Annotated in this window: 60 protein-coding genes (1 of these 60 running past the window's edge); 15 read left to right on the top strand and 45 right to left on the bottom strand. The window is 37.7% G+C overall.

Translation table 11 applies throughout. The features are described from left to right. Positions 1–587: the 3' portion of a FecCD family ABC transporter permease gene (locus ACRX5O_RS16835; RefSeq protein ID WP_433906992.1), read on the top strand. The gene continues 421 nt to the left of window position 1, outside the view; only the last 587 of its 1008 coding nucleotides appear in the window; its start codon lies beyond the left edge, outside the window; it ends in the stop codon at positions 585–587. Continuing rightward, the gene (locus ACRX5O_RS16830) at positions 584–1591 is read left to right on the top strand and encodes a FecCD family ABC transporter permease (RefSeq protein WP_433906991.1); all 1008 of its coding nucleotides are present in this window, start codon (positions 584–586) and stop codon (positions 1589–1591) included. Before ACRX5O_RS16835 ends, ACRX5O_RS16830 begins: the two co-directional genes overlap by 4 nt. Positions 1592–1645: 54 nt before the next feature. Here the strand turns inward: ACRX5O_RS16830 and ACRX5O_RS16825 are convergent, their stop codons facing one another. Together ACRX5O_RS16825 and ACRX5O_RS16820 are read right to left on the bottom strand one after the other, a co-directional pair. Then, on the bottom strand, positions 1646–3106 hold the full coding sequence (locus ACRX5O_RS16825; RefSeq protein ID WP_433906990.1) for a PAS domain-containing protein: 1461 nt from the start codon (positions 3104–3106) through the stop codon (positions 1646–1648). Next, positions 3103–3513 carry an ATP-binding protein gene (locus ACRX5O_RS16820; RefSeq protein ID WP_433906989.1) on the bottom strand — a complete coding sequence of 137 codons (411 nt, stop codon included), beginning with the start codon at positions 3511–3513 and terminating at the stop codon, positions 3103–3105. Before ACRX5O_RS16820 ends, ACRX5O_RS16825 begins: the two co-directional genes overlap by 4 nt. A gap of 245 nt (positions 3514–3758) precedes the next feature. Between ACRX5O_RS16820 and ACRX5O_RS16815 the strand changes: the two genes are divergently transcribed. Together ACRX5O_RS16815 and ACRX5O_RS16810 are read left to right on the top strand one after the other, a co-directional pair. Next, positions 3759–4115: a hypothetical protein gene (locus ACRX5O_RS16815; RefSeq protein WP_433906988.1), complete on the top strand. Its 357-nt coding sequence runs from the start codon at positions 3759–3761 to the stop codon at positions 4113–4115. A gap of 62 nt (positions 4116–4177) precedes the next feature. Next, on the top strand, positions 4178–4318 hold the full coding sequence (locus ACRX5O_RS16810; RefSeq protein ID WP_433906987.1) for a hypothetical protein: 141 nt from the start codon (positions 4178–4180) through the stop codon (positions 4316–4318). Positions 4319–4372: 54 nt separating this feature from the next. On the opposite strand, the gene ACRX5O_RS16805 is transcribed toward ACRX5O_RS16810, so the two are convergent. Both ACRX5O_RS16805 and ACRX5O_RS16800 read right to left on the bottom strand, forming a co-directional pair. Further along, entirely contained in the window at positions 4373–4822 is a 450-nt protein-coding gene (locus ACRX5O_RS16805; RefSeq protein WP_433906986.1) for an NUDIX domain-containing protein, read from the bottom strand. 9 nt (positions 4823–4831) lie between these two features. Next, entirely contained in the window at positions 4832–5260 is a 429-nt protein-coding gene (locus tag ACRX5O_RS16800; protein WP_433906985.1) for a DUF1801 domain-containing protein, read from the bottom strand. A gap of 134 nt (positions 5261–5394) precedes the next feature. On the opposite strand from ACRX5O_RS16800, the gene ACRX5O_RS16795 reads away from it, so the two are divergent. Further along, positions 5395–6372, top strand: coding sequence for a DMT family transporter (locus ACRX5O_RS16795; RefSeq protein WP_433906984.1), 978 nt, complete (start codon positions 5395–5397; stop codon positions 6370–6372). Positions 6373–6577: 205 nt separating this feature from the next. Here the strand turns inward: ACRX5O_RS16795 and ACRX5O_RS16790 are convergent, their stop codons facing one another. The 6 genes from ACRX5O_RS16790 to ACRX5O_RS16765 all read right to left on the bottom strand — a co-directional run bounded on the left by ACRX5O_RS16790 (position 6578) and on the right by ACRX5O_RS16765 (position 11633). Continuing rightward, complete coding sequence (locus ACRX5O_RS16790) at positions 6578–7054, bottom strand: GNAT family N-acetyltransferase (RefSeq protein WP_433906983.1); 477 nt, start codon at positions 7052–7054, stop codon at positions 6578–6580. Next, on the bottom strand, positions 7054–7695 hold the full coding sequence (locus ACRX5O_RS16785; RefSeq protein ID WP_433906982.1) for a Type 1 glutamine amidotransferase-like domain-containing protein: 642 nt from the start codon (positions 7693–7695) through the stop codon (positions 7054–7056). The genes ACRX5O_RS16790 and ACRX5O_RS16785 overlap by 1 nt, the downstream gene beginning before the upstream one ends. Further along, positions 7670–8221: a P-loop NTPase family protein gene (locus tag ACRX5O_RS16780; protein ID WP_433906981.1), complete on the bottom strand. Its 552-nt coding sequence runs from the start codon at positions 8219–8221 to the stop codon at positions 7670–7672. The genes ACRX5O_RS16785 and ACRX5O_RS16780 overlap by 26 nt, the downstream gene beginning before the upstream one ends. A 124-nt stretch (positions 8222–8345) precedes the next feature. Continuing rightward, a complete protein-coding gene (locus ACRX5O_RS16775) occupies positions 8346–8936 on the bottom strand; it encodes a histidine phosphatase family protein (protein ID WP_433906980.1) in 591 nt (196 codons plus the stop codon). A 105-nt stretch (positions 8937–9041) separates the two neighbouring features. Further along, positions 9042–10664, bottom strand: coding sequence for a flavin-containing monooxygenase (locus tag ACRX5O_RS16770; RefSeq protein WP_433906979.1), 1623 nt, complete (start codon positions 10662–10664; stop codon positions 9042–9044). A gap of 21 nt (positions 10665–10685) precedes the next feature. Further along, a complete protein-coding gene (locus tag ACRX5O_RS16765; RefSeq protein ID WP_433906978.1) occupies positions 10686–11633 on the bottom strand; it encodes an alpha/beta hydrolase in 948 nt (315 codons plus the stop codon). Positions 11634–11765: 132 nt separating this feature from the next. Here ACRX5O_RS16765 and ACRX5O_RS16760 point away from each other — a divergent pair, with 132 nt between their 5' ends. After that, positions 11766–12470, top strand: a complete 705-nt coding sequence (locus ACRX5O_RS16760) for a response regulator transcription factor (RefSeq protein WP_433906977.1) — start codon at positions 11766–11768, stop codon at positions 12468–12470. Between the two features lie 52 nt (positions 12471–12522). Here ACRX5O_RS16760 and ACRX5O_RS16755 read toward each other — a convergent pair whose 3' ends face one another. Continuing rightward, positions 12523–13026 (bottom strand): GNAT family N-acetyltransferase, encoded by a 504-nt coding sequence (locus tag ACRX5O_RS16755; protein WP_433906976.1) that lies wholly within the window; start codon positions 13024–13026, stop codon positions 12523–12525. 281 nt (positions 13027–13307) lie between these two features. Between ACRX5O_RS16755 and ACRX5O_RS16750 the strand changes: the two genes are divergently transcribed. Then, on the top strand, positions 13308–13922 hold the full coding sequence (locus tag ACRX5O_RS16750) for an acetate uptake transporter (RefSeq protein ID WP_119707779.1): 615 nt from the start codon (positions 13308–13310) through the stop codon (positions 13920–13922). Positions 13923–13961: 39 nt separating this feature from the next. On the opposite strand, the gene ACRX5O_RS16745 is transcribed toward ACRX5O_RS16750, so the two are convergent. Continuing rightward, a complete protein-coding gene (locus ACRX5O_RS16745) occupies positions 13962–14459 on the bottom strand; it encodes a hypothetical protein (protein WP_433906975.1) in 498 nt (165 codons plus the stop codon). Then, complete coding sequence (locus ACRX5O_RS16740; RefSeq protein WP_433906974.1) at positions 14456–14956, bottom strand: hypothetical protein; 501 nt, start codon at positions 14954–14956, stop codon at positions 14456–14458. The genes ACRX5O_RS16745 and ACRX5O_RS16740 overlap by 4 nt, the downstream gene beginning before the upstream one ends. Before the next feature lie 130 nt (positions 14957–15086). On the opposite strand from ACRX5O_RS16740, the gene ACRX5O_RS16735 reads away from it, so the two are divergent. Next, entirely contained in the window at positions 15087–16754 is a 1668-nt protein-coding gene (locus tag ACRX5O_RS16735) for a ribonuclease J (RefSeq protein ID WP_433906973.1), read from the top strand. Between the two features lie 53 nt (positions 16755–16807). Here ACRX5O_RS16735 and ACRX5O_RS16730 read toward each other — a convergent pair whose 3' ends face one another. Beyond that, the gene (locus ACRX5O_RS16730; protein WP_433906972.1) at positions 16808–17155 is read right to left on the bottom strand and encodes a DUF805 domain-containing protein; all 348 of its coding nucleotides are present in this window, start codon (positions 17153–17155) and stop codon (positions 16808–16810) included. A 168-nt stretch (positions 17156–17323) separates the two neighbouring features. Between ACRX5O_RS16730 and ACRX5O_RS16725 the strand changes: the two genes are divergently transcribed. After that, positions 17324–17803: a hypothetical protein gene (locus tag ACRX5O_RS16725; RefSeq protein ID WP_433906971.1), complete on the top strand. Its 480-nt coding sequence runs from the start codon at positions 17324–17326 to the stop codon at positions 17801–17803. An 81-nt stretch (positions 17804–17884) separates the two neighbouring features. Here the strand turns inward: ACRX5O_RS16725 and ACRX5O_RS16720 are convergent, their stop codons facing one another. After that, the gene (locus ACRX5O_RS16720) at positions 17885–19315 is read right to left on the bottom strand and encodes a 6-phospho-beta-glucosidase (protein ID WP_433906970.1); all 1431 of its coding nucleotides are present in this window, start codon (positions 19313–19315) and stop codon (positions 17885–17887) included. Positions 19316–19543: 228 nt separating this feature from the next. Between ACRX5O_RS16720 and ACRX5O_RS16715 the strand changes: the two genes are divergently transcribed. Next, positions 19544–20422 carry a MurR/RpiR family transcriptional regulator gene (locus ACRX5O_RS16715; RefSeq protein ID WP_433906969.1) on the top strand — a complete coding sequence of 293 codons (879 nt, stop codon included), beginning with the start codon at positions 19544–19546 and terminating at the stop codon, positions 20420–20422. A 41-nt stretch (positions 20423–20463) separates the two neighbouring features. On the opposite strand, the gene ACRX5O_RS16710 is transcribed toward ACRX5O_RS16715, so the two are convergent. The 23 genes from ACRX5O_RS16710 to ACRX5O_RS16600 all read right to left on the bottom strand — a co-directional run bounded on the left by ACRX5O_RS16710 (position 20464) and on the right by ACRX5O_RS16600 (position 49401). After that, complete coding sequence (locus tag ACRX5O_RS16710; RefSeq protein WP_433906968.1) at positions 20464–21957, bottom strand: UxaA family hydrolase; 1494 nt, start codon at positions 21955–21957, stop codon at positions 20464–20466. A 12-nt stretch (positions 21958–21969) separates the two neighbouring features. Continuing rightward, positions 21970–23436: a tagaturonate reductase gene (locus ACRX5O_RS16705; RefSeq protein WP_433906967.1), complete on the bottom strand. Its 1467-nt coding sequence runs from the start codon at positions 23434–23436 to the stop codon at positions 21970–21972. 61 nt (positions 23437–23497) lie between these two features. Further along, positions 23498–24496: a LacI family DNA-binding transcriptional regulator gene (locus ACRX5O_RS16700; RefSeq protein ID WP_433906966.1), complete on the bottom strand. Its 999-nt coding sequence runs from the start codon at positions 24494–24496 to the stop codon at positions 23498–23500. 22 nt (positions 24497–24518) lie between these two features. Beyond that, positions 24519–25943 carry a glucuronate isomerase gene (gene uxaC, locus ACRX5O_RS16695; RefSeq protein WP_433906965.1) on the bottom strand — a complete coding sequence of 475 codons (1425 nt, stop codon included), beginning with the start codon at positions 25941–25943 and terminating at the stop codon, positions 24519–24521. Positions 25944–25984: 41 nt separating this feature from the next. Next, positions 25985–27301 (bottom strand): multi antimicrobial extrusion protein MatE, encoded by a 1317-nt coding sequence (locus ACRX5O_RS16690; RefSeq protein ID WP_433906964.1) that lies wholly within the window; start codon positions 27299–27301, stop codon positions 25985–25987. A 40-nt stretch (positions 27302–27341) separates the two neighbouring features. Continuing rightward, a complete protein-coding gene (locus ACRX5O_RS16685) occupies positions 27342–28922 on the bottom strand; it encodes a response regulator (protein WP_433906963.1) in 1581 nt (526 codons plus the stop codon). Beyond that, positions 28923–30647 carry a sensor histidine kinase gene (locus ACRX5O_RS16680; protein ID WP_433906962.1) on the bottom strand — a complete coding sequence of 575 codons (1725 nt, stop codon included), beginning with the start codon at positions 30645–30647 and terminating at the stop codon, positions 28923–28925. Between the two features lie 236 nt (positions 30648–30883). Beyond that, on the bottom strand, positions 30884–32188 hold the full coding sequence (locus tag ACRX5O_RS16675; protein WP_433906961.1) for a pectate lyase family protein: 1305 nt from the start codon (positions 32186–32188) through the stop codon (positions 30884–30886). A gap of 17 nt (positions 32189–32205) precedes the next feature. Further along, positions 32206–33321, bottom strand: coding sequence for a glycoside hydrolase family 88/105 protein (locus ACRX5O_RS16670; RefSeq protein WP_433906960.1), 1116 nt, complete (start codon positions 33319–33321; stop codon positions 32206–32208). Positions 33322–33402: 81 nt separating this feature from the next. Then, a complete protein-coding gene (locus tag ACRX5O_RS16665) occupies positions 33403–34740 on the bottom strand; it encodes an ABC transporter substrate-binding protein (protein WP_433906959.1) in 1338 nt (445 codons plus the stop codon). A gap of 41 nt (positions 34741–34781) precedes the next feature. Next, positions 34782–35615 carry a carbohydrate ABC transporter permease gene (locus tag ACRX5O_RS16660; protein ID WP_433906958.1) on the bottom strand — a complete coding sequence of 278 codons (834 nt, stop codon included), beginning with the start codon at positions 35613–35615 and terminating at the stop codon, positions 34782–34784. A 2-nt stretch (positions 35616–35617) separates the two neighbouring features. Then, entirely contained in the window at positions 35618–36565 is a 948-nt protein-coding gene (locus ACRX5O_RS16655) for a carbohydrate ABC transporter permease (protein ID WP_391559799.1), read from the bottom strand. Positions 36566–37243: 678 nt separating this feature from the next. Beyond that, positions 37244–38413, bottom strand: a complete 1170-nt coding sequence (ilvA, locus tag ACRX5O_RS16650; protein WP_433907061.1) for a threonine ammonia-lyase — start codon at positions 38411–38413, stop codon at positions 37244–37246. A gap of 647 nt (positions 38414–39060) precedes the next feature. Then, positions 39061–40563 carry a malate:quinone oxidoreductase gene (locus ACRX5O_RS16645; protein ID WP_433906957.1) on the bottom strand — a complete coding sequence of 501 codons (1503 nt, stop codon included), beginning with the start codon at positions 40561–40563 and terminating at the stop codon, positions 39061–39063. A gap of 385 nt (positions 40564–40948) precedes the next feature. Next, entirely contained in the window at positions 40949–42112 is a 1164-nt protein-coding gene (locus tag ACRX5O_RS16640) for an FAD-dependent oxidoreductase (RefSeq protein ID WP_433906956.1), read from the bottom strand. 46 nt (positions 42113–42158) lie between these two features. After that, the gene (locus ACRX5O_RS16635) at positions 42159–42923 is read right to left on the bottom strand and encodes a cyclase family protein (protein ID WP_433906955.1); all 765 of its coding nucleotides are present in this window, start codon (positions 42921–42923) and stop codon (positions 42159–42161) included. Between the two features lie 19 nt (positions 42924–42942). Continuing rightward, entirely contained in the window at positions 42943–43851 is a 909-nt protein-coding gene (locus tag ACRX5O_RS16630) for a fumarylacetoacetate hydrolase family protein (protein WP_433906954.1), read from the bottom strand. 15 nt (positions 43852–43866) lie between these two features. Further along, a complete protein-coding gene (locus tag ACRX5O_RS16625) occupies positions 43867–44973 on the bottom strand; it encodes an alpha/beta hydrolase family protein (protein WP_433906953.1) in 1107 nt (368 codons plus the stop codon). Between the two features lie 26 nt (positions 44974–44999). Beyond that, positions 45000–45947, bottom strand: coding sequence for a VOC family protein (locus ACRX5O_RS16620; RefSeq protein ID WP_433906952.1), 948 nt, complete (start codon positions 45945–45947; stop codon positions 45000–45002). Between the two features lie 198 nt (positions 45948–46145). After that, positions 46146–47375, bottom strand: a complete 1230-nt coding sequence (locus ACRX5O_RS16615) for a TolB family protein (RefSeq protein ID WP_433906951.1) — start codon at positions 47373–47375, stop codon at positions 46146–46148. A 32-nt stretch (positions 47376–47407) separates the two neighbouring features. Further along, complete coding sequence (locus ACRX5O_RS16610) at positions 47408–47857, bottom strand: GNAT family N-acetyltransferase (RefSeq protein ID WP_433906950.1); 450 nt, start codon at positions 47855–47857, stop codon at positions 47408–47410. A gap of 44 nt (positions 47858–47901) precedes the next feature. Further along, entirely contained in the window at positions 47902–48741 is an 840-nt protein-coding gene (locus tag ACRX5O_RS16605) for a phosphotransferase (protein ID WP_433906949.1), read from the bottom strand. Positions 48742–48822: 81 nt separating this feature from the next. Beyond that, positions 48823–49401, bottom strand: a complete 579-nt coding sequence (locus ACRX5O_RS16600; protein ID WP_433906948.1) for a LysE family translocator — start codon at positions 49399–49401, stop codon at positions 48823–48825. Between the two features lie 128 nt (positions 49402–49529). Here ACRX5O_RS16600 and ACRX5O_RS16595 point away from each other — a divergent pair, with 128 nt between their 5' ends. Continuing rightward, positions 49530–50426 carry a LysR family transcriptional regulator gene (locus ACRX5O_RS16595; RefSeq protein ID WP_433906947.1) on the top strand — a complete coding sequence of 299 codons (897 nt, stop codon included), beginning with the start codon at positions 49530–49532 and terminating at the stop codon, positions 50424–50426. Here ACRX5O_RS16595 and ACRX5O_RS16590 read toward each other — a convergent pair. Continuing rightward, on the bottom strand, positions 50423–50827 hold the full coding sequence (locus ACRX5O_RS16590; protein WP_433906946.1) for a YsnF/AvaK domain-containing protein: 405 nt from the start codon (positions 50825–50827) through the stop codon (positions 50423–50425). The genes ACRX5O_RS16595 and ACRX5O_RS16590 overlap by 4 nt on opposite strands. 70 nt (positions 50828–50897) lie before the next feature. Continuing rightward, positions 50898–51386, bottom strand: coding sequence for a YsnF/AvaK domain-containing protein (locus ACRX5O_RS16585; protein ID WP_433906945.1), 489 nt, complete (start codon positions 51384–51386; stop codon positions 50898–50900). Between the two features lie 196 nt (positions 51387–51582). Between ACRX5O_RS16585 and ACRX5O_RS16580 the strand changes: the two genes are divergently transcribed. Continuing rightward, positions 51583–52146 carry a CBO0543 family protein gene (locus ACRX5O_RS16580; RefSeq protein ID WP_433906944.1) on the top strand — a complete coding sequence of 188 codons (564 nt, stop codon included), beginning with the start codon at positions 51583–51585 and terminating at the stop codon, positions 52144–52146. Positions 52147–52219: 73 nt separating this feature from the next. Further along, a complete protein-coding gene (locus ACRX5O_RS16575; RefSeq protein ID WP_433906943.1) occupies positions 52220–52558 on the top strand; it encodes a DUF3889 domain-containing protein in 339 nt (112 codons plus the stop codon). Between the two features lie 102 nt (positions 52559–52660). Here ACRX5O_RS16575 and ACRX5O_RS16570 read toward each other — a convergent pair whose 3' ends face one another. The 5 genes from ACRX5O_RS16570 to ACRX5O_RS16550 form a co-directional block, all read right to left on the bottom strand. Next, entirely contained in the window at positions 52661–53218 is a 558-nt protein-coding gene (locus ACRX5O_RS16570) for a hypothetical protein (RefSeq protein WP_433906942.1), read from the bottom strand. After that, positions 53215–53850 carry an SCO family protein gene (locus ACRX5O_RS16565; RefSeq protein ID WP_433906941.1) on the bottom strand — a complete coding sequence of 212 codons (636 nt, stop codon included), beginning with the start codon at positions 53848–53850 and terminating at the stop codon, positions 53215–53217. Before ACRX5O_RS16565 ends, ACRX5O_RS16570 begins: the two co-directional genes overlap by 4 nt. Before the next feature lie 86 nt (positions 53851–53936). Next, positions 53937–55631 carry a cbb3-type cytochrome c oxidase subunit I gene (locus ACRX5O_RS16560; RefSeq protein WP_433906940.1) on the bottom strand — a complete coding sequence of 565 codons (1695 nt, stop codon included), beginning with the start codon at positions 55629–55631 and terminating at the stop codon, positions 53937–53939. Positions 55632–55650: 19 nt separating this feature from the next. After that, positions 55651–56112, bottom strand: coding sequence for a cytochrome c oxidase subunit II (locus tag ACRX5O_RS16555; protein ID WP_433906939.1), 462 nt, complete (start codon positions 56110–56112; stop codon positions 55651–55653). 13 nt (positions 56113–56125) lie between these two features. Continuing rightward, positions 56126–56269 (bottom strand): hypothetical protein, encoded by a 144-nt coding sequence (locus tag ACRX5O_RS16550; protein WP_391560362.1) that lies wholly within the window; start codon positions 56267–56269, stop codon positions 56126–56128. 296 nt (positions 56270–56565) lie between these two features. On the opposite strand from ACRX5O_RS16550, the gene ACRX5O_RS16545 reads away from it, so the two are divergent. Together ACRX5O_RS16545 and ACRX5O_RS16540 are read left to right on the top strand one after the other, a co-directional pair. Beyond that, positions 56566–57051: a hypothetical protein gene (locus tag ACRX5O_RS16545; RefSeq protein ID WP_433906938.1), complete on the top strand. Its 486-nt coding sequence runs from the start codon at positions 56566–56568 to the stop codon at positions 57049–57051. A 379-nt stretch (positions 57052–57430) separates the two neighbouring features. Next, entirely contained in the window at positions 57431–57625 is a 195-nt protein-coding gene (locus tag ACRX5O_RS16540) for a hypothetical protein (protein WP_433906937.1), read from the top strand. Positions 57626–57671 lie beyond the last annotated feature (46 nt).

Raw genomic sequence — 57671 nt, 5'->3', positions numbered from 1 at the left:
CAGTAAAAAAAGGGGGATTCTCTCCTTTCCGTATCGTTTTAGCTGGATCAGCAATATCTGCCTTTCTTTTTGCTATTTCAGAAGGAATTGCTATCTTCTTTAAAATCTCAAAAGATGTATCGATGTGGACGGCTGGAGGAGTGATTGGAACCACCTGGGGCCAACTTCAAATAGTAGTCCCGTTCATTATTATCGGAATCATTCTTTCCATTTTTCTTTCAAGGCAACTAACTATATTAAGTTTAAATGAAGAAGTGGCGGTAGGCTTGGGCCAGAATACGACTCGTGTAAAAGCCTTTTTATTTGTGATTGTCATCGTTCTTGCTGGGGCTGCTGTATCCTTAGCTGGTAATCTAGCTTTTGTTGGTTTACTGGTTCCCCATATCGTGCGGGCAATTGTCGGAACGGACTACCGCTTTATTCTTCCGATGTCGACCATTTTGGGCGGAACATTTATGCTCCTCGCTGATACCATTGGTCGCACATTAAATTCACCTTACGAAACACCTGTAGCGGCCATTGTTGCCATGATAGGGCTCCCCTTCTTTTTATTTATCATTCGTAAAGGAGGGAAAGAATTCTCATGATTCATCAAAACCTTATAAAAAAACAAAGATCCATAGTGATTGCTCTGCTCGTACTTATCCTTGGAACTATGATAGTGAGTTTAAGTCTTGGTTATTCTTCTGTTAGCTATGATCGAATCATACCAACCTTATTAGGGAATGGCTCGTTTAAGGAAGAATTTATTCTCTTTGACATCCGTCTGCCCCGCATTGTCATTACCTTGTTAGCAGGAATGGCTCTCGCACTATCCGGTGCCATTCTTCAAGGAATTACACGGAATGATTTAGCTGACCCAGGCATCATCGGAATAAATTCTGGGGCTGGAGTTGCGATAACTGTCTTTTTTCTATTTGCACCAATCGACGTAGCAACATTTGCCTACGCCATTCCGATCCTTGCATTTTTCGGAGCTATCCTTACATCAGCACTTATTTATATCTTTTCTTATAAAAAAAGTGTTGGCCTTCAGCCTGTACGATTGGTATTAATTGGGGTCGGTTTCTCGATGGCACTTTCTGGAGCTATGATCGTTCTTATTTCATCTGCCGAACGTGCTAAGGTAGATTTTATTGCAAAGTGGTTGGCAGGAAATATATGGGGCACTGATTGGCCATTTGTATGGGCCATTCTTCCATGGCTACTTGTGCTGATTCCCTTTACTTTATACAAGGCAAATCGCTTAAATATTTTAGCCTTAGGTGAGTCCATTTCTATCGGAGTAGGGATTTCGATTGAGAAGGAAAGAATCACTTTATTAATTACAGCTGTTGCATTGGCGGCGTCTGCCGTTTCCGTGACAGGAGGAATAAGCTTTATTGGTTTAATGGCCCCACATATGGCAAAAGCGATGGTTGGACCGAGAAACCAGTTATTTATTCCCGTGGCACTTCTAGCAGGAGGATGGTTATTATTGTTTGCTGATACCATTGGGCGAAACATTATTGAACCTGAAGGAATTGCTGCTGGTATCATGGTGGCCCTTATTGGAGCACCTTATTTCTTATATCTTCTACTAAAAAAATAAACAAAGACCCTCTTTTTTATGAAAGAGGGTCTTGTATTTGTTCCATGTACTCCCTTAAAGTAATTTCACCTGAATAAAACATACATCATCTTGAAGTTGTTTTGTTTTCAGTTCCTTTGACAAATGGAGAAAGAGATTTTTATCCTTCTTTTTTTTCTTCTTTAATTCAGCAAATGAGGTATTCAAATACTCTAAGAGACCGTCAGTGTAAAGAAACAACTCTGTCTTATCTTTATAATAGAGAGTTTCCGCTTGAAATTGATGATTTGGAAGAAAGCCCACAGGTATTTCATTGGAGGAAATTTCTCTTAGCCTTTCCCCTTCCTCGAGGATAAAAGATGGATGTCCCGAATTAATGTAATCTATGCTTTTGTTTTTCATATCAATCAAGAGCACAATACATGTAAAGTACATTCTTGTCATTCTCTCATTTTCGCCTTCTGAGAATAAATCAAGCATATGTTGATTGAGTCTATTTAAAATATAGGTAGGATGGCAAGTGTCATATTTTAAAATCGATGTAAGCTCTGCATTAATCGACATCGTTAGCAAGGAAGAAGCAATTCCGTGCCCCATCACATCCATAATCATAACAAAATACAGATCATCATCGATTTTCTGCCATTTATAAAAATCACCACCAAGTTCATGAGACGGAAAATAAGAACCATGGATCGTGATTGATTGTTCTTCAATATCCTTGCTTAGTATTAATTGCTGAATGGTACGAGATAAAGAAAATTCTCGCTTTAAATCAAGTTCTAAAAGCTTTTTCTTCGTTACATCCATTTGAATTCCAATAAAATGACTGACCTCTCCTTGTTCAGTAAGAACTGGATTTATACAGACCTCATTCCAAAAAGTAGTTTGATCTTTCCGATAATTCAATATCTCTACCTTAACTTCTTCCTGATTCGCCACTTTTTCTCTAATGACCCTTTTTGTATCCTTACTCGTTAATGGGCCTTGTAGAAACCTGCAATTTCTCCCCAAAATCTCATCTGAACCATATCCAGTTAGACTTTCGAATCCTTTATTGTGGTAAATAATAGGGTTGTCCTCTTGATGTGGATCAGTGATAGTAATTCCTATCCCGGTATGGTCAAGAACGTCCGCCAACAGCTTATTCATTTCTGTTAATTCACTTTTTTGTTTCTTTAATTTTTGTTCCTCTGTGATATCGCGTAAAACAATTTGTAGAAATCCTTCTTCTTTTAAAAGCGTGTACTTTACATTGAATGTTAATGGGTATCCTGCTTTATGATATATATTTACTTGGAATTCATCTGTTTTTTCTCCAGAAAATACAGCAGAGAAAATAGAAAGAGTATATTCTAACGAGTTCTGTTCAAGCGAAATTACCTTTGAAAAGTGCTTGCCTAATAATTCTTCCCGCTTGTACCCAAGCACCTTCTCATAAGATGTATTGACATAGACACAAATACCGTCTGAATCTAAGACTGAAATTAAATCCGGGGATCCTTCAATTAATGACTGATAAAAGTTTTTATTCATTTTTCTAACTCGAATAGTAATGTTAGTTTTCTTCCACCGTCAGAGTAGGAGATATGCTTTGCACACTTTTTCATAATGGCAATTCCTCTTCCCCTCGTGCTCGATAATGTTTCTATAAAATATTGATCAGGATCTTTAACCGACATGATTTTTTCTTCGTGATTGAATCCTTCCCCGTTATGCTCAACTGCTACAATGATTTCACTTTCGCTTATTTCTGTTGTAACCGTAATAACCAATGAAGAATTGCTTTTTATGCCGTGTTCAAATGCATTATTTACCGCTTCTCGAATAGAGTACATAACCAAATGTAAATTTTCCGCTGTATAGTTACCTATATAATCTTCCAATTCCCGTTCAAGAATCTCGTATTCTTCATATGTTGATATCTGTATTGATTTTTGCATGTTCTTCTCTTCCACTTCCCTTATTACATACAATATAATACCTTCCTCTATTATGAACCAACAATAACCTTTGCTAGTCAATCATTCTTAAAATATAAAAAAGAGAACTTATATAAAAAGTTCTCCCTATCCCACTTAACTATTCTGATGTAAAATAACTCAACTTATGAAGCCTAACAGCTTGGTCTATTTATAACAACTTTGCATATAGTTTAATAGATATTGTGTGAAGGAGTTATTCATTTATGAAAAAATATATGTATTTACTAAGCGTAATTGCTCTTATAGCGCTTGTAGCTTATTTGGAATCTCCAAACTCTACATTCACTCATCCAAATGAAGGAACAAATATGTATTCTTCCATTCCTTCCGTTGAGGATTCCGACACTTCCGAAACAACAGAAGCAAATTCTGATGTAGAGAACGAAGAGGAAGAGGCTGTTCTTGCTTCATTAGAACTAAAACTAGAAAAAACTGAACTCGTGGATGGTTATATCATCGAAACTTATAGGGAATACGAAATCTATAATAATGAAGCTGGTGAAGTAATTAAATCTGTACCAACAGATCATTACGAGTACTTAAAGTACTTAGATGAATAACTTCAAAAGTCATGTATCTAAACACACCTAATCACCCACCCTACTAATGGGAGGTGAAGATGATGGCAGATGAAAGACCAATCGAATATAGTGGAAAAGTTCTTGACGAAAGAAACACATTAACAGGACCTGATAAGGGGAAAAACGGCTTTCCAAAAGCACCGAAGAATGTCCCCATTCGCAATAATCAAAAACAAAGCTAGCCAAGAGACAAATTGGAGAAGACTGTTAAATGCAGTCTTTTTCTCATATCTTCTCTAAATCCCTAATTTCACTAACGCCTGCTTCACTCCCCACACTTGATGCTCATGAAACAATGAGTTTTCAACTTCCGCTATGTTCACCCAAATTGGTTCCTCATCTATTTCAACAGGTTCTTGTACCTTTTCACCAAGTGTAGCCAAGTAAAAATGTGCATGGTTCAAGGTTGGATTTTTCCCCATAGCTAGGTGGTATTTTTGGGCTTGACCCAGATACTCACCCATAAACACCTGAAACCCCGTTTCTTCAAGCATTTCCCTTTGTAAGCACTCCTCGTGATTTTCTTTTTCCTCCAAACCTCCACCAGGTAAAAAGTACCCTCCTCGAGTCGTCCGAATCACCAAAATTTGATCTCTTTTTTTATTGAAAATGATGCTATACACACCAATTCTCGTCTTATACTGAAGATTCCCCCCCTTGTTCCCAAAGACCAAAATTTCCTCCATAATCCTTCTCTACTCCTCATTATTAGGGTATGTATCTTGTAAAAAGTCAATCGACTGCACAATTAATTGTTTTAATACCTCAACATTCACGTCATCAAGTTTATTGATATATACGCAGCCCTTTCCTTGCGTATGTTTTCCAAAGCTTTCAAGAAGCTGTTGTCGATTAGAATCACCAGTAGCAAAATATAAGCTTATTTTTGCTTTTCTTGGAGAATAACCGACGAGTGGTGCTTCTCCCTCATGACCTGACTCATATTTGTAATGGTATTTCCCAAAACCAATAATACTCGGTCCCCACATCTTTGCTTCGTACCCGCTCATAGTCGTAAAAATGTCTAACAATCTATAGGCATCCTCTTTTTTTCTTGGTTGTTCCACTTGTTCAATAAACTCAATCACACTGCGGTCTGTTTCTTTTGTCTTTTGTTCGTACATCATAAAAACCCCTTTCTTAAAAAAATTTACCATTAAATCTAAGGAAAAGCGAATTCTCCAAAAATTTGGAATGTTATGGTATTATATAAGAATTATATATTATAATGTTGTTATGTTTGAGAGGATGTGCTCATATGAGAGAAATTACATTAGGGATTCTAGCTTCTTTGTTTTTTGCTGTTACCTTTATTTTGAATCGTTCAATGGAGCTATCAGGAGGCAGCTGGCTATGGAGTTCCTCGTTACGATACATTTTTATGGTACCCTTTTTATTCATGATCGTCATGTATAGAAGGAATCTAAAACATATGTGGAAAGAAATGCTTTCCAATCCTCTTCCTTGGCTTTTATGGAGCTTTGTAGGATTTGTTTTGTTTTATGCACCTATTACCTTTGCCGCTGCATTCGGTCCAGGCTGGCTCGTCGCTGGTACTTGGCCACTTACCATTGTGGCAGGTGTACTTCTGGGCCCGCTGTTTTATAAAACAGTGGAATCAAAAAATGGACCGATCAAGGTTCGACAGCAAATCCCGATCCAGGCCTTATTCATTTCGTTTTTCATTCTAATAGGTGTTGTACTAATTCAATGGCAGCATGCTCAAAGTTTAACCTTCGAAATTGTGATAGCAAGCACTTTTCCTGTTCTTGTGGCTGCTTTTTGCTACCCGCTTGGAAATAGAAAAATGATGGAGATTTGTGGGGGGAAATTGGATACTTTTCAGCGGGTATTTGGTATGACCCTTGCTAGCCTCCCTTTTTGGCTACTACTCGCTGGAATTGGATATGTTCAAGTGGGGCCACCCTCGACTGAGCAAGTAGCACAGTCATTTATTGTTGCTATTTCCTCTGGGGTGATTGCCACAACATTATTCTTCATCGCTACAGATCGTGTTAGAGATAACCATGATAAACTCGCAGCCGTTGAAGCAACACAGTCGACTCAAGTCATTTTTGTCATTGTGGGGGAAGTCCTTCTTTTATCTACCCCATTACCGAGCACACTCGCAACAATAGGACTATTTATCGTCATGTTCGGCATGCTTTTGCATAGTTTTTCATCGAAAAAGGCGCAAAAGCCAAAGATAAGTGTTAAAAAAGAGACATTTTCTTAAATACACTCAGATTAAAAGATGAGTTATTTGCGATTTTTTTATTTTTTTGCGATTGTAAAAGTTTTTTTGCGATTCTCAGATTTTCTTTGCGATTATAAAAATTTATTTGCTATTTCAAAAATTTATTTGCGATTACAAGCATTTATTTGCAATCCACTCCAGTTATTTGCGATTTCACTCAACCAAACCTGCCAGGTAGTAAAAGCTACCTGGCAATCTTTTTTTCAAAACAAGTAAGTGACAACTGCTCATTCACTTGTACCACCTTTTCAACCGTAAATCCCCTTTTTAAGTAAAACTCGACAGCTGGTTTATTTTCAGATCCAGTAGATACAATGAGCTTCTCAATGCCCTCCACTTGATCTTCAATAAAGCGTAAAAGTTGATTGGCAATTCCTTTTCGAAAATAATTGGGGTTTACTGTCAGTCGGTGTATATCCACAGTCTTTCCTTCCACTTTAAAAGATATAGAACCACAAAGCTCATTCCCTATAAAATAACCAAAAAATTTCTCCCCACAGTTCTGAAGCGTTTCCACCGTATCCTTAAGTGGAGGGATGTCATAAAAATTGATCAACTTTGCCTCCACCATATAGGAGGGGATTTGTAACTTGAGTATGATTTCAGCTACTTCTTTGTCCGTTACATCCAAAGATCTTATCTGTGATACTCTATATTCCACTATTGTTTCTCCTTTACACCTATTTCGACAATATCGCCATACCCTTCCACTTTACCTTCAGTAACAATTATTCCACTTCCATCAAAACAAGCATAAATCTTTTTTCCAGTACGACTCGAATAGTCTCTAAGTTGGGCTAGTTGTGATTGATGCTTGCCCCAATGTGGCATAAACTCAAATGGTACCAATTGCAAGCCACATAAGTCCTCCAACCCTATAGCATTGTTATCAACAAAACCTGCCATATTAATCGTGTCACTCATCATGATAGCACCGGCACTGACTCCTATCAGTGGTTTCCCAGCTTCCACCATCCTTTGAATGTTTTCAATCATCCCACGCGTCTTTAGACGTTCTAGGAACGAGAACGTGTTTCCCCCTGATAAATATACTCCGTCACAGCGTAACAACTCATCCATACGTCGCTCATCGTATTCTTCATCCACATCAAAATAGACAAAGTTGTTGATTCCTATGGAGGAAAAAAACGGCTTACTTTTATTATAATAAATCCGCTCTCTATCCGTTTGGGAAGGAATGTAACCTAGAGTAAATGACTTCCCACCTATTAGTTCTCTCAGACGAAAAACTAAAAATGGATGAAGTTGATCGATATCACTGAGTAGGACTAACCGTTGCATCCTCTACCTCCCCATCTTCCTTCTGTTTTAAATATGTTTCTAGTTCATTGTTATCACGGATAATAATGACTTTATCATCGAATTCTTTTAACAGCTGTATAATCTCTCGTTTACTTACTTTTTCAAAATATGTATTCCAACGAAACATTCGCATAAACATAGAGAAAGATGACTTGTAATTGCTTTTTTCTAGACCTAGTTGCTGGAGAAAATATCTCTTAATGATTCTGTACGTTCGCTTAGAAAAGCGTGTATCTAAAAATATAATTAGTTCTGCATTGACAAAGCTCTCTGTTACCCACTGATAATGCACCCCTTCGTTGATCCACGCATCACTATTTACAATATTTCTTAAATATGCATCTCTTTCCTTTTCGGATCTTCTTATATCACCTGTTTGAAACCTTTTCCATACAACATTATCTAATTCATAATGCGGAATGTTTAAATCCTTTGAAAGTTTTTTCGCAAGAGATGTTTTGCCACTCCCGACAGAACCGATTATATGTATTTTCTTAACCTGCATGTTAATCACTCCGCAATCCCTGTGTCAAAAACCTAAAGTTCCTAGTCACATTATACGATGAAAAGAACATGGTTAATAGATAACAAGAGTGCCAAAAGACACCCTTTAACAAGATACTTATCTATTACTCCTTCAAATGAGTGGAACTATTCGTAAACATTACGAGTTTTCCATGTTCGGTAATTTCTAAAAGGGAGATACCTGTATCGTCCGTCTTAAAAAAGGATTTATGAACAAAGGGGATGTTCAGGAAGCTTTCTAGAATTCTTGAAATCATTCCACCGTGGGTAACAATGGCAATACGCTCATACTCCCTACTTACCGCTAGAATATGTGAAAAGACTTGTTCTCCTCTTGCCCGAAACTCCATCGCTGATTCTCCATATCCCCCAAACTTTTCGTGTGGTAGTAGGTGCCAGGGGAAAGGAATCTCTTCGAGTGGCTTACCTGCCATCTCTCCATTATCATGCTCTCGTAGCTCATGAACATATTCAATAGGACAACCTATGGCGTCTGCTAAAATGGAAGCCGTTTTTGATGCCCTTTTATAGGTACTCGCCCATATCATTTGCGGCGGAAATTCCCTTTTCACCCGGATCGCCATTTTCACCGCTTGTCTTATTCCCTCTTCTGTCAGAGGGTAATCTGCGCTACCTTCATGTACATGGAGTAAATCAGCTTCTGATTGTCCGTGTCGTATCAGTAATATTTGCATTTTATTGCCTCCTGGATTGCGGTTATACGTACTAATTCGACACAGATTCCCTTTTTCCTATTAAAAAAGAAGAGATTATGCGCTTACATAATCTCTTCTAGTCTATTACCCGACTGTTTGATTCGTTAGCGTAATCGTAAACCCTTCATACCCATTAGCTGCGATCTCCTCACATTTTTTGCGGTAGGCACCAACCCCACCTAAGTAAATCAAGAAACCACGTGGTTTTCCAGGGATGTTAGCGCCTGTATACCAGGAGTCCGTTTTTGTAAAGAGCGTTGCTTCTGCTACTTCGCGACAATGCTTGCTCCACGCCTCTTCTGCCTCAACTGCTGCCTCAATCGTTTCAACACCTTGCTTCTCAAAGTGCTCAATGCAGTCACCGATCCATTCTACATGCTGTTCGATCGATACAGGCATATTACTCAAGACAGACGGACTTTCAGGACCAGTAATCATAAAGAAGTTAGGAAAACCAGCGTTTGCTACTCCTAAATACGTTCGAGTAGAAGCTCCGCCATTCCATTTTTCCTTTAAGGAAACACCGTCCTTTCCACGAATGTCAATTTTGAGAAGGGGTCCTGTCATACCATCGTAGCCTGTCGCAAAGACAAGCGCATCCAACTCATACTCTTCTTCAGATGTACGAACACCAGAAGCTGTAATTTCTTCGATTGGATTTTTCCTTACGTCAACAAGAGCTACATTCTCCCTGTTAAAAGTTTCATAATAATTCGTATCGATAATCGGACGTTTCGTACCATAATAATAGCTTGGTAGAAGCTTGGAAGCAGTCTCAGGATCTTTAACTATCTCTTTTATTTTTCCGCGGATAAATTCGGCAACCGTTTCATTCGCCTCTTCGTTTACCGTGATATCATAGTATGCTGCAAAAAGACCTAACCCACCATTTTCCCATGCATGTTCATAGACTTTTTGTCTCTCTTCAGGAGTTACCTCAAGGGCCGATTTATCTGGCGGAACTGCCGGCTGACCACCTGCTGATTCTCGCATTTGTTTTTTGATTTCAAAAAAGTTTTTCTTCGCTTGTTCCACATACTCTTCCCTATATGGATGATTTCTAGCAGGTGCACTATACTGAGGAGTACGTTGGAAAACGGTTAGATGTTCAGCTTCCTGTGCAATTACAGGAATCGCCTGGACTCCACTTGATCCAGTACCTATAATTCCAACTCTCTTCCCTTTAAAGCTTACTCCCTCATGTGGCCAATGTCCGGTATGGTAGAATTCCCCTTTAAAATTTTCTAACCCCTTAAATTTAGGTAGATTCGCTGCAGAAAGGCATCCAACCCCTGTGATAAAGTACTTCGCTGTAACACTTGTACCGTTATCAAGTTGTATCTCCCATTTTTTTGTATCTTCATTATAGTGAGCAGACTGTACACGTGTCTTAAATTGGATGCCCTTTTTAAGATCAAACTTATCTGCTACGAAATTTAAATAACGTAAAATCTCTGGCTGGGCCGGATATCTCGAAGTCCATGTCCATTCTTTATATAACTCTTCCGAAAACGTATAATTATAGTAAATGCTCTCAGAATCACAGCGAGCACCAGGATAGCGGTTCCAATACCAAGTTCCTCCAACACCATCTCCTGCTTCAAATACTGCTGTTGAAAACCCTGCTTCTCTTAGTCGATACAGCATATACAATCCTGAAAAGCCTGCACCAATAACGACCGCATCATACGGTTTTGTTGAACTCATTTCATTCCCCTCCACTCTATTTTATGACTGGTGAACTTCTTTATTAATCGTATTTAAAAATTCAGCAATATTTGAGATGGAAGCTTTAATTCTGTCTGGAAAAACGGCCATATTCGTAAAATAACCATGTACAAGCCCTTCTTCACAGATCGTTTCAACCTGAACTCCTGCATTCCTTAATTTATCTGCATATGCCTGCCCTTCATCTCGCAGCACATCATATTCCGCCGTTATCACGTAAGCAGGAGGGAGACCAGATACATCCTCAGCTTCAAGTGGAGCAGCTAGCTTATTTTTGGCATCCTCTTCTCCGTTAATATAATAGTTTCCAAACCAAATCATTAAGTCACGATCTAATCCGAAACCTTGCTGGAACTCAAAATATGACTTTGTATCATAGGTTAGGCTTGTCACGGGATATATTAAAATTTGACCTTCAATCTCTGGCCCTTTCTCGTCTTTTGAAAGGAGGGTCATGGCTGCTGAAAGATTTCCTCCGGCACTGTCACCACCAACCACAATTTTGGAAGCGTTTCCATTTATCTCCGTTGCATGTTCTTTTACCCATTTCAGCGCAGCATATGAATCTTCTACCGGAACTGGAAACTTGTATTCAGGAGCAAGACGATAATCTACTGACACAACCACTCGCTCTGTACGATTTGCTAACATCCGGCAACTTGCATCCGCTGTTTCTAAGTCCCCTATTACCCAACCCCCTCCGTGGTAATAAACAAAAAGAGGAAAAGGACCTTCTCCTTCTGGTGTATAAATTCGGACATTGATATCTGCATCGTTTCCAACTGGTATTAATCTATCTTCAACACTTGCTAACGGAGCAAGTTCTACTTCTACTGGTGGTACAAGTGCAAACAAATCTCTTACTGCTTGTGCTTCCATTGAGTGAAGGGCAGGCATTTGATTGAACGCTTCTAAATAAACTTTTGCTTGTGGATCTAAATTAGCCAACGGACATCTTCCTCTCTAATAGGTATTTTTACATATTTAGAAATTCCTTCTTAATATGCTACCTAAATCGTAATATTTTCTGTATAATTTGAATATTCCCAATTTTAGATATAGACACTTCCTAAAAAGGAGATGATTTTTATACCAACCCATTACTCCGTTTTAGAACATGTTCGAAAGCTTGAAGTTCAAGCTAGTCATGAGGAACAGCTCTATCATATTCTCGACATCTATTTGAAACTCTTCCCAACTAAAAATGCCTTCTTATTTCGCTACTCACCTTTAGGATATTTAGGCGAAGGAATTATCCAATTAACCCCTACACAACTCATACATATTAGAGAGATCAGAGACGATATTCGCGCTCTACCCATTATCCACTCAGCCATTAAAGAACGCGAGGCAAAATATTGTTCTGGTATTGAACACCTAAAACAAATCAGCAGTAGATACGTTTTTCCTTCGAATGTAGATTCTATGTTGGTCGTACCCATTTGTTTTGGCTCTGTTGTTGTCGGTTACATTTGCTCAACGGAATTTCAGGAAGGGGTAGTTTTCGACGAGAAAACACTATCTTCACTTTCTTTATACGGAAAACTAGTAGGAAAATATCTTCATAATTCCATAGAAAATGACACTCCTACTTCATTAAGTAAGAGAGAATTAGAAGTGATGAAGAGAATTTCTCAAGGGGAAAGCACGAAGGAAATGGCTGATTCAATGAACATTAGTGAAATGACAGTCAAGCAGTACGTGAAAACGGCGATCAGAAAACTCGGAGCAAACAACCGCTCACATGCAGTGGGAGAATTGTTTCGAACGGGTATCCTTTCATGATTTTTATGTAAGCGCTTTAACAAAGAAAAAGAAAGCGAGTTCCCTCGCTTTCTTACTTGAAGTAGAGAGCCATCATATCTTCCCCGATATAAGTATTGTCTATTTTCATGGAGCGAGAGTCACTTCCGATTAGTTCAAAACCAAAAGATTCATACAATTTTTTAGCAGCTGTATTATTTGATGAAACCGTTAAATATATCTGCTCCACTCCACCGATTTCTTTTGCCTTCTCAATTGCGGCATTCATTAATCGTTTCCCTACTCCTTGCCTTCTTACTTTAGGAGAGACATACATTGCAAAAATATCAGAGCGATGCTTGAGTTTCCTTTTGATTTCTGTAACAAGAGTGACTACACCAACAAGTTTGTCTTCTTCAAAAGCACCAAATGTATATGCGTTGACTGCACGAAGTCTTGAAGCATGAACTTCTATTGAATACTCCATTTCCTCTTCCACACTCGAGCTAAACGCCTCTGGGTGGTTTTGTAGTGCTTCTATTCTTTTTTCTTTGTATTCTACTGCATCGTTTTCATTAAGTAAGTGAATCTTAATCATTTCTAATCTCCCTCACCTTTTTGTTATTACTCGTATTATACATGGAAAGAAATGTTTACGATATGAAATATAAAGTGTCAACTATTACTGGTTAATTGAAAAAATTAGAGCAAAAATAATGATATGTATGGTGGAAGGAACGAAAAAACGTTCCTCCTTCATGTTTTTACTTGTAAGTCAAGATGAAAACTTCGCTTACATCTATTTTTTTTCATTGAACTGTTTCATTAATTTTTGTATCTTATGTAAGTATGTTTGTAAATTAGGAGGAACATTTCAACATGAATCAAAATCAAACACAAAAAATCCAAGTCGTTACGGCTGATCCCTCTGCCCTAGGTTTGTTTGGACTAGCTATGGTAACCTTGGTTGCATCATCACAAAAACTTGGCTGGACAGACGGAGTTTCTTTTGTTCTACCTTGGGCCATTTTCCTTGGTGGTTTTGCACAACTATTCGCTGCGATCAATGATGCGAAACATAATAATACATTCGGCACAACCGCATTTGGTGCATTTGCCCTTTTCTGGTTCGGTGTAGGGGCTTCTTGGTTAATCAACCTTGGTGTTTTTGGAGAAAATGCGGCACTTGCTGTTGATCCAAAGCAGCTAGGGATTGCATTTATTGGCTATTTATTGTTTAGCTTATACATGACGATTGGTGCGATGGAAACACATAAAGTTTTATTTATTATCTTTGTTCTTATTGATTTCTTATTTATCGGTCTTTCTTTATCCACTCTCGGTATAGCACCTGAATTTTTCCATGAGGTAGCTGCGATCTCTGAATTGCTTATTGCCATTATGTCTTTTTATGGGTCAGCCGCTGCTGTATTAAACAATCATTTTGGAAAAGTGTTCATTCCGGTCGGGAAACCATTTGGGATTTTCAAATAAATCGTACGAAAGGGAAGCAGTAATAACACTGCTTCCCTTTCATTTTCTTTTAAATAGATAATGGTATAACCAGATTTGTGAGGCTTGAACAAATAAGTAGATAGGATAGGAATAAGTGATCTTATATCCATTTTTGTAGTGGAAAATCCCTGTAAGAATCCCTATGTATTCTACACCAATCCCAACAGCAGACCAGAAAAGAATATATAAGATCAGCCAATATTTTTTTACAGGTAATTGTAATTGTTCATATAAATAAATATATAGGTACCCCACTGGAGCATACATCGTATAGGAAAAGAGATCAAATAACTGGTATTTGGATTCATCTCCCACATCGTAAAAGTCAATCGGTTCAATTGCTATTGTATGATCAAACATTAGGCCAATGACTACCCCATATAACAGGTTCACAACTGTAACAGATGATGAAAATTTTTTAGGAAGAAGAAAGAAAAGGGTAAATCCTAAGCTGATAATGATTAACACAGTCCACTCATTCCAATTAAATGCGTCATCATATATGATATTAGTCATGTTGTTTTTCCACCATCAAGTCTTGTCGCTATACGAGCAGTTAAAAGGGTTATTCCTATTAATGCACCAATACAAAGTATTTCATAGTAAATGGTCCATCCCGTGTATTGAATAATATTTAATGCTCGTAACACCTGCGAACCAGCCAATAGTAGGAAAAATGTAAGAATGGTTATCCCCCATTTCCCCCTCTTTTCCTTTGTTGTGAAATAGACATTAACAAAAATTAATAAAATTACACTCATCGTTATATCTCGATACACGACCAACGCTAACCAATTGCTATACGAAATAATTGGCTTAATTAAACTAAACGTTGAAAGGTTTAACGTCAGCTTATTAATATCTACAATAGAAGTAACAAAAAATACAATCACATTTGTCGCTCTGTTTACTTTTTGTGGGAGTAGAGCAAAAAATAGAATCGTCAACCACGCAGTAATGGTTATATAAACAAGACTCAGATAGACCCTCTCCTTTTGTTTGATACCTATCATTATTTTCCTCAAATATCACTCAGTTATGTAAGAGACTCTCATTCGCTAACTTCCCTTTGAATGGTAATAATAACCCACCTATATATGGGAACACTATTCCTAAACTACATTGGTAAAAGGAGGTTTTCATATGAATCAAAATAGATTATCCATTTTCGCTCTTGGTGGAGTAAATGAAATTGGTAAGAATATGTATGTAGTTCAATATGGAGATGACATGCTCGTCATTGATTGTGGTGGAAAATTCCCTGATGAAAGCTTATTAGGAATAGACTTAATCATCCCTGATACAACTTATTTAGAGGAAAACAAAGAAAAAATCAGAGCCCTCATTGTTACACATGGGCATGAAGATCATATTGGTGGAATTCCTTATTTTCTCAAAAAACTAAATGTTCCTATTTATGCAACCCGTTTTACGTTAGGGTTAATTGAATTGAAGTTAGACGAACACCGTTTAACTGGAGATACCAAACTTGTCGAGGTTCATGCGGAATCAGAGCTTAATTTTGGAGAAGTCGGAGTTTCCTTCTTTAAGGTTAGTCATAGTATTCCCGATTGTCTTGGAATTGTTATCCATACTCCTGAGGGAAATGTGGTACATACCGGTGACTTCAAATTCGATTTAACTCCTGCCAACCACCAGCATTCTGACATACACAAAATGGCTGAGATCGGTAAAAAAGGTGTACTCGTTTTAATTTCCGAAAGTACAAATGCTGAGAGAAAAGGATTAACACCTTCTGAAGAAATGGTAGGAAATCATATGGATGAGGCTTTTCTGCGTGCAGATGGAAAAATCTTCGTCTCTACCTTCGCCTCCAATGTAAATCGCGTTCAACAAGTGGTGGATGCAGCTATTAAAACGAAACGAAAACTGGCTTTAGTTGGACGCAGTATGGTAAATGTCGTACAGGTAGCAATGGAACGGGGCTATGTTAATATTCCTGAAGGTATGATTATTGACGCAAGATCGGCAAATGAATTGGCTCCAGAAAAAGTAGCTGTTCTTTGTACCGGTAGCCAAGGTGAACCAATGGCTGCCCTCTCTCGGTTATCTACTGGAAATTACAGAGATATGGTGATCTATCCTGGGGATACAGTTATATTAGCTGCTTCTCCAATTCCAGGTAACGAAAAGGATGTCTCTCGTATCATTGATAATCTGTTTCAACTCGGAGCAAAGGTAATTTATGGGTCTGGAAGTACAACCGGAATGCACGTTTCAGGACATGGTTATCAAGAGGACCTTAAACTCATGCTTACTTTAATGAAGCCTACCTATTTTGTCCCTATCCATGGGGAATATCGAATGCTCCACCATCATCGATTATTAGCAGAGTCCGTTGGTGTAGAAAAAGGAAACACCTTTATTATTAAAAATGGTGATGTTGTTGATGTTGAGAATGGAACTGCTGTTCAGACTCGGAGCATCCCTAACGGGGACACGTATGTCGATGGAGTCAGTGTGGGAGATGTAGGAGAAATTGTCCTTAGAGATCGAAGACAACTGTCTGAAGATGGAATGGTCGTTATTGTTATTACCCTTAGTAAAGCCGATCGAAAAATCATCCAAGGTCCTGATACAATCACAAGAGGATTTGTATATGTTAAGGATTCCGAAGATTTAATTAGAGAAATCAATCGTTTGACAAAAAAGACGGTTAATGATTTACAAGCAGAAAACGTTCGACAGTGGAATGTTATGAAACAAAATATCAAAAAATCAGTTGGTCATTACTTATTTACTCAAACAAAGAGAAAACCGATGATTTTGCCGGTAATTATAGAAATTTAAGTGCCTTGGAAAATAAAAAAATAACCACCTATTCAATATAGGTGGTTATTTTTTCATTGGCCCTTTGGATTTGGTCCATATTTATTTTCACCTGGCTGGCTGTCAAGCACTGCAAATACTAGAAGTACGATTAATCCGATTACAGGGATAAAGGAGAGCAACATCCACCACCCTGTCCTTCCTATATCATGCAGGCGGCGTACACTAACAGCGATTGAAGGTAACAAAACAGCTAATCCGTATATCCCGGATAGAATTCCTCCAAGACCGAGCATCATTTCAATAATTGAGAACAAAATGGTAAAGAGAAAATTAAATAGGAAAAACATCCAGTACTCTTTTCTCCTAGCTCTCCCTTGGAAACCAACATAATTCTTTAAAACTTTTGTATACCATTGCATTTTATGACCCTCCAAGAATGAAGTGTGCTAAACAGGTATAGATTATATTGCACAAACCTTCTTTGAGTTATTCACTACGTGATTTCAAGTATGTTTCGACTATTTAAAAACCTTCTTCCATAGACCTGAATATATATATCCTAAGGGTAATTTTAGGGAGGGATGAAGGTGAATGTTCGGTATTTAGGCGCTTTAGGCTTCGGGATAGGCGGGTTAGTTGTTGGACTGTCAGGTGACTATTTCATCTTTGCGATCTTTTTTATGGGGTTAATCGGTAGTGCCATGCTAAGTATTCCAGCTCGGAGTATTAAGTTTACGATACTCACTTCCTTACTCGGAGCCTTTGGTTTTGTTATTGGATTTACCATTCCCATGTTTATTTCCATGTCAATATTTGACCTTAGCTTACCCATTGTCGGTGTCATTATGGGCCTTATCTCTGGAGCATTACTGGGGATCATTTTTAAGAACATCAAAAGTTTTTCATTATACGGTATGATTGGCTTCGGATTATGGGGCTTACTAATCAATATTTTTAGACCTATCTATGATAATATCCCACCTGCACTTATTACTCTGATCGCCTCTGCTGTTGCTGGAATCATGCTAGGTCACGCCGCCCTTTTATCTAGAAGAGTTCGAAAATAATGAAGGAAATGATCCAATGCAATCATAACTAAAAAAAAACTGACTTTGGTATCAAACCCAAAGTCAGTTTTTTATCATTAATTAAAGCTCTTTTCCATTTGTTGCAATGACATTTTTATACCAGTCAAAAGACTTTTTCTTGGATCGTTCTAGAGTTCCGTTACCTTCGTTGTCTTTGTCAACATAGATAAAACCGTAGCGCTTTTTCATTTCACCTGTTGTAAAAGATACACAATCAATACAGCCCCATGGAGTGTAACCCATTAATTCAACTCCATCTAGTTCGATGGCTTTCTCCATTTCTTGAATATGTGAGCGTAGGTAGTCAATACGATAGTCATCGTTTACACTTCCATCTTCTTCCTTCACATCAACAGCACCGAAGCCATTTTCAACGATAAATAATGGAAGTTCGTATCTTTCCCATAATTGATTTAAAGAATATCTTAATCCAACTGGGTCAATTTGCCAGCCCCAATCAGATGCTTTAACGAATGGGTTTTTAACACTTGAGCTAGAACCCACCACGTCATTTTCATCTACCTGATTTACACCGCTTTTTACAGCATCAGACATATAGTAACTGAATCCTATATAATCCACTGTTCCGTCTGCAAGAATTTGTGCATCCTCAGGCTCCATTTTAATGTTATAACCTTTTCTTTCCCACTCTTTTAGGGCATATGCACCGTAATGTCCTCTTGCATGTACATCGGCAAAGAACCAACGGTCATGCATCGATTCAACTTGCAGCATCATGTCGTCAGGATGACAGGAGAATGGGTAAATAGGTACGAACGAAACCATACATCCAATTTGGAAGTCAGGGTTAATTTTGTGTCCTTCCTTCACTACTAGTGCACTTGCAACAAGCTCATGGTGAACCGCTTGGTACATGATTTCTTCTCTATTTTCGCCTTCCTTATATTGAACACCAGAGCAGGTCCAAACAAACAGTGGATTGGCTGTATTTTTTTGGTTATTGATTTCGTTAAAGGTCATCCAGTACTTCACTTTGTTTTTGTAACGTTCCATCACCGTTTTCGAATAGTGAACAAAGAATTCAATCACTTTACGGTTACGCCAACCACCGTATTCCTTCACTAGATGATAAGGCATTTCAAAGTGACTTAACGTTATGACAGGTTCAATGCCATGCTTTAATAACTCATCAAACATATCATCATAAAATTGTAAGCCTTCTTCGTTTGGCTCCACTTCGTCACCTTTTGGAAAAATACGCGTCCAAGCAATACTTGTACGGAAGCATTTGAAGCCCATTTCTGCAAATAGTGCAATATCTTCTTTATAATTGCCGTGGAAATCAATGGCTTCATGGTTAGGATAAAACTTACCTTCTAAAACTCCATCCGTAATTTGTCTCGGGACACCGTGTGCGCCAGCAGTCATTACGTCAGCCACACTCGGGCCTTTTCCACCTTTATTCCATCCACCTTCTACTTGATGTGCAGCAACTGCTCCGCCCCATAAAAAGTTCTCTTGAAATGCCATGGTTTGTTCCTCCGTTTACTATTAAAATCACTCCGCTTATCATGTCCGAAACTAAACAGCCTATAAGCTTCATGTTTATTTCATTCACTAACTTATAGTAATATAGTATAGGAAGAATATTTGGAGTGAAAGACTTTCCAAGCAGGTTAGAATGGCATTCTATTTTTTTCTACCTTTTTTCATCAAATAATGAAATACCTTTTTAAAAAGGAGTAAAATAATTACATTATGATCATCTCAAATAAGCTTGAATCAATGGACTCTTTATCAAAGTCCGAAGAAGTACTTGCGACATATATATTAAAAGAAAAGGAAAATATCCAGCACTTGTCAACGAAGGATTTAGCTCATGCTACCTTTACTTCCCCTTCTACTGTTGTTCGCTTGTCACAAAAATTAGGATTTAGCGGCTGGAATGAGTTAAAAGAGAAATATCTTGAGGAGATCCACTATTTAAACCAGCATTTTTCAAATATTGATCCAAATTTCCCTTTTGAACCACAAGATAGCTTGATGAGCATCGCTTCAAAAATTGGTCATTTAGCAACCGAAACTGTCGAAGATACATTGGCACTTTTAAAAAATGAGGAATTAAGGAAAGCGACGAAACTACTAGCAAAGGCTGACATCATTAATATATATGGAATAAGCAACTCCCTGTTAATGGCGTATGACTTCAAGCACAAAATGCTTCGTATTAATCGTCATGTGGAATTAATGAATGTTCCTGAAGAGCAAATTTTTGTAGCAAACAATTCTACGCCTAAACACACAGCGATTTTAATCTCGTATTCTGGTGAATCGGACGAGGTTATTAAGATTGCCAAGGTATTGAAGGACAGAAAAACACCTATTATTTCTTTAACGAGTCTTAGCGAAAACAGTTTAAAAAACTATTCAGATTGTACGTTATACATTTCTACCCGTGAAAAACTGTATTCAAAAATTGGCTACTATTCAACCAATAACTCCATTCACTTGATTTTGGATATCCTTTATTCTTGTATTTTCAAAATGAACTATCACGAAAATCTAGAATACAAAACGAAAGTTGCCAAGAATACAGAAGAAAGAGTGGTTAGCAGTATCGTATTAGAAGAAAACTAAAAAGCCTGCTTTAGCGAACATCCGTTAAAGCAGGCCTATATTTACAAAGTAACTCCACTTTTAAAAATGGAAATCTCCCTGAAATCGTTCTTCTCGTTATTAACCCATTCCCCACTTGCCACTTCGATAATATAGGTAACAAAATCATGAAGTACCTGTTCAGATGATACGTCTTCCTCTAGAAGTATTCCTGCATTAAAGTCGATCCAGTGGGGTTTGGTTTCATAGATTTGAGAATTCGTAGATATTTTCATCGTTGGGACAAAAGTACCAAATGGAGTCCCTCTTCCAGTTGTAAATAAAACCATATGACAGCCTGCAGCGGCTAATGCCGTTGATGCAATTAAATCATTTCCAGGTGCACTTAGAAGATTTAACCCATTTACCCTAAGTACTTCCCCATACTTCAATACATCAACAACTTTAGAGGTTCCTGCTTTCTGAGTACAACCAAGGGATTTATCCTCAAGTGTCGTGATGCCACCCGCCTTATTCCCTGGGGAAGGATTTTCATAGACCGGTTGATTATGGGCAAGAAAATATCCCTTAAAATCGTTGATTAAATGAACAACCTTATGAAAAACGTCTTCATTTTCAGCTCGTTCCATTAATATTTTCTCTGCTCCAAACATTTCTGGAACTTCGGTTAATACGGTTGTACCTCCTTGTGCGATAAGATAATCAGAAAACCTTCCTAAAAGTGGGTTTGCGGTAATACCAGAAAATCCATCAGAACCTCCGCATTTCAAGCCAATTTTCAATTCTGATAATGGTACATCAACTCTTTGATCCTGTTTTGCAGCTTCATAGATTTCCATAACGAGCTTTAATCCTTCTTCAATTTCATCCGTCACAGCCTGTGAAACGAGAAATTTCACCCGATGTTCATTGATTTCTCCAAGCGATTTTTTAAATTCAGGAAGCTCATTATTTTCACAACCGAGCCCTAATACAAGGACTCCCCCTGCATTTGGATGATTCACCGCGTTAACGAGAATTTGTTTTGTATTCTCGTGATCATCTCCAAGCTGAGAACATCCATAGCTATGCTTTAAAACTAGTACATTATCAAATGGATTTTCCGTACCAACTTGTTTTTCAAAACGCTTGATAATCTTTTCAGCAATTCCATTTACACATCCTACTGTCGGCACAATCCACAGCTCATTACGAATCCCAACTGTTCCGTTATCTCTTTTATACCCTTTAAAGGTACGGTTTTCGTTCCCATACGGATTTACCGTTTGATTCGGAACATACTCGTAGTCCTCTGTCCCTAATAAATTGGTTCGAGTATTATGGGTATGAACAAGTTCACCCGCGCGAATGGGTGACAGAGCATGACCGATTGGATAACCATATTTAACGATATCCTCTTGTTCTTGGATATCTCTAAGAGCGATTTTATGTCCTCGATAAATCTCTTCTTTTACAGTAAGAGATATTTCATCTACTAAAAGCTCTTCCCCTGCTTTTATGTTTTGTAAAGCTAGTATGATATTGTCGTTCTCATGTATTTTCAACACTTTCTTCATTGATGCCCCTCCTCACTTACATACTTTTTCATTCAACTCTTTTAACGCGTTCCGAACTCCGTTTTCTTCTATTTGCAAAAGATGATTAGCTACCATCTCAACAAGTTTCGGAATGACAGCCAGATTCCTTCCCCATAATTGTTCATTACTCAACACTTCTTCTGTCAATTGATGTAAGGAGACCATCTTCTCCTCATAGCGCTTCCATACGTCATGAAAAAATTGAAGTGTCTCTAACTGATCCTGAAGGTCAATATTTTCTTCTCCTCTTTTCCCTCGATAAAAGTAAATAAGCGAGCTTAATGAAAACACCATCCTTTTTGGCAACTCATGCTTATGATTCATGTAATCTAGAAATGCTGTGATATTTCTTGTTTGAAACTTTGAAATGGAGTTTAAAGAAATACTCATTAAGTAATGCTTAATATAAGGATTGGCAAATCGGCTGAGTACTTCATCAGCATACAAAGAAAGCTCTTTTCCCTCGCCTTCAAGAGTGGGAATAATTTCCTCGGTAATCATTTCTTTCAGAAATACACCAACCTCAGGATCATTGACAGCGTCTTCAACCGTTTCGAGATGAGATAAATAGGCAACAGGTGTCATGGCGGTATGTGCTCCGTTTAGTATTCTTACCTTTCTTGTGCGATAAGGAGCCAAATCATCCACAACAATAGTATTCAACCCTGTGTCCTTTACCGGTAGCTCATTATAAAGAGATTGCGGACCCTCAATGACCCAAAGATGATACTGCTCACCAACAACTATTAATTCATCTATAAACCCAAGTTCCTTTGTTTTCTCTTCAATGGTGTCACTTGGATATCCTGGTACAATTCGGTCAACAAGACTTGAGCAAAACGTATTTGCGTGATGAATCCACTGAATAAACTCAGCATTCAAATTCCAAAGCTTAGCATATTTCAAGACTATTTCTTTCAGAACCTGACCATTATTTTCTATCAGTTCACAAGGGATAATGATGCATCCTTGGTCCACATCACCAGAAAACGCTTTGAATCGATAGTATAGAAACGCCGTCAATTTTGCAGGAAAACTTTTCTGTGGCCGATCCTCCAACCGATCTTCCGGATGAAAAGCAACGCCAGCCTCGGTTGTGTTGCTCACAATAAATCGAAGCTCCTCGTTAGCTGCTAATTTGACGTACTCATCATAATCAGTAAACAGATTAATTCCTCTACTGATGGAATCTATCACCTGAAATTCATTTACAGGACGTCCCTCTTTCATGCCCTGTAAATATAAAGTGTATAATCCATCCTGACGATTCAGTCTCTCAATTTTATCGAACCCTCTTGGTTGTATAACGACTGCACTTCCATTAAAGTCAGCCTTCTCGTTTAAAACTTGTATTTGCCAGTCTACGAATCCCCTTAGAAAATTCCCTTCACCAAATTGAAGAACTCTTTCAGGATATGATTTGGACTCAGGATAGCTGCTTCGATTTAACCTTTGCAATATAAACTCCCTCCTTTTATTTAATGCATACGTTAACATTTTTATTTAAAACCATTGGATGCTATGATAGCATCCTAACGGAGTCCCTAACAATCAGCTCTGTTTTCATAAACGTTCTCTCAACTTCCTCCTCTTTTCTCCCAATAAGTGAAAGAAGTCTCTCTACACCTACCCTACTAATCTCTTCTACCGGACGCTTCACTGTTGTCAACCTTGGCGTTGTATATTGAGAAAAACCAATATCATCAAAACCTACAATGGATATATCGTTCGGTACACTTAACCCTCGAGCAAAAACCGTATTCATAGCACCAATAGCCATATCGTCATTCGAACAAAATACAGCCGTGGGCAGAGATGTTAGGGAAAGCAATTGTTCCATCGCTTGAGATCCACTTTCCATATCATAATTCCCTTGAATACTGTATTCCTTTTTAATCGGTATCCCAGCTTCCATTAACGCTTGAAGATAGCCTTCCTTCCGCATGTGTGAAGATTTAAAACTTGGTGTTCCCTCAATAATGGCAATGTGGTGATGGCCATTTGTGATTAAGTGATCCACTGCCATACGCGCTCCTTCTGTATCATTACTTAACACATTGGGAATATTAGTCTCTTCTACTTCTCTGTTAAGAACAACTAAAGGAATTTCTTTTTGCAGCACATGATAGATAAAGGAATTGTCTGAAACACTCTGACTCATCAAAATAATGCCGTCAAATCTTTGTGGATTGATACTTGTATAGTCTTCGTAATCATCGATTCCTCGGATGAATAAATTGTACTCATTTGTTATCCTACTGTTAGCGCCCTTGATCGTGTCAGCGAGAAAGCTAGACGACGTTCCGTTACTAATGCTTGTTAAAAACAGACCAATCGTATGTGATTTTTGCATGACTAAACTTTTCGCATTTACGTTAGGTGTATAGTTGAGCTGGGAGGCAATTTCAAGTATCTTCCGTTTCGTTGGCTCTTTAATTAATGGACTATTATTCAGTGCTCTTGAAACAGTTGTATGCGATACGTTCGCCAATCTAGCAATATCTTTAATCGTAATCATATTGACCTTCCTTTTTGGATCATTAAAAAGCTTTGACTTCTACCTCCTGAAAAGCAAAGTAAGCTTTTGCATTGTGGTAGCAGATTCCCTGCACAATTCCTCCAAGTAATTCCATGTCATGGGGGACCTCTCCGTTTTCGACCCACTCACCAATTAAATTACAAACGAGTCTTCTGAAGTATTCATGCCTTGTATAGGATAGAAAACTTCTCGAATCTGTTAGCATCCCGATAAAACGACTAAATAACCCTACATTTGATAAAGCCTTCATTTGATCAAGCATACCATCCTTTGTATCATTGAACCACCACGCAGTCCCAAATTGAATTTTCCCAGGCGTCTTTCCATCTTGAAAACTGTTTATGATACTTGCAATTACATGATTATCGCCAGGATTCAAAGAGTAAAGAATGGTTTTCGGTAGCTTATCATGACGATCTAATTCATCTAGGATTCTCACTAATGGCTTAGCAATTTGATCGTCGTTAATGGAATCATAACCTGTATCCGGTCCAAGCGAAGCCATCATTCTCGTGTTATTATTACGGTTTGCATTGATATGAAACTGCATTGCCCAATCTAGGTCTGCATAAAGTTTCCCTAAAAACAGGAGCGTAAAGGTTTTAAATTTCTTTTCTTCTTCCAAATAGATTTGACTTCCTTTTACTCTTTTGGCAAAAACCTTAGCGACCTCTTCAAAGGTAGCCTCCTCATATACCATAGAATCTAACGCATGGTCGGACACTCTACATCCTACTGATTGAAAGAACTGAACTCTAGACTCGAGTGCAGCTAGATAATCCTCATAGTTTTCTATATCAATACTAGAGACTTCAGAAAGCTTAGCCACCCAATCTAAAAAGCCTTCTCGCTGAATTTCCAAGCCCTTATCAGGACGGAATCCTGGAACGACACTCACAGGAAAATCCTTTTCTTCCTTTAACAACGAATGATATTCTAACGTATCGACTGGATCATCTGTCGTACAAATCACTCTTACCTTAGACTTAACGATTAACTCTCTGACACGATAATCTTCTTTGTTCAGCAATGTGTTTACTTTTTCCCATATATACGGTGCACTCTGCTCATTTAATATGTCATAAATACCGAAAAGTCGTTGAAGCTCTAAATGAGTCCAATTGTATAACGGATTCCCGATCGTCATTGGTACAGTTTTTGCCCACGCTAGAAATTTCTCATAGTCCGATTTATCACCCGTAATATACTCCTCAGCAATTCCATTGGTCCTCATTGCTCTCCACTTATAATGATCTCCGTACAGCCAAGCTTCGGTAATGTTTTTGAACTGCTTGTTTTCATAGATTTCCTTTGGATTTAAGTGACAATGGTAGTCGATGATTGGCATTTCTTTTGCATAATCATGAAATAAAGTAACAGCTGTATCATTTTTCAATAAAAAATTACTTCCCATAAACTTTTCCATAGGTTCACATCCTCTTTTATTGTTAACGTTAACATTTTTCATCAAACGACTTTCTTTTTGGTTAATCGGTGATGCTTTCTATTTCTTGATACAACGACTGCTATGGCAATAAGGCCAATTAACTCACCTATTGAAGCAGCAATGCTACCGTTTTTTCCGTTCCAAGATGGGAATATGTCTACTAGAAAAAACAGGATTAAAACAGCAAAGACGATGTTTAGCACTTGTGGGATAAGAAGAGATTTAGTATTTTTTCGGAGCATAAGAATCCCTCCAAAATAATCAACCCACGGAAAAACAGCTGTTTTAATGATAAAAAACACTAAAACTTGTAAAGTTTCCCTTGCTAATTCTTCATTGGTACCTAATACCGTAATCATAAACCAAAGCCCCATCGGCGTAAAGCATAGAATTCCTAACAAGAAAGTAGGAATGATACTAAAAACCACTACACACTTGATGACAACCCTTCTACTATTTTGATAAAACTGGAGGACCATTTGATGAGTATACATAAAAAAGCTTAAGATCAAATTAGTAATACTAAAGGCTAGAGCAAACGAAGCAATCCCAAGATGCACATCATTAATTTTGGCTAGTAAAGCATAGATACCAGGAATCAACAGAGTCTGAAAGGACAAGTAAAAGACCAACGGAAAGTAAAAGGAACGAATTTCTTTTGCGTTTAAATGTTTCTCACTTTCTTTCGGTTTCTTCTGAACAATTCTGATTCCTCTCCATACACTGATCACGGATTCAATCGCCATCCCCACCAAAAATATCATGGCTCCGGTCATACTTGTTGAAGAATGATTGGTCGAAGTTAAATAACCTGCAAAGGCGAACATTCCTAAGAGTCTAATGACAACTCCAATCGTTATCCATTTTGTTTCTAGTTGCTCAATAATTACGCCTTGATATAAGCAACGTAATCCTGAGAATAGGATAACCCCTGACAAAACTAGAAAAGTCATCTTTAAAGACGGGATTGATTTACTTTCTGCTTGGAACCCATATTCGAACACCCAATCACCGAACTTTGTTAAGCCAATCAGAAGACAAATGGCTGTGATAATAAGAGATGATTTCCAGAAAAAGAGAGCAATTTGATCAAACGCCAACCTCCCCTTTGCCAATGTTGAACTCATCTGTCTAAACACAAGGACTGGGCGTTCAATGATGCCAAATAATGCAACTGCAATAGCATAATTGGCGATAATCATTTCTGCGTGATCCGATCGGCTTAAAGTCCCATTGATAATAACATGTGAAATGGAAGTTAAACTAGCCGATACCGCTAATGGAATAAAAAATATGAGCATTTTCATTAAGGTGTATGCCTTTTTATCCGTTTTCATGCCATTCACCCCAATCCATTCTCCCGAATAAAGTCGTCATTTACTTCAGTCGTTTAAATTCTGCCGGAGAATATCCAGTGTATTTTTTAAAACTGCTACTGAAATATTGGGGATTTGAGTATCCTACTTTTTCTGCCACTTCATAGGTTTTACAATCAGTTGTTCTAAACAGTTCCATCGCCTTCTTCATTCTCGTTTCGAGCAGAAAGTCGCCAAAATTAAATCCTTTTTCAACTTTAAACAAATTGCTCAAGTACGCGGAACTCACATGTACCTGTTCTGCTACCATTTGCAGATTCACACTTGACTCATGATAATTTTCTTTAATAAACCAAATTGCTTTATCAACAAGAGAATGCTTCTGATTTCTGTTTAATTCTTTCACAAAGCTAGCTAAATCAATTGAGATGTTCGTTATTTCTAAAAAGATCTCATCAATGGTCTGCATCTTCATCAACTTACTTTCCGATTGAGTAAATCTTGAATAATCCCATGTTTTAGCCATAATGCTCGCTTCATGAAGCATTAAATGAATGCACCTAATAGCTAGTAAAATGATTTCCTCAAGAGAAACCATTTTCGTACTAATAATATCCTTCTTTACACCCTCTAGTAAAAGTGTCACTTTCTCAGGTAACCCAAGTGTTATATAACGAATCAACTCTTCTACCAGTCTATTCTCGATAGCCATTTCTTCAGTATTCGTTTCTTCAATTTCTTCAATCGAAAAGGCCCGATTCGTTCCCATCATATGACGAAACTCCATCGCTTTTTTAGCTTCCAAATAAGAGCAGCCTATTCCATCTATATGTGGGTATCTTCTCCCAGTCGAAATAGTGACGGTTGTACTGAAGCAAGCTTCAACATTCAGTCGAATCTCTTGAGTGATTTCATCTACTCTTGCCCTAGCACCCTCCTTTGTCGTTTCTGTATCAAAGAGAAAAATAGCAAAATGCTCCGTTTCCGCATGGAGAATATAAGCCTCTATCTCCCTTTTGGCAATGACACTTTTGCACTCCTTTATCAAGTTAGCTTTCATTACTTCTAAGGTGGAATGTGATTCAAATTCCACTTGATCCATTTTTACGTAGAGAGCGCTAGAGTACGTACCATACGGCTGGATTCCAAGCACATGTAATTCCTTCATTAATTCGGTTGTTGAAAAGGATGAGTGACAAAGTTTCTTCAAAAACACTTGTTGGAGGTAGGCTTGACTATCACTAATTTGAGCTTCTTTTTCATATTCTATTGTTAATTCCGTTGAAGCCTGAATCAGTTTTTCAATTAATTCACTAGTTTCAACCGGCTTTAGTAAATAATCAAATGCTTTTAATTTAATGGCCTCGTGTGCATACTTAAAGTCTTCATATCCCGTTAATAAAATGATTTTTGTGTTCATATCAAGATCCTTGATCGCCTTGGTCATCTCCAAACCATTCATAAAAGGCATTTGGATGTCTGAAATAACAATTTGCGGTTGATTTGCTTTTATCAACTCTAATCCTTCTTCTCCATCAGCAGCCACCCCAACGAGTTCAAATCCATGTTCTGCCCAAGGAATGACACTAGATAAGCCTTTACGGATAATTCGATCATCATCAACTATTACAACCTTATACATTTAGCCCACTCCTCCCCATGTTTTTGGGATCGTAACCAAAGAGTGTGTTCCTACACCTTCCTCACTTTCAACCATTAACCCGTACGGTTCTCCGAAGTGCATCTTAATTCGTTCATGCACACTTCTAAGCCCTATGCCGATGGTTGGGGAATGAACCTTTCGACTAGAGAGCTCCTCCCTTATCTCGCTAAGTCTGTCATAGCTAATGCCTGAGCCATTGTCAACGACTTCCAGATAAATATGATCCTCTGATTCATAGCCGTTCACAATAATCTCTCCCTTCCCACGTTTTTGCTTCACTCCATGATAAATAGCATTTTCAATAAGGGGCTGTAGAGTTAGTTTGACAATTTTGTATTTTAGTAGACTGGGATCTATCTGAATTTGATACGAAAAATCATCACCGTATCTCATTTCCTGAATAATAAGATAATTTTTGATATGAGCAAGCTCTTCCTCTAAGCTGATAATCTCCTTCCCTCTACTAATACTTATACGAAAGAAGTTAGATAAAGCAGTAATCATACTGCTAGCTTCTTTATTCATTCCCATGTCAGATAGTCCTTTAATTGAATAAAGAGTGTTATATAAAAAGTGGGGATTAATTTGTGCATGCAAGACAGAGAATTCTAGTTGTCTCTTTTCATCCTGTTCTAGTCTAATTTGCTCCAGCAGCGTATTGATTCGAACCATCAACTCATCCATCGCTGTATTTAAAATTTGAATTTCCTTTGGACCAGTCGTATGAAAGGTAAGATTCAAATTATTTTCGTTGATTTGCTTTGTTTGCTGAACAAGAACCGATACAGGATTCGTAATGTACTTTGCGAAAAAGTTGGCAATTAAAATAGCTATAACGGTTAAAATTAAAATAACGATCAGCGTTACGTATTTAATATAATTGGCTTTCTTTAATATTTCATCCGTCGGAAACACGGCGGCAACCTTCCATTTGTTCACACCAATGGTATCGTAAATAATGGTCATCTTTTTTCCATCCGCATTCTGAAACTCATATCTCCCCTTTTCCTCTTGTAACGTTTCTAAGTATTGTACTTCCTTTGAATCCAAACGATACTGTTCGGGGACTGCTTTTGAATTAAAGGTTCCATCAGGGCTTACAAGAGTAAGAAAGCCATGTTCACCAATTAACGATTTATTAAGTACATTTTCAAAAAAATCGGTACGCAAATTAAACAATAAAACCCCATTTGCCTCAGAGCTGTCCGTACCAATTAGCTTAAAAACGCTTACAACCTCAGCCTCACTGGCAAAAATATCATCAATATGTTCGTTATGCCAATAAAACCCTTCCTTGCTACCTTGATACTGCTTGGCATACTCCTTATAAGGGAACTGCTTGAACTTCATTCGGTAATCGCTTCGATAGATCGTAAACTTGCCATTGTGCATATCCACAAAAATCGATTCGATAATTGAATTGAAGTTTAGGTGAATCATTTTCAGTTTGTTGTTCATTTCAATATAATCATCTGGATCAATTTCTTTTGACTCTGAATTAATTATGTCTAATGTGGAGGGATCATTAGAAAAAGCAACTAACTGTTCAAAAATATCATACAGTCTGTTTTCTAAATAAGCCTTCGTTTGAAATACGGTATCATCCACATTTTTATACGCATTTTCTTCTAATTGTGTCACAGCGAGCTGATAGGAAATCCACCCAGTAAAAGCAATGAAAAAAATAATGACTGGAAGAAACAATGAAATAATCGTTGACCTGAGAGAAAATAAAAAATACCTTTTTATAAATTTGATAAACTTATTTCTCATAGATACATAGGAAGCGTTTACAATCTATCTGCTTCTACTCCATTCCTTTTTCTAAAATTATCCTATTTACTAATTTACCTTATTTGTCGATATCGGTAAATGGGTAGATTTAATGAAAAAAGGAAAACTCATAACGTATGATTATGAGTTCCCTCTTATTCATCCTCCTATTCTAGCTTTCCGGAACCCGCTTTTGCTTTCACTAAAGCAGGTACGCTTTGGGTCGGATGAATGTTCGTAAAAAGACTCGGCTTCCATCCCACATTCTCATTCAACTCCACCGTATGGGATTGGTTAAACGCTTGTACCAAGTCCACTTGATTAGCCAAACTCTTTCCTTCAACAAAGGTACCACTTTCATATATGGACGTTCCCTTCCAATCTTTAATAATTTTACCAGGATCAATATTACCTGCAAAATAGTTATTTTCTGCATAAATCTTTGATTCTACTCCTACTCCAAGCGCATAATCAAAAGGATAATCAGAACTATTATTAAACTCGTAATAATTATTGTATACATGAACTTCCCCGTACCTTACCCTCGGGAGACGTTGAGTTAAATTTTTGTAATAGTTATGATGAAGGGTTACCTTTAATTTGCCACGGTCACTTGTACGACTGTCACTTGAACCAATAAGCGATACTTTATCGTGATCCTGTAATACATTGTAGGAAATCGTCACATAGTTTGCTCCATTGGTTACATCAAGAAGACCGTCGTGCTGCTGATATGTTCTCCCAAAATATTTCCCAGAATCCTTATCATGGTACTGTCCATCACTGAACGTATTGTGGTCAATCCAGACATGATGGGTACCATTGGTGATCGTTACATTGTCATATTCGGAGTTCCATTCTCCATATTCCCCATCAGTTGGGTCCCATTGGGGAAAGAAATCTCGCGGTGCTTCAAACTCGATATTACGAATAATAATATTTTCAACATTACTCATAATAAAGCTTCCACCAAGAATCTTCGCATCATCGCCAAGTCCAATAATGGAAGTGTTAGAACCGATGTTAACGACCACTTGTTGCTTTTGCTTTTGCTGCGCTCGAGCTCGTGCATCTTCAAGCGGACCTGACACTTCATTTTCATACCCCCAAGCTTCCGGGTTATAGGCATCTAGGTAAGCTTGAAAATCATATTCTTCATCAGCGTAATAGTCAGGGCCAATAGGGTGGTTATTTTCATCTACATTAAAATCAATGCTTCCATCCACATAGATGATTTTAGGTGTATGATCCTTGCCTCCCCCAAGAGCATGAAGCAGTTCCTTTTTGTTCGTCACCGTAAAGATATGCTGATCATCCGCATGAGATCCTCCTGTTGTTCCTACCCCGTATGCTGCCCACCCGTCACTAGGAGCAAGAACCTCCTCACCTATTTTTTGGGAAGACGCAAAGACGGGAGATAAACTCATTGCCATTAAAGAGACTGCGAATAAACTACTAACCCATTTTTTCATTCTATCACTCTCCTTTTTTATGAAAGAACTTTTTCAAGTGCCATGCTTGCTAAAATAAATGCCCCCACACCGTGCAAATCATTTTCAGAAACAGGTCGAGAAACATAGTAATCGTACACTCCAGCAGATGTACCGATACAAATTCCTTTCATCGTTAGCTTTTCGCCTTCAACCTCAATCATGTGATGCAATAACCCTTGATAGCCTCTTACTGCCACTTCTAGTTGGTTGTTACTGATATATCCCTTCTCAACGGCCCTTGCAATTGTATAAATGAACAAACTGGAACAGGAAGATTCTAACCAATTATCCTCCTCCATTCCTTTATCGACGATTTGATACCATAATCCTGTCTGTGAATCTTGGTACTTCACCAAGCTTTCTATTAAACTCTGTAATGATTGAATAAGTTCTCCTCTCCCCTGATGATCTTCCGGTAAAAGATCGAGAATATCAATCAGTGCTGTACCATACCATCCAACTGATCGGCCCCAAAACTCAGGAGAGCAACCCGTATCTTCATTAGCCCATGGCATACGTCTGCTTTCATCATAGGCATGATAAAGAAGACCCGACTTCGTGTCCTTCATGTTTTTTCTCATCAGCTTTTCTTGAAAGAGTACCATTTCATCTAACCCTAGTTCATGAAAAGATTGCTGGTACATTAATGCAAAAGGACCTGCCATAAATAAACCATCTAGCCACATTTGATACCGGTATTTGTCCTTATGCCAAAAGCCTCCTTCTTTTGTTTGATTAAGTGTAAAATACAAACCTCTTAATTTATCTGCTGCTTTTCTATACTTAGGATTACTCGTTGCTGAAAGTAAAGGATATAATAGGATGCCTACTTGAATAGAGTCCAACTGATCCCGCTCAAACAAGAAATTCCCCTCATCATCTACAAGATTATCGATATATCCTTTTAAGTACTGAAAATACTCCTGATTCCCTGTCTTTTCCCAAATTCGTTGAAGTCCGTAAAGATACACACCTTGATGGTAATGCCATTCGTTTGCAGGTGGGAGCTCCTGTGTGGAGAAGGTATTCATCACGGTTTTCGCTGCTTTTTCTGCCATTTCTAATGCCACATCTGGGGTAACTATTGATAATTTTGTTTCTGAATTGCTCATTTTTACGCCTCCTTTAAGCTATTAAAGCCGTCTGGAAGAGTGTTCTAGACGGCTTTATTTTTAACAACTGATTATTAATGGCTATTGTTTAAAATGCTCATCATATTTTTTCTGTGCCTCTTCAATTGCAGTTGCCCATTCATCTAAAAATTCTTCAACAGTCATCTTTCCACTCATAACTGCTTGTGTTCCTGGATCCACAATCGTATCGAGAATGGATCTGTACTCAGGCAGATAGAACGGTGGCTTGTAAAGAATTGTTTCTGGATTGTCATACACACTGAATGCCGTTTGAATATGTGGAGAATTCTTTACCCATTCTTCATCTAGTACATCGGAGTTCGTTGGAATTTGGCCAACCTGTTGGTTCCAATATGATTGACTTTCCTTTGAGTTAAGGAATGCCGCAAGCTTCCACGCCTCGTCTGGATGTTCTGTGTTTTTAAACACACTTATGCCAATGGTATTCCCACCTTCAGCTACATACTTACCATCAGCCGTTTTTGGCAGTGGGATTGCCTGGAATTGACTTGTTTCTAATGCTTCATTGTGCTCACCATACGAACCAATATTGTGCTGAACCATTGCTACAGCTCCTGTATCAAAGCCAGCAATCATTTCTTTATATCCATTTGTAATATCACTTTGAGGAGTGTACTCCTTATATAGAGCAAAATACTTCTTCAAAAACTCTGCATGTTCTTTGCTATTAATCGTACTTTTTCCGTCTTCAATATAATTTTCTTCACCTGAGTAAGCATACATGAGACGTTGTAGCTGGAAGGATCCACCTGCACCTCCACGAATAGTGTACCCGTAGCGGTTATTAGACTTGTCGGTTTGTTCTTCAATCGCAGTAAAAAATTCATCCCAGTTTTCAGGAACCTTTGTCCCTTTTTCACTAAACCAGTCAGGTCGTACCCATAAAATATCTAGATTTTGAGTATAAGGAATACCGTACAGCTTATTATCAAATACAATATCCTTGTTGAACTCAATGGCACCAGCATTGATCTTATCTTTATCCTCCCAATCGTCAAAATACGAATCTAATGGAAGTAACGCTTCTCTGAGCGCAAACTCAGGTAACCAACTTGTTTGAACGCTCCCCACATCAGGTGTGTCTTCTGCTGCAATGGAAGCATCATATTTTGTTTTAGCCGAGTCCTTAGGTAATCCTACATATTCAACGTCTATATTTAGATTTTCTTCTTCAAATCTTTTAATTAACTCTTCCCAAATAGGTGTTCTTTGTGGACCCGCATTTTCATCCCAGAACGTTAAAGTAACTTTCTCATTTGGATCAGTTTTCTTTTCTGAAGAAGATGGTTCATTGCTTGCACCAGAACTACAACCGGCTAACATTAGCATGGCGGCCATTGAAGAAACCGCAATCGTTTTCAAAATTCCTTTGTACACAAATACTCCCCCTTGTATATTGATGAGCTTTTTTACCTTAATTATCCTTTCACTGCACCACCCATGCCATTAACCAAATGCTTTTGAGCAAAGGCGAACAGGATGACTGCAGGAATTAAAGCGATTACACTTCCAGCCGCTAAAGCACCATAGTTGATATTAAACTCACCCATCATATAACTGAGTCCAATTGGTAAGGTGAATTTCTCCTGCTGATTTGTCAGCATCAAGGCTAGTAAAAATTCGTTCCATGTATAAATAAAAGTAAACACACTAGTTGCCACAATTCCAGGAACTAACAATGGAAAGATGACATATCGAATGGCCTGTAGTCGATTGCATCCATCAATCATGGCTGCTTCCTCCAGTTCACGAGGAACATTCGAAATAAAGCCGTTCATTAAGACCGTTGTAAATGGAATTTCTACCGCAACATACGTAATAATTAACGAAAGCGGGTTACTAATTAGCCCCATATTTTTAAAGATGAGAAACAATGGAATAATGAGCATAGATCTTGGAATGAACTGTGTACATAGAAGCATCAAGAGAAAAGGTCGTTTTCCTTTAAACTTATATCTGCTTAACGCATATCCGGAGAGCGTGGATAAAACCAAAACGATACATACAGTAGATATACCAACTATTAAACTATTTTTAAAGTACGTTGAAAAGCCTACATTCGTCCAAGCAGTAACAAAATTTTCAAGTGTTGGAGATGCGGGGATATACCCTAGTGGCCGCTTAATAATGTCCCCTTCCTGCTTAAATGCCGTGTTGATAGTCCAATAGAGTGGAAAGAGAGTGAAAACAAGCATAACCAGTACGGGTAGGTTAAAGGTTAGTAATCGGTCAAGTTTTTTTTGATTATTCATGTTTAATTCTCCTCTCTTTCAAATCTAGTTATTCGTAAATAGACAGCTGCGAATATGAAAAGTATACCAAAGGCTACAACTGTTAAGGCCGACCCATAACCAAAGTTACTTCCATGAACAGCTTGTTCTGCAATGTACATCGTTAATGTTGTCGTACTATGAGCTGGTCCTCCACCTGTTAGGTTGAAAAGAAGATCGACATTATTAAATTCCCAAATCACACGAAGCAATGTCGTTAAAACGATTGTGTTTTTCAATTGTGGTAAAGTTACGAACCAAAAGGACTTGACGCGTCCTGCCCCATCAACTTTAGCTGCTTCATAAAGTTCTTCAGGTATACTTTGAAGTGCTGCGAGTAGTGTGATGGCGAAGAACGGAATCCCTCTCCAAAGCTCAGCAATGATAACTGAAATAAAGGCTGTTGTACTGTCTGCTAACCACGCCTTACTTTCACTAATCACACCTAGTCTTAAAAGGATATCGTTGATTACTCCCATATGCTCATTAAACATTAATGACCACATAACAGAAGCCAGCACGCCCGAAATGGCCCAAGGAATAAATGCCGCCGCTCTCACCATTCCCCTAAATTTAAACTTTTGATTGAGGAGAAGGGCTGCCGATAATCCAAAAATGAGCTGCAAGCCTACTTGTGAAACCACCCATTTAAAAGAGATCCATAGACTAGGGAAGAACAATTTATCCTGAGTAAAGATTTTTTTAAAGTTTTCTAGTCCCGCAAATCCGTTATAAAATGGAGCCGACACATCGTAATTTTGTAAGCTATAATAAAATACCGTCCCAATAGGGTAAAATAAAAATATAGCAATCATCAAAGTTGAAGGTAAAATAAACAAATAAGGAACCACGTTTTTAAGCTTTAATTTTTTTCTAGGTCCTTTTTCTTCCGCAGGAACAATGTCCAATTCTACTTCTTGTCGAAGATTCATAGATTCGCTCCTCCTTTCTTGTTTTCATTCTATACGAAAACGCTTACACTAAGAATTCAAAATCTTTAGATAAATATTTGATATTTTTAGATGTTTTTAACATATGAATCAAAAAAGTCTATCACAAAAAGGATAAGTAGTTCGGTTTTGAAGTACAAAATTAGAACTAACCTTGCTATTTAAACGGTAATTCACACTTAAATTACAGGAAATTTGATAAGCAAAAATGCTTGGAACATTGTGTCTCCAAGCATTTTATACATTGTTTTCACTAAGTTTGAAAAATAAACGGAGAAATTCCGTTTATTTTGGGAAATACCAACATTTCCAACAAAATAAGCGGAGTTTTTCCGCTTATATGAACCTAATCTTTAGATTTAGGTATATATATAGAAGTTAATCGGAATATATCCGCTTATATCTGCTTCTTGAGTCCTACTAAGCACATTAACCGGAATTTCTCCGCCTATGAATTCCAATACCTCCTCGAAAAAGTCAACAATAACAACAGTGTCTTTTCTTTCAGATAACTTGTCTTTCTAACTTGAATATCCAAAAACCTACCTACCACTTTCAGCACATCTATCCCCAATAGTTTTTGTACTCGAAAACCGAACCCGTAACAAAAAGGATAGACCGTTTTACGTATTACTTTCACTTGATTTTCTATGAACATTCTTATGATTCCATCGTTACTTGAATCTCTTTCTCTTTTAAAACACTAAACAGCTCTTCGATATGCTCATTATTTTTTGTTTCAACTGAAAGATCGAGTTGTGCGTAGCCAGGATAGATATTCTTCCCCATATGATGGAGATGAACATCTTGAATATTGGCATCTAATTCCGTTATCGAGCTGACCACCCGTTGAAGCTCTCCAGGCTTATCTTTTAAAATGATGGAAAAGTTCGCGTACCTTCCTGACTCAACAAGTCCACGTTCAATAATCCTAGATATAAAATGAACATTGACATTGCCCCCACTTAAAACAGCTGCCACCTTTTTATTTGTTATATTTATTTTTTTATACAATAATGCGGCAAGAGAACTAGCCCCTGACCCCTCAACTAGTAATTTATTTCTTTCTAAAAGCAAGAGCATCGTCCGTGCAATTTCCATTTCGTCCACACACACGATATCGTCTACATATTTTTTCACAATTTCGAAATTGCTCGCTCCCGGTTTTTGTACAGCAATTCCATCTGCCATTGTTGGTGCAGATTTAATGGCAACGGGCTTCTGTTCCATTAAAGATTGCTTCATACTAGGACACGCCATGGTTTGAACACCATATACAGCAATATTAGGATTTTTTTCCTTCACAGCCATTGCGACACCAGCTATCAGCCCCCCACCGCCAACCGGACATATAACCGCCTCTACTTCAGGAAGCTGATCAAGAATCTCTAGCCCCACTGTTCCTTGCCCCGTGATGACCGCCTCATCATCAAAGGCGTGAATAAATGTAGCACCTCTTTTTTCGTTCAGATCTAAAGCGAAAGCAAGCGCTTCATCAAACACATTTCCCTCTAATATTACCTCTGCCCCGTATTGCCTTGTTGCAAGCACTTTACTGAGCGGTGCTCCCTTTGGCATTACAATCGTACATGGAATCCCTAGCATTTGACTTGAATAGGCAACACCTTGAGCGTGGTTACCAGCAGATGCAGCTACCACTCCTTTTTTTAATTCTTCTTCAGATAAAGAGATTAGCTTATTATAAGAGCCCCTCACCTTAAAGGATCCAGTCTTTTGAAGATTCTCTAACTTTAAAAACACTTCATTTTGAGCAAGGTCACTAAACGTTTTGGAATAATCCAAAGGAGTTTCATGCACAATGCCCTTCATCTTCTCTCGGGCAATAATGATGTTATCTAGGTTCACTGTAACTCCTCCTAGGTCCTATTATTTAGTAGTAGGATGTGCATCATTATTGGAAATATGTAGGGACTAACACTAACAACTCATTAAAATTCCTTCACATAATCTTATAAGAAAGTATTAGATTATATTATAATTAATTTATTTTTCACTAAAATTAGTCTATAATAAAGGGAGATCATCCATATATTAAAAATAAGCATGTGCTTTGAACACACGCTTACCTTCAACAATGCATAATCGCAGAATGTACGATTGGCGATCAACAATACGGTTTCTTTACAAAGTAAAGCCCACCTGTTCCGGCCAAAGATACAGGGTGGGTTTTACTTTTTTATTTTATCAATTAAAAGTACGATTAGAGTTACCAATGCTATTACGAACATTGCTGAATCTAAATCCACGCTTGTCACCTCCCATAAGGAAGGCTCAATCGCCCCACCCTGCAACTATGCTATTGTCTTTTCTATTATACCATACCGAACATATGTTTTCTTCCTGTGTTGTTAAATTTTTGTAGGTCCATTTATTCAAATTAATAAAAGATAGCTACCATCGACTTCTAAAAAAAAAACTTCCAATCTATTTTTGATTGGAAGTTCTTTTTTTATTTATTAACTAAAAACCGGTTCTTTCTCGGCTAGACCTAGTGTTTCTGCTGTTGAGTGATGAATTCTTCGTAATAGGTCTGGGTTTTCCATTAGTGACAGACCATAAGAAGGGATCATTTCTTTGATTTTCGGTTCCCATTCATTTATATGTTGCGGGAAGCACTTTTTGATGATCTCTAGCATGACGTGAACGGCAGTAGAAGCACCCGGAGAAGCTCCTAGTAATGCTGCAATGGAACCATCTTCAGCAGTAATCACTTCTGTACCAAATTGGAGTGTTCCTTTGCCTCCATCTTCTGTGTCCTTTATCACTTGCACACGTTGACCTGCTACTACTAAATCCCAATCTTCGCTCTTGGCATTCGGGATAAACTCACGTAACTCTTCCATACGTTGTTCCTTTGATAATATCACTTGTTGAATCAGGTACTTTGTCAAAGACATTTCTTTTGCACCTGCAGCCAACATCGTTAAGAGATTATCCGGCTTTACAGAAGTTACTAAATCAAATACAGAACCTGTTTTTAAAAACTTAGGTGAGAACCCAGCAAACGGTCCAAATAGTAGGGATTTTTTATTGTCAATAAATCTTGTATCTAAATGCGGTACAGACATTGGCGGAGCCCCAACCTTCGCTTTTCCATATACTTTTGCATGATGTTGCTCTACAACAGTTGGATTATTACAGACCATAAAAATTCCGCTTACAGGGAAACCTCCAATATGTTTTCCTTCAGGAATACCGGATTTCTGCAGTAAATGAAGGCTTCCTCCTCCGCCTCCAATAAAGACGAATTTGGCTGTATGATGTTCAACCGTACCACTTTCGAGATTCCGCACTTTCAATTCCCACAATCCATCGTTAGTACGTTTTATATCAAGCACACTATGGTTATGGTTTATTTGCACATCTTTGCTCTCTAAATGGGCAAACAGCATGCGTGTTAACGCACCAAAGTTGACATCCGTTCCAGAGTCGATTTTTGTAGCAGCTATAGGTTCATTGGTTGATCGGTCTTGCATAATAAGAGGAATCCATTCCATTAGTTTTTTTGGATCCTTGGAAAACTCCATTCCTTGGAATAATGGATTATTTGACAACGCTTCAAATCGCCTCTTTAAAAAAGCTATATTTTGTTCTCCTTGCACTAAACTCATATGAGGCAGTGGCATGATAAAATCCTGTGGATTATGTATCAGCCTGCTGTTTACAAGATAAGACCAAAACTGCATTGAAATTTGAAACTGCTCATTAATCTTTATGGCTTTACTAATATCTACAGTTCCATCCGGTTTTTCAACCGTATAGTTCAACTCACACAGTGCGGCATGCCCTGTTCCCGCATTATTCCATTCGTTCGAGCTTTCCTCTCCTGTTTTCGAGAGCTTTTCAAACACTGTAATTTCCCATTCTGGTACTAATTCTTTCAGAAGTGTTCCCAACGTAGCGCTCATGATTCCGGCACCAATTAAGAAAACGTCTGATGTAGTTTCTCTTTTTCTCATTTTTACCTTCCTTATCTATATCCTAAATTCGCAGAAAGGATGTGAGCGCTACTTATGAACACACCTATTCTGTCTAATTTCTAATCCTATTATAGTCTATTATAATAAATTATAGATTAAAATATCTAGTATTATCTGATAATTATAAATTATTTCAAGCAAAAAAAAATAAGAACCTCTTCCATAAATCCTTGCAATACGCAATAATTCAGCTTATTTTAGCTTCTTCCAATATAGTTAATTCGCATACTTATTCAGTGAAGAACTAATTAATGTTTGAACATATCATTATTTCAGGATACTGGTAATGAAAGGACAAGCTACTATTGATATGGGGGACAACCCCATTAAAAATAAGCCTTTGCACATAGCAAAGGCTTATTTCTTAACCAATAGGACGATTTACTTCTGTTAAGAAGGGTTCATTCATTTTTATCAATGTTTCGTTAACGAAGGCACCAATTCTTCCCCCGTCATTCATTTTCCCGCTCCAAGTAAGTAATTCCCACTCCACCAATTGATTGGAATGATCGACAATCAATTTACATCGGTCATAACGTTTATCCATAAAGACTCTCAAGGTTTCTTGAATGTCTAAATCATGCTTTAATATATCTGCTAACACAATGACATCTTCAATCGCGATAGAAGCCCCCTGCCCAAGATGCGGAGCTGTACCATGTGCGGCGTCTCCAACAAGGACAACGTTTCCTTTATACCATGGACCTTCAACAAAGTGACTGAATATAGGGCGATATACCACAAGTGATGGATCAACAATCATGGTTCTTGCTTCTGCTATGATTCCACCAAATTCAGTAAGCCTTTCCTGGAGCAATACATGTAATTGGTCGTTCGGAAATCTTGGATTATCGGGTTCATGAGTTGTGACTAGAAGATACATTTCATCATCAGACATGGGAACTAAACCAGCTTTGGCTTTTTGACCATAATAGAATAACCCTTTGTCTACTTCTTTGGGTCTAGGAAGCGTATATCGCCAAACTCCCTGACCACTATATATCTGGGTTATATCACCAAACAACAACTGCCGGACCTTCGAATTACTTCCATCCGAACCTATTACCAAATCATAGGTTGCGGTTATTCCATTGCTTAACTCAACTGTGACTCCGTCTGCCTTGTTGTCTAGTTGATTAACCGTAGTTCCCATATAGATTTTTGTTCCAATTTCTTGAACAGCATGAATCAAAATATGATGCAATTTCTTTCTTGAAATCCCATTAACTCCTGGGTATCCTTGAATGGTTGGTGACGGACCATAGAACATAAAGTGACCTGTTCCAGTATAATAATCAAAACCAGAATAAGACGTTCCCTGTTCCATGCAAGCTTCTGCTAAACCAATTTCATTCAGTGCCCTTAGAGCATTGGGCGGTTGAATGATTCCAACACCGTACACATCCCATTCTAATTGTTTTTCAGCTATTTCGGCCTCAATACCAATTTTGTGAAGTGCAATGGCAGCGGCTAACCCGCTTATTCCACCACCAACTATAAGTACTTTTTTTACATATTGATTTGTCATAGCTAAGGACCTCCTCAATATTCATTTAGTAACTTTTCTTTCACCTTCATTTCATTTCATCTATGATAGCTACCGCCCTAGTCCAACCAGCACTAGCTCCTTTAATTTTCACCGGGAACACTGACACTTTAAATCCAAACGAAGGCAGCTGATCTAAGTTTGCTAGTTTTTCAATTTGACAATATTCTTTTTCCTTACCTGCGAAATGGGCTGCCCATAACACCCCAGGACGTGGGTTGTTCAAATAATCAGCTGCCTGAATGGATAAAGGAGTGTCCCATCCCCATCCGTCTGTCCCCATCACCTTTATTCCTTGCTCAATCAACCAAAGTGTGGCTTCAGCCGTTACCCCAACATGAATTTCGCTATAGGAAGGTTCATATCTTTTTTTATCTGCATCACAACGAATCATTACAATATCATAAGGCTTTAGCTGATAGTCCATTTCCTTAAGCTTTTCTTGTAAATCTGCAATCGTTACTGCATATCCAGCTGATTTATCTGTGAAGTTAAGGACCACTCCATCGTTAAAAAACCATTCGAGTGGCATTTCATCAATGGTACGGGCCTGTTTCCCTTCTGAAGTGGGCCAGTAATGCCAAGGGGCATCCACATGAGTACCAGCATGACTTGTTAGAGAAAGGAACTCTCCAGCCAATCCCTTCCTCTCAGGAAAATCGTCTGGAGTCACGCCCACTAATTTGGCTCCGAACTCTGCTCCTTCCTCATGTGTTTCATAACGAATGGAAAAAGGAAGAGGATCCTTTATATCCTCTTCAATTGATACGCTCAGGTCCACTATTCTCCTCATACGATCCCCCTAACCATATTCAAATGATTTTATTTGCAAGAGAACCAATGCCTGTTATTGTGAGTTCTACCTCATCGCCAGGTTCTAGCCAGCGATGGACCTCTGTACCTAGCTCCATCAGGCATCCAAATCCAACTGTGCCTGAACCAATAATATCTCCAGGGTAAAGAGTCACATCCTCGGAAGCTCGCTCGATCATATCACCAAAGGTATAATAAATATCTTTAAAATTTCCTTTAGAAAGAACTTCCCCATTCACCTTTGCCGTCATCTCTAAATCAAATCGTTGCCCCACTCGATATGGTTCCAATTCGTCTTTTGTTACAATGTAGGGACCAATGGATGTGGCAAAGTCCTTCCCTTTTGCAGGTCCTAATAACACTTTCATTTCTTTCATTTGAATGTCTCTTGCAGACCAGTCATTTAATATGGTATAGCCAAAAATATAATCTTCCGCCTCGCTCGCTTTTATATTTTTCCCTTCTTTACCAATCACACAGGCAAGCTCAAGTTCATAGTCGAGGCGTATACATCTTGAAGGTCGTTTCACTTCTTCCTCCGGACCCTTCATGGCATTTGGATTAGAAAAGTAGAAGATTGGCATTTCATACCATTCAGGGGCCACTGTATCACCCGAACGCTTGGTTGCATTCTTTACATGTGTTTCAAAGGCCACAAAGTCCCGAAAACTAGTTGGATTTGGTAGGGGTGCATTTAGCTGTATATTTTTTAGATTAATAGAAGGGAGATCTTTTGTCTCTAGTAACGATTGAACAACCGGTATATATAGGGATTGATTCTTAATCATATCTGCCATTGTTTCTGGTAGTTCACCATTAGAGGCAAGGTTAAGATCAATCACAGAATCATTCATCAGAATGCCAGCCCTTTGTTGTTGTTCTCGATTGGTAAACGTGACAAACTTCATTCCTTTCCCTCCTAATTATTTTGCTAGTTGCTCCTTCAGCCAGTCATACATTGCGTACGTTTCTGTAATATTGTCCACCTGACAATGAGATGAGCCCGTACTACTTGCTGGGATGATTTTTAACCAGCGAGGGCATGTTAGATCATTAAATACATTATGGGCATTCTCAACGGTGTTTTGTCGATCATCTTCCCCATGTACGATATAAGTTGGCATCTGAATTTTCTCGGCTACTCCCCTCAGGTTGTAGTGTTGCAGCTTTGCTCTTGCTGCAGGCATATCTTCTACTCCAAATATGTGTTGGAGAATTTTCGCTAACGGGTGATGATCTGGCCGTTTTGCCCACACATCGTTATAGTCATACACCGCTCCCCAAATTGCACATGCTTTAAATCTCGGTTCAAACGCTGCACATCTCGCAGCCATGTAACCTCCCATGGAGACGGCCATAATTCCAATTCGATTCGGGTCTACCTCCAGGTTTTCCACGGCCCATTCATACGCAGCAGTTCCCGCAAGATTATAGTCATGGCGAGAATGAATATGATGGAGACGAAGAGCGCCTCCTTGCCCTGGTCCATCTATTGCTAAAAGCGAGATTCCTCTTTCATTCAGTAATTGAGCTGGACCGTAATATAGCTCTTCAGCAGTTGAATCAAGACCACCAAACATAATCATTAATGGACCTTTCTTCTGTCCAGGTGCTTCAAAATAATATCCTGGAAGAACAGCATGTTCAAATGGAATGTTAATCGCCTTTGGGGAATTTGGTAATAACTCCCCTCCCTTTCGGAATGAATCTACTGCTTTTAAATAGGTTGGTAGTTTTCTATTGTCATCAGGCTGAAGGAAAAACTCAGAGCATCGATAATAGTTTGCTGCACGTAAATAACCTGATCGAGCTGTTTCCTTATATCCTTTATCCATCGCGTCATTTGCTGTTGTTAAAGCTTTATTTCCAAGTCTAATCCATTCTTGATGGAAGCTTTCAAAATCTCCTACCTTCATTCGGCTAGCAGCGTCAAGAATTTCATTTACCTCACCACCGCCAAAATAGGATTGACTAATCATTCTTACCACTTGGTAGGACCACATATAATTATCCGGAAAAAAGTGCCACATTGTAGTACATCCCCTCACTATTGCTCTTATTTAATAATTTTCCCCGATGCATCCCACGGCATTTCTCTGCCCCAAGCATCGTTCGGGTTCTCTGAAAGACTCCATCTATATGGACCAAAATCAGGTGCAAACACGAGATGTGCTCCTGCATATAATTCAAATCTGTTTCCACCTGGTTCATCAACATAAAAGAAAAAACCTTCTGCAAGTGCATGTCGTGTCGGTCCACCCATCGCTAGGTTGTATCCGTTCTCAACAATGTGATCAGCAGCTAATAAGACCTCTTCTCTACTTTCTACCGCATAACAAACATGATTAAATCCACCTGGTTTTCCAGTATGAGATTTCAAGAATGCTATATCATGAGAAAGATTAGTAACAGAAAGCCATGCACCAATTTCTGGACTTCCAGGCTCGTTTGCATCCAAGAAAATTCCTTCATTATAACGGAATCCAATGTTTTGATAGAATTCCCGATCCTTTGTGACATCATTGCTGTGCAGAGTGATATGATCGATACGACGTGGTGAAATACCTCGACCAGGATTTTTTTGCGGACGATTTCTCCACTTGCTCTTTAATACTGGAGGAGCTTCATACATCTCTACATCCCAAAAAATCTCTTCTAAATGTCCATCTGGAGAAGTGAATTGGTAGGCCCGGCCATGACCCAGATCTCCTTCAATCCAGCCTTTTCCTAGTCCTAGCTTCTCAATATGAGCCGCAGCTTCCTCAAGAGCAGCAGGACTATCTGCGCGCCAACCAATATGTCCTAATCCAGGTTCTTCACCTGCTGTAATTTTTAAACTGTGGTGATAGTGTTCTCCCCATGCCCGGAAATACACGGAGGTTTCCGTACGATCGGATACCTCAAGACCAATAATATTTTTAAAGAATTCAGCCGACTCCTCTAGTTTCGGACTAATTAATTCAACATGAGCCAAATGAGAAAAATAATGTGGATTTTTGTACATAACTTTCCCTCCAAAAACAGTAGTAGTTTTACTATCCACTAAGTAGTGGTTTATTTATCCTTATTATAGAGGGGTTTATTTTTGAAAACGTTTACTTTTTTATCTTAATTTATATGATTTTTTGTCTTTTTCGAAAAATTCGTATAACTTTATTTCTTCTTTCTCAATAGTAAGATTTTGTAATAGATGACAATCACTTTAATGATGGATGTTTCCTTTTTTGTAAAAAACAGGTTCGAAGTCCACATTTTGAATCCACAACTGTTCTTTGCCTTTCAGTCCTTTTTTATACCACACGTCACCCTTTAGCTCTTTCCCATTATGACGGACCCATGTTATATATTCACTTATCACCTGTGGATTAACATCCCGTTTTTTGCCTTTAGGGTAGGTAAGTTGTTTTTGTACATTAGACTTTATGTCGATCAAATAAAGAGATGTGAACATTGTTGGAACAGGCCCTTCCTTCCATTCCTTGTTTTCTTTTGTCCGTGCGACAATGACGTTGTTTGGCGAATACCATTCAAGATCAAGGTCCACATACCCTTTAGGTGTATAGTTCTTCTGTTGTAAAAATGCAGGCATCTCAGCAATGGTTATTTTTTTGTTTTCTACAAAGAACCTTCCTTCCCCAGATATATACGCCAACTGATTCTTCGAAGGGGACCATTTCATCCAATCTTTAAAACCAAGCATCTTTCCGACTTCCTGAAAGTCTTTCCCCTCTGATGAAATGACACACAATGAATTGCTATCCATCGCCCAAGAAGCCGTTGGGACCCCAAGAAAGCTAATCCACTTTCCATCCGGGCTCCATTTAAAATAATTTGCACTTATCGCAAATAGATCATTTGGGTCAGTGTGGACCGTATAAAAGTGCTTCATTCTTTCTGGTTTTAGATTTGCATTGACTGGGATTCTAAACAACTCAATCGGTCCCCAACCTGTAGGTAACAAATTCGATTGAGAAGACACGATGAACTCTTTCCCATTTGGAAACCATTCAAAGTCACTTACGCCTAACGATACATTTTCAAACCCTTGAGGCCGACCACCTTTTGTTTTGGTTACATTCAATAAGCCCTGGCTATTATAAGCTAATTGGTTCCTGATCGGTGACCACTTAAAATCAGAAGTCTCCACTTTTATGTAAGGCTGATAACTTTCTTTTTTCTCTAAGTCATATATCAATAGATCAGATTTGGACCATTGTTCGTCGCTATCAATATACGCAATAAAGCGTCCATCGTAAGACCACTGAGGGGCATAAACATATTGTGAATATGTCAGTTGTGTTTCTCGCTCCCCTTGTTTGACCCATAGTTGATTGTCTCGTACAAAAGCAGCGGTTAAAGGTACTTCAGCGCTCGTACTTGTTGATTGAATAAAGAAAATTAACATAAAAATAGACATCGCTCGAAAGAACATAGAGTACCCTCCATTCTTCTCTTAAGATGTCCCTAAATGTTATTAATAATGAATAATTGGTGAAGTGTTTGTAGAACTTTTAAAGCTAAGAAAGAAACCTCTAACCTTCTTTTTTCCCACCTCCACGAAACGATAGCCGATGAAAGGTATTGATATACACAAACAGCTCTTCTCCAGTTAGAGGCTGCTTTCTGTCGCAGATAATCAACTAAGTATTTACCAAGTCCATAGCCTCTCTCTTTCTCAGATACGGCTAAATAGTCGATGATCATCACCTTGTCAGATACTAGCTTTCCTGTGAGAGCCATCACAACCGCTACTGACTCGTTGTACCCCACATGAAGCTCGGCAATTCCTTGTGCAAACATATTTTTGATAATATGAACCGGTTTGGCCCCCTTATCTCCAAATGCCTCCAAATAGAGGTGGCTTGCGTCTTGCCAAAGTTCATCGTCCCACGTACCAACAGTTTTAATTTTCATATGGATTTCTCCCATCTAACTAGCTACTATAATGAATGAATTATTTATTTCCCATTCATTCTTAATTTGATCTCTTTTAGAAGTAATTGTTTTTCTTCTTCACATATACCATCAGCAGTTAGTTTACGAGTTGCAACTGGAACTATCCAAGGATCCACTTGATCATAGCCTATACCCGTTAATTTGGTGTATTCATCCATAAATACTTTAATTATATTGTCTCTTACTAAATCAAAATTTTTTACCACATTTTGTGGAGTGTCAGAAGGTAGAATGGCATATTTAATCATTATTATGTACTCTGCAATGTCTGTTTCTGGATTCCCGTTAGAGGCATTCATCCAATCGATCATAAAAAGTTCTCCATTGCAGATAAGCATATTATTAGGATTCGGGTCACCGTGACAAAGATTGCTTTTTTGAGGTAATGAATCTAATATACTGATAACAGATTCCTTCTCTTCTTCGTTCAAATAACACACACTTAAAATCTGTTGTTTCAATATTTCTCTTTGAGGAGGTACTTCAATATTTGTTAATTGATGAATCTCACTTAATAGTCGAGCGGTTAATTGTATATCACTCCAATCTATTACAGACTGTACTAAATGATCCTCTTCCATTAGACTTTTGAATAATCGTTCCTTTAAAGTTTCACCATAAATACGCTCTAGTACCATTCCAGTCCGATTACCAACCTCCACTATTTCAAACGGTTGAGGAACAGATACATTCATTTTCCAGACAGCAAGGTTGTTCTCATATTCTCTTTGCATTGCTATTTTATTTGTATTTGTTTTTGCCAATTTAATGATTTTATTATCGTTCTCCCACTCAAATACCTCTGAGCAATTTCCTTCACCTATTTTTTGACCAATTTTCATAAAATACCTCCCTCTTTTATATATGTAATAAAATTCGATAGATCGTTTTGAAAATCCTATGTTATCTGATAAAGGCTTATGCTACATAAAAATAGTTACAGCAGAGTAGATTAATAACAAACACATAATTAAACGAAATGACTTTTCATGTTTGGCGAAAAATATTTTAAACAACGAGCCAAACCCTGACCACAAAAGTAATGCCAGCCATCCTAGAAAAATAGCTAAGGTTAAATAGAGCACTATAGATTTAAGAGAATCATTAAATGGTAAAATAAACGCACTCAACACTGTTAAAAAGAACAAAATGCTTTTGACATTTATCATTTGAAAGATAAAACCCGATAAAAAAGAAGATTGCACTTCTCTAGAATCCTCCTTTGAAACTTTGGGCAAACTGATCTGCCAAGTTAAGTAAAGAAGATATACAGCACCAGCTATTTTAAAATATGGCTCTACAACAGGAATCCAATTGTATAGGCTTGTTGTAAATACTCCACTCAATATCCCTAGTACTGCAAATCCTATCAAGATACCGCCAATGAACCTCCATGACCCAACAAAACCAAATCTCCTCGCTTCATTCATCATTAGGATGTTACTCGGACCAGGCGTAATGGATGTAATAATTACATACGATAGAAACGCTATCAAACTCATAAACTCACCTTCATTTACTAATTTACTATTGAATAGCTTTTATTGTATGATGATATTAACTATAAATAAAATTGAATTTATTAAATTCATTATCATTTTTTTCGATAGATATCTTAGGGAGAAACAAAATGGAAATAAGACACCTTATTACGTTTCAAGCTATTTGTGAAATAGGAAGTTATACAGGTGCTGCTTCGAAGTTAGGTTACACTCAATCGACGATAACTTCTCATATTCAGGCACTTGAACACGAGATTGGCGGGGAACTTTTTACGTATACAAATAGAATTTTGAAACTTACTCATTTAGGTAGAGAATTAATACCTTTAGCGGAAGATTTACTTTCTACTCACGAACAGATTAGGAATATGCGAAGCACCAATGTAGTTAAGGGCGTATTAAAAGTGGCTGCACCAGAGTCTTTAACCATCTCCAGGTTAGGTCCAATAATAAGGGAATTTAGCGTAAAATATCCTAATGTCAAATTAATATTGACCAATGGTACATGTGGTCAAAACCAAATAGACTTATTAAGTGGACGGGTGGACATCGCATTCATAGTCTACCCAGAAATGAAATTAGAAAAATGCATTCATTATTCTTTACTTGAGGAAAAAATCGTACTTGTAAGTAGTCATGACGGGCCAGAACATTTTGATGAATATAAAAAAAATAACCACAGCCATTTTTTCATCACAAATGAAGAGGGCTGCAGTTATCGCTTAATGTTTGAAAGACACCTTTTAAAGCAGGGCATCCACAACTTTCAAACAATGGAGTTATGGAGTATAGAAGCAATTAAACAGATGGTTATGAGTGGACTTGGATTTTCTGCCTTGCCTTACATTACTGTGAAAGAACATGTAGAGAAAGGAAAGCTAAAAATCCTAACACACTCTGAAAACTTTGAACCATTTTATTCTCATTTGCTTATAAAAAAGAAAAAGTGGTTATCTCCAGCAGTAGAGGCTTTTGTGGAGCTAGTATTAAAATCAATTAGTGAGACTGAAAAAGGAATATATTAGACAGTTGAAGTTTGATTATCAACCACTACCCTTACATCACCTACAGTATCAATTTGAATATTCTCCTCCTTTACAGTTTCACTAATTTGTATATATTCTTCAATTTTTTCCTTATAAATTTCAACATCTTCAATAATTATTGGATGTTTCGTTATCTCAATACGCTCTTCACTTAAAGGAATACTTATCGTTTCGACTTTTTCATTCGGGACCTTTTTCTCAATGATCAGTTCTTCATAAGTTACTGGAACCAAAATTTGCTTTTCTACGGTATACGTTTTCTTATATACATTGACCGTTGCTGTGTCAATAATTTTTTTATTCACCTGAAGCTCTTCCTTATGTAATTCAAGCGTTAATTCTTCATTATTGTTATGAATTGAATTCTGCTCATCGTGCAACTTAATATGCCTCCCATAGAAAAATGGTGAAAACACCTTTTCATTTATGAATGAAAAGGTGTTTTTGTTTTTAGCTGTTATTTATATCTTCAAAGCCTGTACCATCTGAAACAATATCTACACTTCCAGTTGTATTAACATTTGCCTTTTCGTGTTTAAGCGTTTCTTGAACTTGCTGTGTTTCTTGAACTTGACGCTTTGAGGCGGAAATCTCCTCAGTAGTTACCGTGTACTTATTTACCTCAACTTTTTCTTGGGTAACAGGAATACGGATAGTTTCCTCAGAGATGGTGGATTGATCACTTCTCTCATTATTTATTGGCGTTCTCTTTATAACAACTTCCTCATGCATTACTGGGACATCAACAGTTTTTTGTTCTTCAACAACATCTTTGGACAAGACTACTTCTCCAGCATCGACATTATTTTTTGTTATATCTAACTCTTCTTTATGAAGCTGTATTGTACCGCTTGATTGATTATCTTGGTTTGTCAATTGAGTATCATTTTCTTGATTGCTTGTTTTGTCATCCCCAAATAAACCTAAAAAGTCACCCATAAAAATCCCCCTCAAAAGTTGATCTAGTCAAGCCTTTTTATCATGTACCCTTAAGTTGCATTTATTCTTAATAAAATTAAGTTACAGAACTTTTTGAGGTTATAAATGTATATTTATTATAGTTTTTTTAAAGCTTGAATATCTGAGTCCTAAACGGAAAAAAATATATTATTACTTCTTTCGGGAGATGTTACGAATGGCATTTGAGAAAGGGCTCGCTCAATCAGAAAAAGCTTATAGCCAGTTTACTGAGATCAGTTCTTTATTTGCAAAAATAGTGTCGGAAGAATTTTTCTCTACTTGGCAATGGTGGCTTGGAGTCGCCCTATTTATTATTCCATGGATTGTCTGGTTTGCTTTCAGAAAGAAGAATAGTACTGGACGCCTTCTATTAGGCGGTTTGATGACTATCATATTGTCATTAACAATAGACCTTGCTGCTTTATCTTTAGGACTCTGGTCGTATCCGATGGTAATCATCCCATTAGCACCTTTTCTATTTTTACCCTACCACTTCTCATTAGCACCTGTTGCGGTGATGTTTGCACTACAAATAAAACCAAAAATGAATCCCTTATTAAAGGGAGTTATATTCTCATCCATTGCTGCTTTTGGAGGAATGAATCTCTTCGATGCTATTGATTTTTATAACCCTAAAAATTGGTCGACTTTGTATGATTTTATTATTTTTTTAACACTTTATTTTACAGCTTATTGGCTTACAAAGATTGAAAGCTATAATAAATTAGATAATGGATAAATCTACCCATGTTAGCATTTCGTATAATCTCAAGAAACATGAAAAAGACTAAATTAAAAAAGAGGTTTTGGTCATGAAAATAATACTATCCATTCAGTTGCTTTTTGGCTTATTCTTGTTTGGAGATTTTCCAATCCTTGATACTAATCACGTGATACATGCTGAACAACAAGGACCTCCATATGCTAAATGGGGGCAGATAGCTATGAAGAAGACAAAAGAAAAATATCCCCAAGCTAATATTATTGATTATCTTCACATTGGCAGAGAAAAAGGAACAAAATACTCAACAGAAAAATTTAAACTTTGGTTAAAAACAGACAGTAAAGAATTTGGAGTATTTGTTGATATTACATTCGATAATGAAACAGAAAAAATTAAAGATATTAAATATAGAGAAACAACTAGGTAAATTTTATTCTTTGAAAGTATGTAACAGTGACTAAGTCCAACAAAAAAGGGCTCTAATCCAGTTTCGATTAGGCCCAATCTTGCCCTCTCTGACATCTAAGTATTACTCATAGTCAGAAGGGTCTATCATAAACACATAAATTAAATACAATAATAAGCATAGCGCGGTGGTTATAAATCCCCAGCCGAGGGTGAGTTGGTCAATTAATAGATAGTTGTTGCACAATTGACTAGGCCACCAAATATAGAGAGCTCCCATCCCAAAGTATTTAATCATAAAAATGACAATCACCGTATTCCTTCCAAAGGAGCTAAGTTTGCTCCAGCTGTCTCTTAGAGGTATTCCAGCTAAAAATGGCAAACTAATAAATTTAAATACTTCAACACTTTGTACGGTTAGTGCTTCGTCCATCGTTCGAGGGATCGTCCAATAGATAATAATGATCATAAATAAGGTGATTCCTGGGACTCCATTGCTATTCCATTTTTCAAAGAATAGCGGAAATCTTCGTTGAAAGAGTTTACCCATTAAGAAGCCAGCTATAACAAGGAAGGGCATTTGCATGTGCATATGTGTAATCATTATGGATTCTACTAAGTTAGCTACCGGAGGAATCATGAGAAAAACGTATAACAACAAGCCATATATGAAGGATGTCATTTCTTATTCCCCTTTTCACTTTCAATCAAGGTGGCAATTTTATCAGCAGCTTCCTCAATTTTTGTATAATCCATTACCTCACTTAATCTCCCTGATTTATCCACTAAATAGAAGGCGGAATTATGGGTAAAGTTTCCGTTTCCATCTGGAATAACAATGACACCAAATCGCTTCAGCAACAAATCTAATTCGTTCTTATCGACGATTCTTGCCATTCTCCACGTATCCCCATCACTACCAAAAGCCTTTCGATACGTTTCTAGTCTATCTGGGTCATCTCTAGTGGGATCAAAACTAATACTTAGAAATAAGATTTCTTTTCCTACATATTGAGGAAGTCTCTCATAAAGTTCTGCCATATTTTTTTCTAACTGAGGACAGACAGTTCCACAGGAGGTATACAGAAAGGTAATTAATACATATTTATTTTCGAATTCGGAAAGAGAATACGTTCGCCCTTTGCTGTCCTCCATTGTTACTTGTGGAAAGACAGGCTTTTCCTCCTTTAGCTCATTTAATCTGGCAGATTCTGCAGTAAATGCTTTAAATCCATCTGTTCCAATGTAAAACAAAATAAATCCAAACAAAATTACCACGATAAATGAGATAGTAGTATGTTGGTTTTTTAGCACAGAGATCACTTCCATATCCTAAGCTGAGTAGATACAATCATAAATAGATAGCCCGACACCTTCGAGCTATCTATTTATCGAAATTGTTACCATGTTTTAAATGGTGGCGATCCTGGTGGTGCATTAACGATCATATCTGTTAACGGCAATACATAGGCCATAGCAACAACGATTAGCATGATAATTACCCAAACGCCCCAGCGCTCTGTTAAATATGGTGTTGGAGATTCTCCTGCTTCAACCTCGGCTATAGGGAACTCTGTTTCCCCTTTTGGAGCAAAGAACATCATATTAAATATGGCGTATACTTGAATGATAACAGCAATCAATAAAAACGTTGCGCCAATTCCAATCATCATCATATACGGGTCCCAAGCTTGGGCTGCAGCATGCTCGCCATATGTGGTATAAGATGTTCTTCGTGGAGATCCTAGCAACCCAACAATATGCATTGAGCTAGCCATGATGACCATTCCGATCGTCCAAATAATGGTTTGTACCACTCCAATTCTATTCATTTGTGGAGTCAAAACACGTTTTGAAACGAAAGGAACTAACCAATAGCTAATACCGAAAAATGTCATCACTACTGTCATTCCAAGAGTTAAATGAAAGTGACCTACGATCCACATCGTATTATGAACAACCTGATTTAATTGGTTCGTGCTCTGAACGATCCCTCCTGCTCCAGCAGGGGCGAACGCTGCCATGGCAATGAAAGGAGATAGAAAGCGCACATCACCCCAAGGCAGTTTCTTCAACCAGCCTAAGGCTCCCTTTCCACCATTTCTTCTACCGGTCCGTTCGAAAACTCTAAACATCGCATACGCCGTCATTAAAGAAGGAAAACCAATAGCCAAACTCATGAATACGTGCATGAATTTAATTGGGAGCGAAATGCCTGGGTCAATAATTTGATGGTGAAATCCACCGGTGATATTCATAATAACCAATGCAATTACCACTACACGAGTTAAATAATCATTAAATCGGGTGCCTCCGATAATCTTTGGCACAATTACATACCATGCAGAAACGGCTGTTAAATACCAAATATTTACCGCCGTATGTCCAAAAGCCCAGAACAGTGTACGTGCCACCATTACATTAATCGTATCCACCCATCCTAGTGACCATGGAATAATCATAAAAAGTACTTCGACCGCAACAAACGCCGTTGCACCTACTAATAGAACAAATACACCTGTAGCAAAGAAAGCAAGAATAGGAAGATGCTGTCCTTTATGAGCCTTTCTCCAGTGGGAAACATTCACAAAAGCTCCTGCTGCTAGCATCCATATCCCAAGTACAATAAAAACGAGTCCAAAATAAAACATTGGGTGAGCGGCCATAGGTGGATAGAATGTATACATAACAGACGCTTCATTCCTTAAAATAGGAATAACAACTAAGACAAAACCAAACATTTTCATCCAAAAACCAATCCACGCCATTTTTCTCACTTTAGGAAGAAGTCCTCCTAATGTATGCGATAATCCAGCATAGAAATAGCCGATTGTAAAAAAGGCCGAAAGCACCACTACCAGTAGTAAGCCATGAGCTGTAAGAATTTGATAATAATTTAGCCATACAGGTAGTTCCAACACACCCGCACGGTTCAGTCCTTGTAATAAACCGAGGAATCCGCCAAGTAGTAATGCGATAAAAGCAACCAAAAGATATGATTTCGTGATTCTTGCATCCTCTAAATGAATTCCAAGCACTTGATTGGCTTTGTTAAAAACCGTCACTTTTTCCTTTGATGGTATTACTGTTTCCAATGTACGTCCCCCCTTTTGATTATTTCACGCTAATGGTCATGCTCATCATTTGATGGCCAGCCCCACAATATTCGTTACATAACACTAAATACTCTCCTGGTTGATCAAAGGTTTGAGTAATTTTCTGTATATGCCCTGGCATAACCATTGCATTAATATTTGTGTTTGCTACCTCAAATCCATGTACCACATCCTTTGAAGTTAGAATGAAGTGAACCTTTGACCCAGCAGGAACTTCAATCGCATTGGGAGTAAAGCTAAAAATTTGCAACGTCATGACCACTTCATATTCGTTCTCACCAATTTTCTTTATCCCTGGTTCATTAAAGGGTGCAGTTTGATCTACCTTCTGGGGATCAATCGTTTCCTGATGACTTGGTGGGCCCATCTCGAGAGCAAAGGTCTGATAACCCGTGATTAACATAAATATCATAATCATACCGAAACTTAGTGTCAGCCAAATTTTTTCATCCAGATGCATGTCTCTTCCCCCCCTACACTCGACTCATATAAAGTCCAAATAAAATAAAATAAGAAACAAGTATTACACCTGCAACCATTCCCACTGAAATCCATGTCCCAACCTTTGAAGTTGAGAAATTACTCTCCATTTGATTATCAACATTGTTCTCGCTCATAGTGATTCCCCCTTAGTTTTCTTACTTCCATGATAAATTGAGAATGATAATCACTGTAGTGAACCAAATCACAGTTGTGAAAAAATCTTTAAAAACTTTTGCTCATGTAAATAAAAAAAAGATGCCTTCTCTTTGGAAAGCAACCTTTCTTGGATTTCTAATTACCTGTTGTCATATGGGGTTATTTGAATAAAAATTTTACTTCCACTAATTTTAATAGTAGAAACGTTAAACAATACAGTATATATAATTTACCAAAAGAAAAAATAAAAGTAATATGTAAAAGGAGTATATAAATGCAGAAAATCATCGATCATTTAGATTTTGGAGCAAAGGGCTTATGGTTTCCAGTAATCATAAGCATTTTATTAACCACAACAGCCCTTTTTATCCGTAAAAAAAATATTACATGGAGGGAAATCTATATTACCTTTGGAGTTGTAGGGTTTGCTACTTGGTTTAGCGACGGCATTATTGCTAGGGTCATTGATGCTTTTGATATTGGTCACCCCCAAAAAGCTGGCATTGGAGATATTCTCAGTTATACCTTTATACCAACCTCACTTGCAATTCTTTACTTAAATTACCTAACAAGTAATAATAAGTGGAAATTGACAATTGGTTTTACTTTTCTATCCCTTTTAATAGAATTTGGGATGATCCATTCTGGCTATATGAAATACAAAGGATGGAATTGGTATATTTCCATTTTAGTTTTCATTCTAACTTTCGGATTTTTATTACCCAAGCATATATCGATTATTAGGAATGATGGCAAGTAATGTCTTTAACAAAAAAGGGGACATTAATCTGTTTATTTATTTTTTCTCTTTTAAATGATCAATTAATCCCCTTTTTGTATTATATTTTTCACACTTATTCCTTTCCAAAACTACTAATAATAAAAAAAATCACTTCAATATAATCCCCCGTCCCTTTTGTCATGAACTCTTCAATCATTCCCTCTAAACTTTTTTTACTCCACCCATATAAAAAAAGGACATTATCTCTCATGAAATTTTATTGGAGATGTTGCATAGTTATATATTGGGGATTTTATCTTCTTTCAAAATATTTCGGTTTAATTTTTTCTTAAAGTAGTAGAGGTAACTCCAGAAGGAGAAGTATGTACAATACTCATTTGGGATTGAGGTGTTAAATATGAACAAATCAATTTCGTTAGTCCAAAAAATATTAGGGTTTATTCTTCTTATCCTTATCACATTCTCACTTATTTTGGGTGAGCTAAATTTTGGATTAATCATTTGTTATATCGGAATTTCTACTTACAATGGTGTACGTGCTGTAGAGAAATTTAAAAATAAAGCTATGTTAAACAATAATGTTGATTTTTAATATAAACGAGGGGACTCCAGTATTTAGGAGTTCCCTTGTTAGTTCA

It is taken from the genome of Robertmurraya mesotrionivorans (genome assembly GCF_050971805.1).
Lineage (GTDB): Bacteria > Bacillota > Bacilli > Bacillales > Cytobacillaceae > Robertmurraya_A.
Note: the sequence above shows the minus strand (reverse complement) of the source record. Positions and strands in the feature narration are given on the sequence as shown.

What these genes read in the sequence shown, in the direction of transcription:
- ACRX5O_RS16830 (WP_433906991.1), top strand. Translation starts at nt 584, where the DNA reads ATGATTCATCAAAACCTTATAAAAAAACAAAGATCCATAGTGATTGCT.
- ACRX5O_RS16825 (WP_433906990.1), bottom strand. Translation starts at nt 3,106, where the DNA reads ATGAATAAAAACTTTTATCAGTCATTAATTGAAGGATCCCCGGATTTA.
- ACRX5O_RS16820 (WP_433906989.1), bottom strand. Translation starts at nt 3,513, where the DNA reads ATGCAAAAATCAATACAGATATCAACATATGAAGAATACGAGATTCTT.
- ACRX5O_RS16815 (WP_433906988.1), top strand. Translation starts at nt 3,759, where the DNA reads ATGAAAAAATATATGTATTTACTAAGCGTAATTGCTCTTATAGCGCTT.
- ACRX5O_RS16810 (WP_433906987.1), top strand. Translation starts at nt 4,178, where the DNA reads ATGGCAGATGAAAGACCAATCGAATATAGTGGAAAAGTTCTTGACGAA.
- ACRX5O_RS16805 (WP_433906986.1), bottom strand. Translation starts at nt 4,822, where the DNA reads ATGGAGGAAATTTTGGTCTTTGGGAACAAGGGGGGGAATCTTCAGTAT.
- ACRX5O_RS16800 (WP_433906985.1), bottom strand. Translation starts at nt 5,260, where the DNA reads ATGTACGAACAAAAGACAAAAGAAACAGACCGCAGTGTGATTGAGTTT.
- ACRX5O_RS16795 (WP_433906984.1), top strand. Translation starts at nt 5,395, where the DNA reads ATGAGAGAAATTACATTAGGGATTCTAGCTTCTTTGTTTTTTGCTGTT.
- ACRX5O_RS16785 (WP_433906982.1), bottom strand. Translation starts at nt 7,695, where the DNA reads ATGCAACGGTTAGTCCTACTCAGTGATATCGATCAACTTCATCCATTT.
- ACRX5O_RS16780 (WP_433906981.1), bottom strand. Translation starts at nt 8,221, where the DNA reads ATGCAGGTTAAGAAAATACATATAATCGGTTCTGTCGGGAGTGGCAAA.
- ACRX5O_RS16775 (WP_433906980.1), bottom strand. Translation starts at nt 8,936, where the DNA reads ATGCAAATATTACTGATACGACACGGACAATCAGAAGCTGATTTACTC.
- ACRX5O_RS16770 (WP_433906979.1), bottom strand. Translation starts at nt 10,664, where the DNA reads ATGAGTTCAACAAAACCGTATGATGCGGTCGTTATTGGTGCAGGCTTT.
- ACRX5O_RS16760 (WP_433906977.1), top strand. Translation starts at nt 11,766, where the DNA reads ATGATTTTTATACCAACCCATTACTCCGTTTTAGAACATGTTCGAAAG.
- ACRX5O_RS16755 (WP_433906976.1), bottom strand. Translation starts at nt 13,026, where the DNA reads ATGATTAAGATTCACTTACTTAATGAAAACGATGCAGTAGAATACAAA.
- ACRX5O_RS16750 (WP_119707779.1), top strand. Translation starts at nt 13,308, where the DNA reads ATGAATCAAAATCAAACACAAAAAATCCAAGTCGTTACGGCTGATCCC.
- ACRX5O_RS16745 (WP_433906975.1), bottom strand. Translation starts at nt 14,459, where the DNA reads ATGACTAATATCATATATGATGACGCATTTAATTGGAATGAGTGGACT.
- ACRX5O_RS16740 (WP_433906974.1), bottom strand. Translation starts at nt 14,956, where the DNA reads ATGATAGGTATCAAACAAAAGGAGAGGGTCTATCTGAGTCTTGTTTAT.
- ACRX5O_RS16735 (WP_433906973.1), top strand. Translation starts at nt 15,087, where the DNA reads ATGAATCAAAATAGATTATCCATTTTCGCTCTTGGTGGAGTAAATGAA.
- ACRX5O_RS16730 (WP_433906972.1), bottom strand. Translation starts at nt 17,155, where the DNA reads ATGCAATGGTATACAAAAGTTTTAAAGAATTATGTTGGTTTCCAAGGG.
- ACRX5O_RS16720 (WP_433906970.1), bottom strand. Translation starts at nt 19,315, where the DNA reads ATGGCATTTCAAGAGAACTTTTTATGGGGCGGAGCAGTTGCTGCACAT.
- ACRX5O_RS16715 (WP_433906969.1), top strand. Translation starts at nt 19,544, where the DNA reads ATGATCATCTCAAATAAGCTTGAATCAATGGACTCTTTATCAAAGTCC.
- ACRX5O_RS16710 (WP_433906968.1), bottom strand. Translation starts at nt 21,957, where the DNA reads ATGAAGAAAGTGTTGAAAATACATGAGAACGACAATATCATACTAGCT.
- ACRX5O_RS16700 (WP_433906966.1), bottom strand. Translation starts at nt 24,496, where the DNA reads ATGATTACGATTAAAGATATTGCTAGATTGGCGAACGTATCGCATACA.
- uxaC (WP_433906965.1), bottom strand. Translation starts at nt 25,943, where the DNA reads ATGGAAAAGTTTATGGGAAGTAATTTTTTATTGAAAAATGATACAGCT.
- ACRX5O_RS16690 (WP_433906964.1), bottom strand. Translation starts at nt 27,301, where the DNA reads ATGAAAACGGATAAAAAGGCATACACCTTAATGAAAATGCTCATATTT.
- ACRX5O_RS16685 (WP_433906963.1), bottom strand. Translation starts at nt 28,922, where the DNA reads ATGTATAAGGTTGTAATAGTTGATGATGATCGAATTATCCGTAAAGGC.
- ACRX5O_RS16675 (WP_433906961.1), bottom strand. Translation starts at nt 32,188, where the DNA reads ATGAAAAAATGGGTTAGTAGTTTATTCGCAGTCTCTTTAATGGCAATG.
- ACRX5O_RS16670 (WP_433906960.1), bottom strand. Translation starts at nt 33,321, where the DNA reads ATGAGCAATTCAGAAACAAAATTATCAATAGTTACCCCAGATGTGGCA.
- ACRX5O_RS16660 (WP_433906958.1), bottom strand. Translation starts at nt 35,615, where the DNA reads ATGAATAATCAAAAAAAACTTGACCGATTACTAACCTTTAACCTACCC.
- ACRX5O_RS16655 (WP_391559799.1), bottom strand. Translation starts at nt 36,565, where the DNA reads ATGAATCTTCGACAAGAAGTAGAATTGGACATTGTTCCTGCGGAAGAA.
- ilvA (WP_433907061.1), bottom strand. Translation starts at nt 38,413, where the DNA reads ATGAAGGGCATTGTGCATGAAACTCCTTTGGATTATTCCAAAACGTTT.
- ACRX5O_RS16645 (WP_433906957.1), bottom strand. Translation starts at nt 40,563, where the DNA reads ATGAGAAAAAGAGAAACTACATCAGACGTTTTCTTAATTGGTGCCGGA.
- ACRX5O_RS16640 (WP_433906956.1), bottom strand. Translation starts at nt 42,112, where the DNA reads ATGACAAATCAATATGTAAAAAAAGTACTTATAGTTGGTGGTGGAATA.
- ACRX5O_RS16635 (WP_433906955.1), bottom strand. Translation starts at nt 42,923, where the DNA reads ATGAGGAGAATAGTGGACCTGAGCGTATCAATTGAAGAGGATATAAAG.
- ACRX5O_RS16630 (WP_433906954.1), bottom strand. Translation starts at nt 43,851, where the DNA reads ATGAAGTTTGTCACGTTTACCAATCGAGAACAACAACAAAGGGCTGGC.
- ACRX5O_RS16625 (WP_433906953.1), bottom strand. Translation starts at nt 44,973, where the DNA reads ATGTGGCACTTTTTTCCGGATAATTATATGTGGTCCTACCAAGTGGTA.
- ACRX5O_RS16620 (WP_433906952.1), bottom strand. Translation starts at nt 45,947, where the DNA reads ATGTACAAAAATCCACATTATTTTTCTCATTTGGCTCATGTTGAATTA.
- ACRX5O_RS16615 (WP_433906951.1), bottom strand. Translation starts at nt 47,375, where the DNA reads ATGTTCTTTCGAGCGATGTCTATTTTTATGTTAATTTTCTTTATTCAA.
- ACRX5O_RS16610 (WP_433906950.1), bottom strand. Translation starts at nt 47,857, where the DNA reads ATGAAAATTAAAACTGTTGGTACGTGGGACGATGAACTTTGGCAAGAC.
- ACRX5O_RS16605 (WP_433906949.1), bottom strand. Translation starts at nt 48,741, where the DNA reads ATGAAAATTGGTCAAAAAATAGGTGAAGGAAATTGCTCAGAGGTATTT.
- ACRX5O_RS16600 (WP_433906948.1), bottom strand. Translation starts at nt 49,401, where the DNA reads ATGAGTTTGATAGCGTTTCTATCGTATGTAATTATTACATCCATTACG.
- ACRX5O_RS16595 (WP_433906947.1), top strand. Translation starts at nt 49,530, where the DNA reads ATGGAAATAAGACACCTTATTACGTTTCAAGCTATTTGTGAAATAGGA.
- ACRX5O_RS16585 (WP_433906945.1), bottom strand. Translation starts at nt 51,386, where the DNA reads ATGGGTGACTTTTTAGGTTTATTTGGGGATGACAAAACAAGCAATCAA.
- ACRX5O_RS16580 (WP_433906944.1), top strand. Translation starts at nt 51,583, where the DNA reads ATGGCATTTGAGAAAGGGCTCGCTCAATCAGAAAAAGCTTATAGCCAG.
- ACRX5O_RS16575 (WP_433906943.1), top strand. Translation starts at nt 52,220, where the DNA reads ATGAAAATAATACTATCCATTCAGTTGCTTTTTGGCTTATTCTTGTTT.
- ACRX5O_RS16570 (WP_433906942.1), bottom strand. Translation starts at nt 53,218, where the DNA reads ATGACATCCTTCATATATGGCTTGTTGTTATACGTTTTTCTCATGATT.
- ACRX5O_RS16555 (WP_433906939.1), bottom strand. Translation starts at nt 56,112, where the DNA reads ATGCATCTGGATGAAAAAATTTGGCTGACACTAAGTTTCGGTATGATT.
- ACRX5O_RS16550 (WP_391560362.1), bottom strand. Translation starts at nt 56,269, where the DNA reads ATGAGCGAGAACAATGTTGATAATCAAATGGAGAGTAATTTCTCAACT.
- ACRX5O_RS16545 (WP_433906938.1), top strand. Translation starts at nt 56,566, where the DNA reads ATGCAGAAAATCATCGATCATTTAGATTTTGGAGCAAAGGGCTTATGG.
- ACRX5O_RS16540 (WP_433906937.1), top strand. Translation starts at nt 57,431, where the DNA reads ATGAACAAATCAATTTCGTTAGTCCAAAAAATATTAGGGTTTATTCTT.